Below are 56,221 nucleotides of genomic sequence, written 5' to 3'. Positions count from 1 at the left end.
GGGAAGTCACCGGCATGATGGATCAGCACGCCTATCTGCGCATCGCCCCGGGCGACGACATCCGCGTGGGCGACATGATTGCGTTCGACATCTCGCACCCGTGCCTGACGTTCGACAAGTGGCGTCATCTGCCGGTCGTCGACGGTGATTACAACGTCGTGGAGATCGTGCAGACGTTCTTCTGATCGTCGTCACTGCTCATCTTCAACGTCGCAAAGAAAAAGCCGCTTCGAATCCGAAGCGGCTTTTTTTGTGGCCGACGTCCACCGAGGCGAGCGATCTATGAGGCGTTTTTGGTGGCTCGCTTCCGCGCAGGCGTGGTGTCCTTGGCGTTCGGTGCAGCAGGTGCGGCAGCGCCCGATTTCGCTCGCGACGCCACCGACTTGAACTGCGCCTCCAGATGCACGAGCGCGCTCTCCAGCGTGGCGATCTCGTCGGGCGTCATGCCTTCGAGCGTGTCGTCGAAGAAGGCCTGACGGCGCGGCGTTGCCTCGTCGTGCACGGCCATGCCCGCGTCCGTCAGCGTCACATTCGTCAGACGATTGTCGTCCGGGTCGGTTGCGCGCGACAGCCAGCCGAGCGCTTCCATCGACTGAAGCTGACGCGTGAGCGAGGCCGGATCGAGTCGGCAATGCTCCGCGAGAAACTTCTGCGAGCAAGTACCGCGTTCGGCCAGCGAAAGAATGATGCGCCAGCGCGGCAGCGGATGCCCGACCTGCGCGTCGAAGGCGAGCATCATCGCGCGGTACGTCAGACTCAGTTGCTGAATGACGTTACGTTTCAAAGCCGTCGGCATCGCGTCACTCCCCTGCTGGCGGCTGCGGTTTCGCGCCGCGCGTCAGACGAATGAGCGGCACGCGCCGCACAAACCACAACCCGGCAAGCGCCGCCGCGAGCGACACCATCTGCCCGCTGTGAATGGCAGCAACGAGCGACGTGCGCGCCGATTCGATAAACAGCGCGCCGTTCTGGCCCATGTGCGCGAGCGTCATCAGAAAATCGCTCTGTGCCGTGGCATTCACGAGGATCTGCGGATCGGAGAGTTGCGACGTGAAACGCGTGCCTTCGTTGGCCGCCAGCGCGTCGGTGACGCGCGCCGTATAGCTGTGATTTACCAGCGTGCCGACGATGGCCGTGCCGAGCATCCCGCCGATCATGCGCAGCGATTGCATCAGCGCGGTGGCGATCCCGAGGTGCGCACGTCCTGCGACTTCCTGTGCGAAGACCGTCAGGTTCGGCATCACGAAGCCGAGGCCCAGCCCGGCAAGGAACATGTACGCGGCGATCAGCAGATGCGAGGTGCCGCGATGCGTGGTGATGATGCCCGCGCAGGCCAGTGCAAGCAGCAGGAAGCCGCCGTACAACATCACGTTCGGATTGGGCAGACGGGTGATCAGACGACCGTTCACGATGCTGCCCACGGTGATACACACGACCAGCGGCGTGATGAGCAGACCGGTTTCACGCGGCGAGAGTCCGAACCCGCCTTGCAGCAGCAGCGGCGCGTAGAACAGCAACCCGAACATCGAGAATCCGGCAAAGACGGACAGCACGAACAGCGGCGCGAGCGATTTGTCGCGGAACATCTCGAACGGCAGAATCGGATGCGAGGTGCGTTGCTCCCACCGATAGAGCGCGAACGACGAGACGACCAGCACGACAGCCAGCGTCACCACGCCGCGCGAGAGACCGTCGGCAGGCAGCCATTCGACGAGCATCTGCAAACTGCCGAGCGCTGCGGTGATGAGCACCGCGCCGAGCCAGTCGATGCTGGCCTTGCTGTGTTCTTCGGCGCGCATTTGCGGCAGGTGGCGTCCGATGAACCAGATGCCGAGCAAACCGACGGGCAGATTGACGTAGAAGACCGAGCGCCAACCGTAGGCTTCGGTGAGGAAACCGCCCAGCGACGGCCCGATGGCGTTCGCAATGCCGAAGGCGGAACTGAGCATGACCTGCCAGCGCAGACGCACGTGAGGATCGGGGAACAGTTCCGGCACACACGCGAACGCGGTGCCGACGAGCATGCCGCCGCCGATGCCCTGCAAGGCGCGGGCGAAAACGAGGAACGGCATGCTGTTGGCCGCACCGCAGAGAACCGACGCTGCGGTGAAGACGATGATCGCCGCCATGACGAATCGCTTGCGGCCATAGAAATCGCCGAGGCGTCCGAAGATGGGGACGGTGATGACGGAGGTGAGGAGATACGACGTTGCGACCCACGCGTAGTACTCGAACCCCTTGAGTTCCGCGACGATGGTCGGCAGTGCTGTCCCGACCACAGTCTGGTCGAGCGCCACCATCATCGTGCAGAAACAAAGGCCGAGCATCGCCACGAGCGACTGCCGGAAGGGCAACACCTGCCCCGCCGAGTGCGGGGTGCTAGGACTGGGAGCCATTTTTGGATGGATCAATGTTTGATCAGTCAACGATTCTAGCACGTTTGGTGCGTAGGGGATTCGAGCACGGGTGATCACGACGGCTTGCGGCTGGACGCACGTCCCCCGCCCGCGCTATTGTTCTGCTTCCGCGCCGCCGATTCGCTGGCCGGCCATCCTTGCTGTCGTTGCTCTACCCCGTCGCCCAACGACGGCGGCCACGACATTCCTCCGATTCACAAGGTATCGAGCTGTCTTGAGTGCATTGAAACAGGCGCTGAACGAAGGCCATTTCGTCTGCGTGCTAGAGGTCGTTCCTCAACAATCCCCTTCACGTTTGGCTTCCCTTGCGCAGATCCTGCAACGCGGGCATCTGGCGGGCTGGCCGCTGCTGCCCGCCTTCGCCGATCGCGTTGGCCTGCACTCGGACCTGAGTCCTCTGGAAGGCGCGGACGCGTCAGGCAACCCGGCCTCATCGCTACTGCATTTCTCCGGCAAGGATCGTGAGCGCGCAGACCTGATTCGTCACATCGCGTCGATGAAGGCTCAGGGGCTGAATCAATTGCTGTTGCTCAGCGGGGACCGCCTGCCGGGCCACCATCCCGGTCAGAAACCAGTGCGCTATCTGGAGTCGGTGCCCGCGTTGCAAATCGCCCGCGAGCAATGCCCCGACTGGTTGCTGGGCGCAGCGTTGAATCCCTTCAAATATCGCGAAGAAGAAGGCGGTGCGCAGTACCTTAAGGCGCAGAAGAAGCTGCTCGCGGGTGCCGATTTCTTCACCCTGCAACTGGGTTTCGATGCCGCCAAGCATCGGGAAGCGCAGACATGGATGGCAGCTCAGCCCATCAGCCGACGCATGATGGCCTGCGTGATGCGACTGACCGAAAAGCGCGCGGCCGTTCTGCAGAACGTGCCCGGCATCGTCGTCACCGACTCCATGCGTGAGCTACTGAGCAAGGAGCGAGAGGTGTCGCCGGACTACGCCAGCGCGCGAACCCTCGAACGCATGGCATTACAGATCGTCGGCCTGCAATGGATGGGGTATGCCGGGGTGCACGTGTCCGGTGTGCACACGCTGGATGAGCTGCTTGCGTTGGAGCAAGCGATCACCGTTCAGCGCGACAGCGTGACCTCACTGGCCGATTGGCATGAACGGTGGCATGCAAGCTGGCAGATGCCGGGGGCGTCGCCGGTTTGCTTTGCGCCGGACACCGACGCGTGGGAGATGGGGCAGTCAAACGTCGTCGCGACCCGCAGCGAGCGGCTGCGATACACGCTGCTCTCGTCCGTGCATGAACAGTTCTTCAACCGCACGGGATGGCTTGGCAAAGCGTTCGGCTGGACCGTGTCGCAGCCACTCTGGAAGTCAGGCGTCGCAGCGCGAGCCCTTCATGCAGTCGAACGAACGCTGAAACGGCCGCTGGTCGGCTGCGATACCTGCGGACACTGCCGCTTGCAGGACACCCTCTACGTATGCCCCGAGACGTGCCCGAAAGGCCTGGCAAACGGCCCCTGTGGCGGCACCCGGCTCAATCGTTGCGAGTTTGGCGACCGCGAGTGTGTCCACAGCGTCAAATACCGGATCGCCAAGTCAGTCGATCAATTGCCCGTGCTCGCGCACACACTCATTCCCAACATCGAAGCAGGCAACCGGCACCGAAGCTCGTGGCCCGAATGGTTCGCGGTCGTCGACTCGACACCGGAAAAATAATCGCGCCCTCGCTCACACCCCGTTGTGATCGGCGATGTTGCGATACTGCCCTTTGAAATACAGCAACGGCTGATTCGCCGCAGCGTTCTGTGCGTCTAACGCTTTGACTTCACCGATCACAATCATGTGATCGCCTGCGGCGTGCTCCGCGTAGATTTCGCAATCCAGCCAGTGAAGACTGCCCGGAATGATGGGATTGCCCAGCGGCGAAATCTGCCAGTCGACGCCACGCCATTTGTCCGTGCCTCGCCGGGCGAACTGGTTGGAAATGTCCGCTTGCGCTCCCGAGAGGATGTTGACGGCGAAGCGTCCCGCCTGACGGATCTTGGGATAACTGGCCGACGTAGCCATGACGCTGAACGACACCAGCGGCGGATTCGTCGACACGCTGTAGAACGACTGACAGGTGAAGCCTAGCGGCTCGTCGTCGATGTGCGACGTAATGATCGTGATACCGGAGGCGTAGTGCCCGAGCGCTTCGCGAAAGCGCAGTGGCTCGATGGCCGGACTGGGAAGTGACATAGCTGGGGGAAATACCGGGGGCAATTCAACTGGCACAAACCAACCCGTCCGTCGTGCACCCGATCCTTTCAGATCGGCCACAACGTCTTACGGGCTGGCTTGCGCCGGATGGCTCAGAACTTAGTTCGACAGTTCTCGACGCACGATTTCCGCGCCGGCACTCAGTGCAGCCAGCTTGCCGCGTGCCACCGAACGGGGCAGCGGTGCCATACCGCAGTTGGTGCACGGGAAGAGCTTGTCGGCATCGACAAACTTCAACGCCTTGCGCAGCGTGCTGGCGACCTCTTCCGGCGTTTCAATGGTTTCGGACGCTACGTCGATGGCTCCGACCATCACCTTCTTGCCGCGAATGAGTTCGATCAGATCGATGGGCACATGCGAGTTGTGGCATTCCAGCGAGATCATGTCGATGCTGGATTTTTGCAGCTTCGGGAAGGCTTCTTCGTATTGACGCCATTCCGAACCCAGCGACTTCTTCCAGTCCGTATTGGCCTTGATGCCATAGCCGTAGCAAATGTGAACGGCCGTTTCGCACTTCAGGCCTTCAATGGCGCGCTCCAGCGTCGCCACGCCCCATTCGTTGACTTCGTCGAAGAAGACGTTGAAAGCCGGCTCGTCGAATTGAATGATGTCGACGCCTGCCGCTTCCAGTTCCCTCGCTTCCTCATTGAGGATCTTTGCGAATTCCCAGGCCAGCTTTTCACGGCTCTTGTAATGATCGTCGTACAGCGTGTCGATCATCGTCATCGGGCCGGGCAGCGCCCACTTGATCGGTTGCTTAGTTTGCGCGCGCAGGAACTTCGCGTCTTCGACGAACACCGGCTTTTGGCGGGCGACAGCACCCACGACTGTCGGCACGCTCGCGTCGTAGCGGTCACGAATTCGCACGGTCTGACGATTGTTGAAATCGACGCCGTCGAGGTGTTCGATAAACGTCGTCACGAAATGCTGACGCGTTTGCTCGCCGTCGCTGACGATATCGATGCCCGCGTGTTGTTGCTCTTGCAGAGACAAACGCAGCGCATCTTGCTTGCCCTGCACCAATTCTTCACCTTCCAGCTTCCACGGCGACCAGAGTTTCTCGGGTTCTGCGAGCCAGGACGGTTTCGGCAAACTACCAGCAGTCGAAGTCGGCAACAATTTTTTCACGATGAATGACCTTGCGTTTTAAGTGAGTCAATGAGCGTAATTAGCGGACCACTGATCAAGCGTTGCGCGGTAGGGTTTGACGAAGTGTTCCTCAACAAACTTTCCCTGCTCGATAGCCAGACGGCTACGTTCTTCTCGATCGTAGACAATGCGAGTCAGCGAGTAATCCTGATGCTTCAGACTCGGCTGATAGGATTCCCCGGCGGCGGAATTCGCGTTGTAAATCTCGGGGCGATAGATCTTCTGGAACGTGTCCATCGTGCTGATGGTGCTGATCAGTTCGAGATCCGTGTAATCGCCCAGCAAGTCGCCGGAGAAATAGAAAGCCAAAGGCGCGACGCTATTGCGCGGCATGAAATAGCGAACTCGCAAGCCCATCTTCGCGAAGTATTCGTCGGTGAGCGAATACTCGTCCTGCAAGTATTCGGTGCCCAGCACAGGGTGCACATTGGCCGTCCGACGATAGGTACGCGTGCTCGATACGCTCAGGCAAATGACAGGCTGCTTGTTGAAGTTGGCCTTGTAAGCGTCCGAACTCACGAACGCCCTGAACAACTTGCCATGCAGGTCGCCGAAATTCTCCGGCGTGCCGAACTTCGGCTGATCCTTGTTATGCGCCAGCAGGAGCACGCTGAAGTCGTAATCGCGCACGTACGACGAGAAGTTGTTCCCCGCCATGCCGTCGATCAGCACGTTGTTCTTCTTGTCGAAGATGCTGGTTTTCAGTATTTCGATCAGCGGCAGCGCGCTTCCATGACTCTCACCGCCAATGCTCATTTCGACGGAAATGATGTCGAGCTTGACGGTGTAACGGTCGCCCTTCGGATTGTCCCAATGCGCCAGCGCATTGAAACGGTTGTCGATCATCTGGAGGGTGTTGCGCAGGTTTTCCTGACGGCTGCTGCCACGCGCCAAATTGGCGAAGTTGGTCGTGATGCGCGTATTGTCCGACGGACGATAGTCCTCGTCGAAACTAATGCGCTTGATGGCGAATGTGAAATCTTGGCTCATGATGATCTGACGCTCTGATTCTGAAATTGGAACTTACTTGCCCTGTTCTGCGGTGTCGTCACCGTAGAACGTCACGCCGAGCTGAATGCGCTCACGACCGTTTTCCACACGATGCTTATTCGTGTCGCGCAGCGAATAGACGCAGCCGCAATACTCTTGCTGATAGAAGTTCTCGCGCTTGCTGATCTCGATCATGCGGGCGGACCCGCCGCCTTTGCGCCAGTTGTATTCCCAGTACAGCATGTCGGGATAGTGAGACGCGGCACGCACGCCGCAATCGTTGATCTGCTGCATGTTCTTCCAGCGCGAGATCCCGAGCGAACTCGTGATGACCGGAAAGCCATGTTCATGGGCGTACAGCGCGGTGCGCTCGAAGCGCATGTCGAAGCACATCGTGCAACGCACGCCGCGCTCCGGTTCGTGCTCCATGCCTTTGGCACGTTCGAACCAGTTATCGCGGTCGTAATCGGCGTCGACGAACGGAATCCCGAACTTCTCGGCAAAACGGATGTTCTCGTTCTTGCGAAGTTCGTATTCCTTGAGCGGATGGATATTCGGGTTGTAGAAGAAGATCGTGAAGTCGATGCCGGAAGCCTGAATGGCTTCCATGACTTCACCGGAGCACGGCGCGCAGCATGAGTGCAGCAGCACCTTCTTGTGCCCGCCGGGTAATGCCAATGGCTTGCGTTCGGCTGCGGACGCCATGAGAAGCTCCATGAATAACGCCCGCTTACGTCGGACTAAGAGCTTCGGATTATGGTGCCCACCCCACCATTATGAAAATCGATAAATTCTCATATTTCCATGAATACCGTTCATACAGAACGCTACAACGAGGCGTCAGGCCTTGGCGGGCTTCTTCGCCTGCTCGATAAAGGCGCGCAGGTAATCGGTACCCATATCGGCCTCGCGCGCGCCCAGATAGATGTGTTTGGCGATGCCGTTCTTCCCCAGCCGAACGGGCACGACATCCATCTTGTCCGCGTACTCCAGCACCAGCCAGCGGGGTAGCGCCGCCACGCCCCGGCCGCTCGCGACCATCTGCATCATGATGTCGGTCGTCTCGATAGGCTTATGACGCCGAGGTGTGATGCCCGCCGGCGTGAGGAACATGTTGTAGATATCCAGACGGTCGACCGGCACCGGATAAGCCACCAGCACCTCGTTGGTCAGTTGCTTGGGCTTGATGTATTCCTCTTTGGCCAGCGCATGGTTGCTGGCAACGACCAGCACCTGTTCGTAATCGAACACCGGCTCGAAGACGAGCCCGGGCTTGTTTAGCGGATCGGGCGTGACCAGCAGGTCGATCTCGTAACCGAACAGCGCGCCGATGCCCCCGAACTGGAATTTCTGTTTGACGTCGACATCGACGTCCGGCCAAGCGGCCAGATAGGGCGACACGACCTTGAGCAGCCACTGGTAGCAAGGGTGGCACTCCATGCCGATGCGCAGCGCGCCCCGCTCACCCTGCGCGAACTGCTGCAAGCGTTCTTCGGCCAGATCCAGTTGCGGCAAGACCCGGTTGGCCACGGCCAGCAAGTATTGACCGGCCTGCGTCAGACGCAGGCTTCGGCCTTCGCGCAACCAGATGTTGGTGCCCAACTGCTGCTCCAACTTCTTCATGCTGTGGCTGAGCGCCGACTGCGTTACGTGCAGCACACCTGCGGCGGCGGTCAGCGACCCCTGCTTTTCCACCTCCTGAACGATGGACAAATGGATACGGTCAAGCATGATGGATGAGCAAAATTCATATTTCGTTGCGATGCCGGGATTTTACGTCATAGAACACCGCGCTTGCCATGCGCTCCACCACAGCGATCAAGCCGGATGAAGCGCCCCCGTCGCGATGACAGGGCCGGTCGGTTGCCCGGTGGGCGATCCCCCAGGCGGTTCGAGGGAGACGGCGAGGACAGCGGCGGTACCGCGCAGCGCGTCGGCCGTCGTGCGAGACAGCGGGATCGTCACCGTTTGTGCGGGATCGAAAACGCCGAGCGGGACGGGTTTGGCATCCCCCTGCACTAGCCACAACTCCGTCACCTTGTCTGCGGCAATCGTGGGATGGGTTGCGGGGACAATGAGCAACTGATCCTGTTGCGACGCGATGGTCGCAGTCCAATGTGCAACGCCATCCTGCCGCGCGATGGTTGCGACGCGATAGTTGAGCGAGACGGATGGCGTCGGCGCGCCACCCGGCAAGGCGAACTTGAGCGCCACGGCAAGCAGCACCAGCGCCGCAACGCTCGCACCGATGCCCAGCCATCGCCACAGTGGCAGAGAGTCCCAGAGCTCAACCGGCGGCGCATGTGGCATCGCACGGGTTGTTGCACCCGGTTGCGTCGACCGGATCGCCTGCTCGACACGCTGCCACACTCGATCTGGTGGCGCTTCGTGCGGCAAGTCTTCGGTCAGCGGCGTCAGACGATCCTGCCAGAACGTCAGTTGCGCCTGTAATGCCGGATTCGCCAATGCCTCCCGCTCCAGCGCCAGACGTTCGTCCGCCTCCATCACGCCGAGCACGTGCTCGGCGCAACGCAGATCGTCGTCGGAATGCGCGGGCGTGTTCATGGCTCAAGACACCGTTTTAGCTGCATTAGGCTGCGACGTATCCAGCTCTTCACGGTGCCGAGCGGGACGGCAAGGCGCTCCGCAAGCTCGCTGTATGCCAGCCCGCTGAAAAATGCCTCGCACACGGCATTGCGTTGTTGTGGCGGAAGAAGTTGCAGACAGTGTTCCAGCCGACGCCGTGCTTCGCTGGCCTCCGCCATCCGCAACGGCGAGGGGGTCTCGGCGGGGATATTGAGAGCGTGGTCCTCGTCTAGCGACGCTTCGCGAGACTGCCGCAGGCGGTCGATCACGCGGTTGCGAGCCAGCGTAATCAGCCAGGTCATCGCCGTGCCACGGGTGGCATCGAATGCCGAAGCTCGCCGCCACACGTTGACGTAGACGTCCTGCAGCAGATCCTCGGCTTCCGCACGGTCGGACACCATGCGCAGGATCACGCCGAAGATCCGTGCAGACGTCTTTCGATAGAGCGCGGCGAACGCCTCGCGATCTTCGTTCGCGACGGCGCTCAGCAGCGCGCCTAGCTCCTCGCGCGCAGCCATGCGTGCCGCGTCCGCAGGCGGTTGTGCAGATGCTGAGCGTGGCTGATCTTCGTTTTCCCGGGACTCGTTCATGCGTGTAAGGCACTCGCGAAAATCACTACGGTGGAGTTCAGCGGAATATAGCACCTTCGCCTCCCGTCGGGAGATGCCTCGACAATTCAGCCATTCGCGCGACGAGCGGGGAACGGCGTACCTGTCCACACATACGAGCGGGGAGCCCGCGCGGATGCACCGCGCCCGCTATTCTCCCTGTCCTCTCCACGACAAGCGCATCTTTTTGCGCCTTCGCATCCGACGACGAAGTCGACTCGTATTTGTCGTTGCTTCCGCTTCGCGAAGCGCTATAGAACGGGTGAAGACATGAGAACGCAACGATTTGGTGGATTTCTGCTGGTACTTCTCGCCGCCGGTTACTTCCCGGGCATGCACGCCACAGCGGCGTCGATGGACGGCAGCGAGAAGACCGTCATGGTGGGCGGGGCGGCGATGTACCCATCGAAGAACATCGTCGAAAACGCCGTGAACTCGAAGGACCACACAACACTGGTCGCGGCCGTGAAGGCAGGCGGTCTCGTCGACACGCTGTCCGGGCCGGGGCCGTTCACCGTCTTCGCGCCGACCAACGAGGCCTTTGCCGCGCTTCCCGCCGGCACCGTCGACACGCTGCTCAAACCGGAGAACAAGCCGACACTGGTCAAGGTGCTGACGTATCACGTCGTCCCCGGCAAGCTGGGCGCACAAGAACTGATGGGCATGGTGAAAAGCGGTGGCGGCAAGGCGATGCTCAAGACCGTGGAAGGCGACTCGCTGACCGTCCAGCAGAGCGGTAATGGTTTGACCGTCACCGATGACAAAGGCAACGTCGCCAAAGTCACCATCGGCGACGTGTTCCAGTCCAACGGCGTGATTCACGTCGTGGACAAGGTGCTGATGCCCTGAACGCTCGATAGGCACACAGGGAAGTGACGACCACAGGCATCGCGCGTGCGCTTGTCGCGCGGTGCCGCATCCGGCGTGAGGCGGTTCCATTTGTTTGGATGACGAAACGAATCGACAAGGAACGCCGACATTCCGAACCTTTCGGACGTTTAAGCGTTGACCTTATACTGCGTCCCCTCCCCCCCAATTGATGCACACCATGGAACCCCTGCTGCAACTGCGCAACGCGCGCCCGGCCGACGTCGACCGCTGCTACGAGATCGAGATCAGCGCGTATGAAGGCGACGAAGCCGCCACGCGCGAGAAAATCGCCACGCGTATCGACCAATACCCCGAAGGCTTTCTTGTTCTGACGCGCGACGAGCAAATCGTCGGTTTCATCAATTCGGGTTGCGCGCACGACGTCGTCATGTCCGACGAAGCGTTCAAGGAATTGGTCGGTCATGACGCGGCCGCGCCCAACGTCGTGATCATGTCCGTCGTGCTCTCCCCGGACGAGCAGGGCAAAGGCTACGCCCGCATGCTGATGACGGCCTTCGTCGAGCGCATGCGCGCGGCCGGTAAGGCAACCATCCACCTGATGTGCAAGGAGCGGCATGTCCCGCTGTACGAGCGCTTCGGGTACACGTACGTCAAACCCTCGCCGTCGGACCATGGCGGCATGGCTTGGCATGAAATGGTGATGACGCTCTGACGTCCACGGCTGGCGGAGACGCCCCCTCCCCGCCAGCGCCGCCGCCTCGCTGCACCGCACCATTCCGTCACGCTCAGCGCCCCAGAGGGCGATTTGTTGCGCCAAAGCGGCAGGCGGTAGCGAAAAGTAGTCCCCGACCGGTCTCCCGCAGTACAATCCCCCCCACTCCGCATTCCCCTCCGTTGGCCGGTTCGGTGATTCCGAGCCGGGCACGCCATTTCCCCGGGACTTCCACAAGACGTCTGATGTCCATACGCCGGGGATGAGCGCAACCTCGTCAGACCCGCGAATGCCTGACGACCCGGGCCGGGGGGGACGCTTTATTCGCACTTGAGGAACAGAACTTTGGCTTCATCGGAACACGACCCGTCCCGCGCTGGCGGCGAGCCGGGCGCATCGGCCCCGGGCGCACCGACCGAATTGCGCCGCTCCCTGTCGGCGCGCCACCTGACGATGATCGCCGTCGGCGGGTCCATCGGCACCGGCCTGTTTGTCGCCTCGGGCGCCACCATCGCGCAGGCGGGCCCCGGCGGGGCGCTGCTCGGTTATGTGCTGATCGGCCTGATGGTCTACTTCCTGATGACCAGTCTGGGCGAGCTGGCCGCCGCCATGCCCGTGTCCGGTTCGTTTTCGACCTATGGCGCGCGCTACGTCGACGAAGGCTTCGGCTTCGCGCTGGGCTGGAACTACTGGTACAACTGGGCCGTTACCGTCGCCGTGGACCTCGTGGCCGCGCAGCTCGTCATGGCGTACTGGTTTCCCGACGTTCCCGGGGTCTACTGGAGCGCCCTCTTCCTCGCCATCACCTTCGGTCTGAATGCGTTATCGGCACGCGGCTTCGGTGAAGCCGAATTCTGGTTCGCGCTCATCAAGGTGATTGCCGTGCTGGCCTTCGTGGTCATGGGCGTGATGATGCTGCTGGGCATCATTCGCGGTGGCGAGACGGGGGGTGTCGCCAACTGGACGATAGGCGACGCGCCCTTCGCGGGCGGTTTCGCGGCGCTCATCGGTGTGGCGATGGTCGTGGGCTTCTCGTTCCAGGGCACCGAACTCATCGGGATCGCAGCGGGCGAGTCCAAGGACCCGGCGCGCAATCTGCCGCGCGCCGTGCGTCAGGTCTTCTGGCGCATTCTGCTGTTCTACGTGGCAGCGATTCTCGTGATCGGCCTGCTGATTCCGTACACCGATCCGCATTTGCTGCGTAATGACGTCACCGATATCAGCGTCAGCCCGTTCGCCCTGATCTTCGAGCGCGCGGGACTGCTGGGTGCGGCCTCGGTCATGAATGCCGTGGTGCTGACCTCCGTGCTCTCGGCGGGCAACTCGGGGATGTACGCTGCAACGCGCATGCTCTATAGCCTCGCGCGCGACGGCAAAGCACCGAAGATCTTCGGCAACATCTCTCGCAACGGCGTGCCGATGTCGGCGCTGCTGGCGACGGCCGCCGTCGCCGCCCTGTGCTTCTTCACGTTCGTGTTCAGCCCCAACGCCGTCTACATCTGGCTGCTCAACACCTCCGGCATGACGGGCTTCATCGCTTGGCTGGGCATTGCCATCAGCCATTACCGCTTCCGTCGCGGGTACGTCCGGCAAGGCCACGATCTGGCCAATCTGCCTTACGTCTCGCCGTTCTTCCCGTTCGGTCCGATCTTCGCCTTCGTGCTGTGCCTGATCATCACGCTGGGCCAGAACTACGAAGCGTTCCTTCAGGACAAGATCGATTGGGGCGGCGTGGTGGCGACGTACATCGGCATTCCGCTTTTCTTGTTGATCTGGGCGGGCTACCGGTTGGTGCGCGGGTCGCATTTCGTGAAGTACCGCGACATGCATTTCCCCCATGGACAAATGGGACAAATGCGCGCCCGCACGGGTTCGACGGATGGGGAATCGGTTGGAGAGACGGCCTGAAAGGCTGACGCTTCAGACGTACATTCGGATGTTCTGCAAGGGCGAGGTTGTTGATCCTCAGCCCGCCCTTGCAGTGATTTACGACTTCACCAATTACTTCAGCACGCTGTCCAGCGCCTTCGCGAATCGATTCACGGCAGCGTCGACATCGTTCAGTTTGTCCAGGCCGAACAGGCCGATACGGAACGTCTTGAAGTCTTCCGGCTCGTCGCATCGCAGCGGCACACCGGCAGCGGTCTGCACACCCACGTCGGCAAACTTCTTCCCTGTGCGAATGCCATCGTCGTCGGTATAGCAGACGACGACGCCCGGTGCTTCGAAGCCTTCCGCCGCCACGCTCTTAAAGCCCTTCTCCGCCAGCAGCGCACGGATGCGTCGGCCGAGTTCGAGCTGTTCGTCGCGGACCTTCTCGAGACCATCGGCTTCGGTTTCCTTGATGACGTCGCGCAGCACGGCCAGGCTGTCGGTCGGCATGGTGGCGTGATAGGCGAAGCCGCCCTTCTCGTACGCTTCCATGATCTGGAGCCACTGGCGAAGATCGCACGCGAAGCTGGTGCTCGTGGTGCTATCGATGCGCTCACGCGCGAGTGCGCCGAGCATCACCAGTGCGCAGCACGGCGATGCGCTCCAGCCCTTCTGCGGAGCGCTGATCAGCACGTCCACGCCGCACGCCTGCATATCGACCCACACCGTCCCCGATGCAATGCAATCAAGCACGAACATACCGCCGACCGAATGCACCGCGTCGGCCACAGCGCGAAGATACGCGTCGGGCAGCATCATGCCGGAGGCCGTCTCAACGTGCGGCGCAAACACCAGATCCGGCTTCTCTGCCTTGATGGCGGCGACCACTTCATCGATCGGTGCGGGGGCAAACGGCGCTTGTCGTCCTTCCTGAACGGGGCGCGCCTTGAGCACCACCGTCTCCGACGGAATGTTGCCCATGTCGAAAATCTGTGACCAGCGGAAGCTGAACCAGCCGTTGCGAATGACCAGACACTTCTTGTTCGTCGCGAACTGACGCGCCACGGCTTCCATACCGAACGTGCCGCTGCCCGGCACAACAACGACCGACGTCGCGTTGTAGACCTTCTTCAGGCCATCGGAAATATCGCGCATCACGCCCTGAAAGCGCTGCGACATATGATTGACGGAACGGTCGGTGTAGACGACCGAGTATTCGAGCAAGCCGTCGCGGTCGACGTCGGGGAGTAATCCTGGCATGTCTGCCTCCGATAATAGTTATGTGAATCGGTCTGGAACAGATTCTAACGAAATCCCATTGCCAGCGCCCTGATGGAAAGCCCCCAGCCCGACCGGGGCTCCCCATGCCCCCGGCGACACCCACCGCTGACTTACATGCTGCGCATGCCTGCGTCCTCGTCCACGAGCGCCGACTTGTCGAGATAGTCGTGGAAGTGCACCGTCACCTGATCGGCGGCGAGCAGCACGACAGCGTAGGCAGGCGGCTCATGACTCTGGCGGACCAGATCCACCGTGTGCATGTCGAACGGCACCTGATGGTTCAGGCCGCGCATCGTCGAATACGGAATGCCGTGCCAGCTTCCGCACACCGGACGATGGACGTGGCCGAAGAACAGATGTCGAACGTTCTTGCGTCCGCCCACGCACTTCAGGAATGCCTCGGGATTCGCGAGACCGATGTGATCGAGGCTCGGAATGCCGATGTCGAACGGCGGATGATGCATGAACAGATACACCGGACGATCTCCGGCCTCATCCAGTTGACGCGCAAGCCACGCCAGCCGCGCTTCGCAGTACAACCCGCCATGCTGGCCTTCGTCCAGCGTGTCGAGCATCAGCAGCGTGCCGTCACCGATATCGAAGCGGCCTTGCACGAAACCATCGGCGTCGCGCAGGCGGTCCGGAAACGATCCGGTAAATGCCGAGCGCAGGTCGTGGTTGCCCATCAGCGGGAAGACGGGGAACGGCAGACGGTCAAGTTGCTCGCGCAATGCGGCATAGCCTGTCGCTTCACCACGATGCGTCAGGTCACCGGTGATGACGCAGCATTGTGCGTCGGTGTGATGCTCGAGAATGTCGTCGACGCACGCGACCAGACGCGCGTAAGGATCGAGCCCGTACAACGGCTCGCCGGGCGTGACCAGGTGGGTGTCGGTGATATGAATGAACTTTGCCATGCGGATACGCTTTCCCGGGGGGAAGGAACTGGTGTCGTAGGGATGGGCCAACAATGCCCGTCGCGCAAGAATAGCGTGTGACAGACAGGTGTCATCGTACCCCGGGTGCTCAACACCGGGATGAGCTAACAGCATCGGATGGGTATCGGCGTCGGGTTGGCGTTATAATTACGCCGATCCGCTCGGTCGCCGTTATGAAACGTCGCTCGCGAACACAACGACGCGCCTTGCCACCTCGGCCTGTGCCCGTCACAACGTCACACTCAATACCATGTCCTTCATCAGCACCGGCGTCGAATACAGCCTGCACTGCCTGCTCTACCTCGCGGATTCGTCTGCCGGTGTTCGCGACGCCAGCGTGCGCGATCTCGCAGAGATGCAGGGCATTCCGGTGGAGTATGCCGCCAAGCTCTTCACCCGTCTGTCAAAGGCAGGGCTGGTCGTGGCGACGGAAGGGGTGCGTGGCGGCTACTCGCTGGCGAAGCACAGCAAGGACATCACGGTGCATGACGTCGTGGTCGCCATCGACGGCGAGAAGGGATTGTTCGATTGCCGCGAAGTGCGACGTCAGTGCGCGTTGTTCGAAGGGGATCCGCCCGCGTGGGCGTCGAAAGGCAAATGCTCGATCAACGCGATCATGCAATCGGCCGAGGAAAGCATGCGGGCCGAGTTGCGCAAGCACACGCTCGCCGATCTGGCTGCGGGTGTGAACGCGAAAGCGCCGGCGGCGTATGGCAAGCGCGTCATCACGTGGTTCGACGATCGCGCTGCGGCACGACGTGCGCATTAATCGCACTAATGCCAAACACCGGCACTAACGCGCACGCAATGCCTGACGGTCGCGCAACCCTTGCGCGACCGCTTCCCATTCTTCACCGTTCGAGATAACGGCTCAGATCCTTTTGGCAGTCGAGCATCGCCTGCTCGGCCTGCGGCGGCATGACCATCCCCTGCATGGGGAAGAACGTCACATCCTTGATACCGATGCAGCTCAGTGCGTGCCGGAGATACGGCGTCAGAAAGTCCGGCTGCCGCGCATTCTCACCGGTGTGAAAACCGCCGGACCCGATGATGACGATGGTCGGCCGGTCCTTGAGCAATCCCACCTTGCCTTCGGGCGTGCTCGCGAACGTGCGCCCGATGCGCAACACATAATCAATCCACAACTTGAGCGCCGCCGGCACCGTGAAGTTATGCATCGGTGTGGCAATCGCGAGAAACGACGTCGCCTCGATCTCTTCGATCAGTTGCTCGGACAAGACGAAATGCGCCGGATCCGGCTCTCTAGACGTAATCGCCGTGGCGTATTCGACAGAGATCGGCGGCAACGGCGACGCCACCAGATCGCGCACGATCGCCGGGGCATCGCCATATCGCCGGGCATTGTTCTCCAGAAACGTCTGGGCCATGCCGAATGCGCGGCTGGCCGGACCATGCGGGCTGGCGTTGAGCAGAAGACTTCTCATCGGCTCGCCTCGCCCAAAGGCGTCAACGGTTCCATGAAGTGCATGCCTTTCGCGAGCAGACCGTTGCGGAAATAGAACCGTTGTGCGAGCGGCATATGCAGCCCGGTATCGAGCACGAAGTTGGCACATCCCGCCTCACGGGCAATCGCCTTGACCTCGCCCAGCAGTTGCGACCCCGCGCCGCCCCGCTTGTTGTCGGCCGCCACGACAAGATCGTCGACATAGACGAAGCGGCCATACAGCAGGTTCGTCACGTGACGGTAGCCCGCAAGGCCCACCAGGCGTTCGCCGTCGAACGCGCCCAACAGGCGGTAAGACTCTTTGCGCTGAGCCTCCACCTGCTCGACGAAAGCCTCGGCGCTGGCCAGATGCGGACGAAGTTCCTTCATGACGGGATAGGCCGCGTGTACCGCGCCGGGCGTCTCAAGGTGTTTGAAAGTTAGCAACGTATTCATGATCTCTCTGACAGTCGTTCACTGAAGACTCTATCCGCCGGGTATGAGATGGACCAGTGACAAGAACTGTCGAAACTTCCGGGACAAGACACGTCCTTTGCAAAAAAAGACTTGCGCGACGAAACTCCGACTCATAGAATCGGCGTTAGCGGTTCACAACGACGACCGCCCCCAATTCACTCCTCCCCCCGAGTTTTCAGGAGCAATCAGCATGACCCAACGTATTCTTGTCATCGGCGCAGGCTTCGCCGGCACGTGGAGCGCTCTGGCTTCTGCGCGTCTGCTTGACATGGCCGGACGCACCGACGTGGAAATCGTCCTCGTCGCGCCGGAGCCGCATCTTCATATTCGTCCCCGTCTGTACGAGAAGAACCCCGGCGGTATGAAAGCCCCGTTGCAGAAGCTTTTCGACACGGTTGGCGTGCAGTTCATTCAGGGGCGTGTCGCGCACATCGATGTGGAACACAAGATGGTGACGATCGCCGATCTCGACGCCCAGACCCCGCATGGCGCCATCAGCTACGACCGTCTGGTGCTCGCCGCAGGCAGCCGCCTGTTCAGCCCGCCGATTCCGGGCATTCAGGAACACGCGTTCAACGTCGACCAGATTGCCGACGCCGTGAAGCTCGAAGCGCATCTCGACGGTCTGGCGAGCCGCCCGGCAACGGCCAGCCGCAACACCGTGGTGGTCGCCGGTGCAGGTTTCACCGGCATCGAAACCGCCGCTGAAATGCCGTCGCGACTGCGCGAAATCCTTGGCGAGAGCGCTGACGTGCGCGTGATCATGGTCGAGCGCAACGACGCCATCGGCCCGGATCTCGGTCCGGGTCCGCGCCCCGTGATTACGCAGGCGCTTCAGGAACTGGGTGTGACGTGGAAACTGGGATCGGGCGTCGCGAATATCGACGCCAATGGTGTGACGCTGGAGAACGGTGAGCGCATCGACGCGGACACCGTCATCTGGACGGCCGGCGCGCGCGCCAACACGCTCACGGCGCAGATTCCGGCTGAGCGCGACGCCTTCGGCCGTCTGTATGTCGACGCTAACCTGAAAGTGATCGGTCTGGACGCTGTCTACGCTACGGGCGACTGCGCCCGTGCGACGACCACCGACGGCGGCGACAAGGCCACCATGATGGCATGCCAGCACGCGATTTCACTGGGACGCTCGGCAGGCCACAACGTGGCAGCAGACCTGATCGGCGAAGCACCGATCCCCTACAACCAGCCGAAATACGTGACGTGTCTCGACCTCGGTCCGTGGGGCGCTGTCTACACGGAAGGCTGGGATCGTCAGGTCGTGTTGCAGGGTGCGCAAGGCAAGAAGCTGAAGACGGAGATCAACACGCAGTGGATCTATCCGCCGAGCAACGCCACCCGTGCCGAGGCATTGGCGAGCGCAGACCCGCGTCAGGCGGTGGTCGCGTAATGTGGCGGCGCGGTGGGATCCCCCCGGCCCACCGCGCCAATGCATTGCGGCAGTCGTGCGCTACTGCGCCACCCATCCTTTCGCTTGTCCCGTCGCCATCTGCGCGCGAAGCTCGGCCACCAGATAATCGACGAATGAGGCGATGCGCGCCGAAATCGCCGTGTTGCGGTAGTACACGGCGTGAATCGGCTGACGCACGTCCTGCGCCTGACGCGCCAGCACCGGCGCGAGACGGCCCGCCTCGCAGTCACGCACCGTCATGAAATCGGACAGGCACACGATGCCCGTCCCTTCCAACGCGAGTTGCCGCAGCGTCTCCCCGCTCGACGACATCACATCCGGCACGATTCGATAGGGCTCGCCGTCTGCGCCGAGAATCGGCCACACGTTCAGCGACTCCGGTTGCGAGAAGCCAAGCAGCGTGTGTTTCGCGAGATCCTCCACTCGGCGCGGATGCCCGTGCTTTTCCAGATACGCCGGACTCGCGAACATGCGCGTACGACTGTTGCCGATGAGCCGGCTATGCAGCGTCGAGTCCTTCAGCCGTCCAATCCGGATGGCGACATCCGTGCGACGCTCCAGCAGATCGATGAAACCCTCGTTGCTGTTGAGTTCCAGTTCCACCTCGGGATAGCGCTCGCGATAGCCCGGTACCAACGGCACGATCACGTGCAGCATGAACGGCGTTGCGGCATCGACACGCAGTCGGCCGGACGGCTTTTCGCGCCGCGTGACCATCTGCTCTTCCGCACTTTCGACCGAATCGATGATCGCGCGCGCGTTCAGCAAGAACGCGTTGCCCTCCTCCGTCAGTTCCAACCGGCGGGTCGTGCGGCGCAGTAGCGTCGTCTTCAGCTTCTCTTCCAAACGCCCCAATGTCCGGCTGGTGGCCGACACCGTCAGGTCCAGCTGCTGGGCCGCTGCCGTGATCGACCCCGTATCCACCACGGCCACAAAGGCTTGCAGTTCGTCGAGCGTGATCTTCATTGTTGATCTGAAATCAAAATAATTTCGTTTATAGGCTACTTTTTCCGCAAAAGTAAAGAGCGCAGACTGCGCTTCAACTTCACCGACCCGGGAATTCCCGTCATGAACCAGTCCTCCCCCCAAACCTCGACATCGTCGGCACATGCCACGCTGTCCCTTCTGGCCCTGGCCATCGGCGCGTTCAGCATCGGCACGACGGAGTTCTCGCCGATGGGTCTGCTCCCCGTGATTGCCGAGGGCGTCCATGTCTCGATTCCGACCGCAGGCATGCTGATTACGACTTACGCCCTGGGCGTGATGATCGGTGCGCCCATCATGACGCTCATCATGTCGCGCTGGTCGCGCCGCACGGCACTGATCGCGCTGATGGCCATCTTCACCATCGGCAACCTGCTCTCGGCCGTCTCCGCCAACTACACGACGCTGCTGCTCGCCCGCCTCGTGACGAGCCTGAACCACGGCGCGTTCTTCGGGCTGGGCTCCATCGTTGCCGCCAGCGTAGTACCGCGTGAGAAGCAGGCCAGCGCTGTCGCCACCATGTTCATGGGGCTGACGATTGCGAATATCGGCGGGGTGCCTGCTGCCACGTGGCTCGGCCAGACCATCGGCTGGCGCATGTCGTTCGCTGCCACGGCAGGGCTTGGCCTGATCACCATGCTCACACTGCGTTTCGCGCTGCCCACGGGCGAAGCTGGCCGCATGCCTGATGTCCGTCGCGAGTTGTCGGTGCTCACACGCCCGGTCGTGCTGATGGCGATGGCGACGACCGTGCTGGGTGCAGGCGCCATGTTCACGCTGTACACGTACATCGCGCCGACGCTGCAAACCATCACTGGCGCATCGCCCGGCTTTGTCACCGCGATGCTCGTGCTGGTCGGTGTCGGCTTCTCGGTCGGCAACATCGCCGGCGGCAAGCTCGCCGACCGCTCGATCAACACCAGCCTGATCGTCTTTCTGGTGCTGCTCGTCGCGATCATGCTCGCCTTCCCCATTCTGGCCCGCACGCATATCGGCACCGCCCTTGCGGTCGTGGTCTGGGGCATCGCGACGTTCGCCCTCGTGCCGCCGCTGCAAATGCGTGTGATGCGTGCCGCCTCGGAAGCGCCGGGACTGGCGTCGTCGGTCAATGTCGGTGCCTTCAACCTCGGTAATGCCGTGGGGGCCGCGGCCGGTGGTGCCGTGATTTCCGCCGGTTATGGCTACACGGCCGTGCCCATCGTCGGTGCGCTGATTGCCGGATCGGGCCTGTTGCTGGTGCTGCTGCAAATGGCGATGCACCGCACGCCGATGCAGACAGTCGGTAACTGAGCGCCGGTTTCAACTCACAACACACAGCAGCACGTTTTTCGTCACCCAATTGATTAAGGATTTCACAATGAGCCACATTCCCGCTTTCGGTCTCGGCACGTTCCGCCTCAAGGACCAGGTTGTCATCGATTCCGTGCGTACCGGCCTTGAACTCGGCTACCGCGCCATCGACACCGCACAGATCTACGGCAACGAAGCCGAAGTCGGGCAGGCGATTGCCGCGTCCGGCGTCGCCCGCGACGATCTGTTCCTCACCACGAAGATCTGGGTCGAGAACTATTCGAAGGGCAAGCTCGCTGCCAGCCTCGAAGACAGCCTCAAGAAGCTGCGCACCGACTACGTCGACCTCACGCTGATCCACTGGCCCGCGCCGGACAACGGCGTGTCGCTCGACGAATTCATGACGGCACTGGCCGACGCAAAGGCCAAGGGCCTCACGCGCGAGATCGGCATTTCGAACTTCAACATCGAACTGACGAAGCAGGCGATGGCCGCCGTCGGCAAGGACGCCATCGCCACCAACCAGATCGAGCTGAGCCCGTATCTGCAAAACCCGAAGCTCGTGGGCTTCCTTGAAGAACAGGGCATTCACGTCACGTCGTACATGACGCTCGCCTACGGCAAGGTGCTTGGCGACGCCGTGATCGGCAAGATCGCGCAACGTCATCAGGCCACGCCCGCGCAAGTGGTGCTCGCCTGGGCGCTGCAACGCGGCTTCTCGGTGATTCCGTCGTCGACCAAGCGCGAGAATCTGGCGAGCAATCTGCTGGCGCAAACGCTGCGTCTGACGGACGACGACATGGCGCAGATCGCCGCGCTCGACCGCAACGGCCGCGAAGTCAGCCCGGACGGGCTGGCCGCCAAGTGGGACGACTGATCGCGTCCGCTATCGAACCTTTAAGTCGTTGCCTGCGGGCAACGACGACAACACAGCACACATCATGACTCAGGACCCTCTGTTTCAACCGCTGCAACTCGGCGCGCATACCCCACTTACGCTGCCGAACCGTATCGTGATGCCGCCGATGACCCGCTCGCGTGCGAGCCAGCCCGGCGATGTCCCCAACGCGCTAATGGCCGAGTACTACGCGCAACGCGCCGGTGCCGGTCTGATCGTCAGCGAAGGCACCTACATCGCGCCGCTCGGCAAAGGTTATGCGTGGACGCCCGGCATCCATTCACCTGCGCAGGTCGCTGGCTGGCGCACCGTGACCGAGGCAGTGCATGCCGCTGGCGGTCATATCTTCGCGCAGCTGTGGCACGTGGGACGTCTGAGCCACACAAGCCTGCTCGGCGGCCGTCAGCCCGTGTCGTCGTCGCCGATTCAGGCGGAAGGCGTGAACGTCTTCATCGCTGGCGAAGACGGCACGACGCCCGGCTTTGTGCAGGCATCGGCACCGCGCGCGCTGAGCATCAAGGAAATCGGTGAGATCGTCGACCAGTACCGTGCGGCGGCCCGCAACGCCATCGAAGCCGGATTCGACGGCGTGGAGTTGCACGGCGCCAATGGCTATCTCGTAAACCAGTTCATCGACTCGAACGCCAACACGCGGACGGACGCCTACGGCGGTTCGCTGGAAAACCGCCTGCGCTTCTTGCGCGAAGTGACCGAAGCGCTAATCGACGGCGTGGGCGATGCGAAGCGCGTCGGCATCCGTCTCGCGCCGCTGACCACACTTAACGGCTGCGTCGATGCCGATCCGGAAACGACGTATCTCGCCGCAGCGAAGTTGTTGGGTGACCTCGGCGTCGGCTACATCCACATCGCAGAAGCCGACTGGGACGACGCGCCGGTAATGCCGGTCGAGTTCAAGCTGAAGTTGCGTGCGGTGTATCCGGGCGTGCTGATTTACGCAGGGGGTTACACGGCGGAGCGTGCGCGTGAAGCTGTCTCGGAGGGATGGGCCGATCTCATCGGTTTCGGGCGTCCATTCGTAGCCAATCCGGATCTGCCGGAGCGCGTGCGTGTCGGTGCGCCGCTGGCATTGCACCATCGCGACACGCTGTTCGGTGGTGGCGCACGCGGCCTGACGGATTATCCGACGATGGTCAAAGAGGCGGCCTGACTAGACGCCTGAGCGGACTTCACGACGACGTGGCGACGCGCGCTTTCCGGGAGCGCGTCGCCCGCCAACAGAGGATCGAACCGCCGCAGACCATGCACGCACCCTGCCAGAACGGTGCGGACAGCGGCGTGTGCAGCAGCAACGCGGCGAGCGCCGCAGACAGCACGGGGATGAAATACGACGCGCCGACGAGGATCGTCACATTGCCGCGCAGAATGCCCACGTTCCATGCCGCATAACCGAAACCCATTGCAGCGGCGGCCAGTACGAGGTAGATCCCCGAGTGCAGGTCCAGCGACATCGCGCCGCCACCACCGGCGAAATACTTGATCCAGAGCGCAACGGCCACCAGCATGAAGAACGGTGTCACGCCATTCTTGCCGTCTGCGATGCGCGCCGTCACCGTGCAATACCCCGCCCAGATAATCGCGCCGACGAACGCCAGTCCGTAGCTCAGCGGATTATCGGCGATGTTGACGAGCATGCCGGGCAGATCGAGCCCCTGATCGCCACCGAGCACCCAGCAGATGCCGAGCATCGACAACAAGAAGCCGGGCACCACCAGCCAGTTCGCGCGCTGCTTGTTAAAGAGAATGGCGGAAACCAGCGTGAACGTCGGCCAAAGGTAATTCACCATACCGACTTCAATCGCCTGACGCGCCGTGTTCGCGTAGCCGATGGACAGCGACAGACACAGTTCATAGGCGACGAACAGCAAGCCGCCCCATAGCAGATAGCGGCGCGGAAACGTGCTGAGCTTCGGGAAGCCGACCGTCAGCACGAGGAACAGCGAGGCCACCGAGTAAATCGCCGCAGCGCCGCCCGTCGCACCCAAGCTTTCGCTCACGCCGCGAATCAGCGCCACAATCGACGCCCAGAGCACCACTGCGCTCAGTCCAATGAGTGTCGCCTTGTTCCTGCTGTTCATGCGGTTGCCTGCGTCGATGGAAGGTGAGAGGTCAGCGCAGGATTATACGAAAAGCGGATTTGCGTAGCGGCGTCGCTATGCCCCCGCAAGATTGCCGTCGCCCAGCTTCTCACGAGCAAACGCCCGCACATGCTCCACAAATGAATTGAGCAACAGCGGCACCGGACGCTGCGAAGGCGTCAGCACCGAAGTGTCGGTGAATATTGCCGGTTCGAAGCGCTTGAACACCACACCGGTGCCACGGTAACTCCACGCACTGAACGCGTCGATCAGCGCAACGCCGGCCCCCGCTTCGACAAATGAGCAGATGGCGTACGAAATCTGACTCTCCATCTGCATTTTGACTTCCACGCCGTGCGACGCGAGCAATGCATCGATCTGCAATCGCGCTTCCACGCTGCGCGGGTGCGCGACAAATCGCTCGCCGTCGAGATCGCTCGGCCCAACGACATCACGCTCGCAAAGGCGATGTCCTGCGGGCAAGGCACAAATCATCTTGGCCGCGACAAGTCGCGAGGCGTTCGCCGTCGGATGACTCAGCGACAGCCGGGCGAAGCCCACATCGCAGCGTTGCCCCATGACCATATCGACGATGGAGCGTGTTGAGTGCATGACCATCGACACATGCGCCTCCGGTCGTGTCTTCAGGTAATCCGCAATCGCGTGCGGCATAAAAGAAAGCGCCAACGCGGGTGCCGCCGCAACGTGAAGCGTGCCCCGTTGCATATTCCGGATCTCGTCGGCCGCCCGCGCGATCCGGTCGACGCCGACCAACGAGCGCTGGACCTCCTCGTACAACGCACGGGCTTCCACCGTCGGATACAGCCGTCCCTTGACCCGTTCGAACAGCGTGAATTTCAGCGATCGCTCCAGATCGGCGATCAATCGTGTGGTCGCGGGCTGGGAAATGTGCAGCATCTCGCTGGCGAGCGTCACCGTCTGATGCAGCATCACGGCGCGAAAGGCTTCGAGTTGGCGGAGTTTCACGTGAGCATCCAATAACAAAACATTATCGATTTGCAAAAAGAAAGCATTTCACAAGCGGATTTTGACTTTCTAATCTTCCGATATCCCCAATTCTATTTGGTTGTACGGGGAGATCATCAGCAATAACGATATGTGTTGGAAAGGGGGTTTACCCCAATCTTCCGGAGGATGACTCACCTTATGAGCAACGAAACTGCGTACACGCTCCCGCCCCCGGCGACGCGTGACGACACCTCACCCGCGCCCGCACCGGACGTGCGTATTCACCCGCGCCCGAAGAAATCGGACTGGCTCTGGTACGGGGTGTTCGGCGTCGCCTTGATCCTTTTCTACCAATGGTTCATCGACAACCCGCGCTGGCAGTGGGACGTCGTCGCCCGTTACCTCTTCAACGCCCGTGTGCTCGCGGGCCTTGGAAACACGCTGATCCTTACGGCACTTGCCAGTGCCCTCGGCCTCGTGCTCGGCGCCATCGTGGCGGCGTGCCGCATGTCCACCAACCCGGTATTGCGCGGTGCGGCGTTCGCCTACATCTGGATCATTCGTGCGACGCCGACGCTGGCGATGCTGTTGTTCCTGTTTTTCATCTCGGCGCTCGTACCTCGGCTCTATCTGCCGATACCGCTTCTGAACCTGAATCTGTTCGACATCGATACCAGCAACGTGATCTCGCGACTGAGCGCTGCCACGATCGGACTGGCGATCTATCTCGGCGGCCACAGTGCGGAGATTTTCCGAAGCGGCCTCGGCGCAGTCGACAAGGGACAACGCGAAGCCTGCAAAGCGATGGGCATGAGCGACATGCGGATGATGTGGCACGTCGTCATTCCCCAGGCGGTTCGCGTCATCATTCCGCCGCTGGCCAACGAACTCATCACGATGTTCAAGAACACGTCCCTGGCCTCGGTCATTGGTTACGTCGAGCTACTGACGACCGTCCAACTGATCTATTCGACGACCTTCGAAACCATTCCGCTGCTGACCGTCGCCTGCCTCTGGTACCTGTTCCTGACCAGTCTGGCCATGTGCGGGCAGCTCCTCCTCGAAAAGCGCTTCGGCAAAGGAGTCCACCCGTGATCGACTCACACCATGACGCCCTTCATCTGCAAGCGCAGCCACCGTTGCTGCAAATGCGCAACGTGACGAAGCAGTTCGGCGCATTTACCGCGCTGCACGGCATCGATTTCAATCTGTATCGCGGCGACGTCGTTGCCATCATCGGCCCGTCGGGATCGGGCAAAAGCACCCTGCTTCGCTGCATCAACATGCTCGATCTGATCGACTCCGGCGTCGTGACGTTCAACGGCGAAGTGCTCGGCAGCGAGATGCGTGGAACACGCTGCGTCAGGTTGCCGAAAAAGGAACTGGACAGGCAGCGCCGGTACTTCGGCATGGTGTTCCAGGGGTTTCATCTGTTTCCCCACTACACAGTGCTCGACAACGTGCTTTCCGGGCCGCGCATCGTCGGTGGTGCCGCGCGTAAGGACGTCGTGGAGCGTGGCAAGTCGCTGCTTGTCCGCGTCGGCCTGTCCGACAAGATGAATCATTACCCGTCGCAGCTCTCCGGCGGGCAAAAGCAGCGAGTCGCGATCGCCCGGGCGCTGGCCATGGAGCCGGAAGTCATGTTGTTCGACGAACCGACCAGCGCACTCGACCCGGAACTGGTTCAGGAGGTGCTCGACGTCATGAAAGAACTCGCGAGCACCGGCACCACGATGGTGGTCGTCACCCATGAAATGGAATTCGCCCGAAAGGTCTCGAATCACGTCGTCTTCATGGACAGTGGCCGCATCGTCGATCACGGCTCGCCCGAGCACATCTTCCAGGGCGGTGGCACGGCGCGAAGCCAACGCTTTCTCGCGAACGCTCGCGCATAAGTCTGGCGAGTCGTGCGCGCGACGCTCGGGCGACGCGCGCCCCGCCATCACACTCGATTAAACAGGATTCGAAATGTCAAACGACGGAATGATGAGACTGGGTGTCTCCATGCGCTATCTGGGCTATCACATGGCGGCGTGGCGGCATCCCGATGTTCCCGCCGACGGCGCAATCGACTTTCACTACTTCCTTGAGAGCGCGCGCAAGGCCGAAGCGGCGAAATTCGACATGATTTTCTTCGCGGACGGCGTTGGCGTGCGAGCCTCCGACACGCCCCCGGGATCGGCGGCGCGCGATGCGAAAAACGCAGAACTCGAACCTTTGACGCTGCTCGCGGCAATCGGCGCCTGCACGAAGCATATCGGCCTCGTAGGGACGGCCTCGACCACCTATAACGAGCCGTTCCATATCGCACGAAAGTACGCCTCGATCGATCACATCAGCGCCGGACGTGCAGGCTGGAACGTGGTCACGTCGTGGTCTCAGCAAGAAGCGTGGAACTTCAACCGCGACGAACATCTGGGCTATGAGGAGCGATACGAGCGGGCCGACGAGTTCGTGGACGTCGTCAAGAAGCTCTGGGACAGCTGGGAAGACGATGCGTTTATCCGCGACAAGGCCAGCGGCATCTTCTATGACGAGAGCAAACTGCACGTCCCGCACCACAAGGGCAAACACTTCAAGGTGCGCGGTCCGCTGAATTCGGCACGCACGCCGCAGGGCCGGCCCATCATCGTTCAGGCCGGCGCTGCCGACGCCGGGCGAGAGATTGCCGCGAAGAACGCCGACGTGGTGTACAGCGTATCGTTCGACATTCAATCGGCCAAGGCGTATTACGACGATTTGAAAGGCCGACTCGCGAAATACGGTCGCACGCCGGACCAACTCCTGATCATGCCGGGGCTCACGCCCTATGTGGGCCGCACACGGCAGGAGGCGCAAGACAAGTTCGATCAGTTGCAGGAGCTGATCGACCCGCTAAGCGGTCTGTCGATTCTCTATAGCGTGCTCGGCGACCTGTCCGGCTACGACCTGGACGGCCCGGTGCCGGCCACCAGCGCCGGTCCCGTCAGCAGCATCGGCAATGGATTGCTGGAGATGGCCCGTCGCGACAACCTCACGATTCGCCAGCTCTACAAGATTCGCGCCTCGGGCGGACGCCAGTTGATCGGCACGGCGCAGGACATCGTCGACGATATGGAGTCGTGGTTCCGAGAAGGTGCCGCCGACGGCTTCAATCTCTGTCCCGCGACGCTTCCCGGCGGCCTCGACGACTTCATCGAATTCATTCTTCCCGAACTGCGTCGTCGCGGCCTGTTCCGAACCGAGTACGCAGCACAGACGCTGCGAGGCAATCTCGGACTCGGTGCGCCCTTATTCGGCGGCTGAAGGCGATCTGGCGCGACGCGTGCGGCCCGGAGTTGCCGCACACGTCGCGCGATACATCAGAACTCTAGAGGTATTCGTATGAACGACCAAGTTTCCTCCGACGTCTTTCGACATGCCATGACGTGCTTCGCCAGCGGCATCACCGCGGTGACCACGTATGAAGACCGCGTGCCGTCCGGCCTGATCGCCACTTCGGTGTGCAGCCTGTCGGCCGATCCCGCCACGATCCTGGTGTGCGTGAACAAGACAGCGTCGGCGCATGACGTCATCCTTCGAACACGGCGCTTTGCCGTCAACCTGTTGTCCGCAGAACAACTGGCGGTGGCGAAGCGCTTCACTTCGTTGCGCGGCCCCGAGCGCTTCGATCCGGTGCACTGGCAAGCCGGGGAACTCGACGTCCCCACACTGACGGGAGCGGTCGTCGTATTCGAATGCCAGTTGGCTAAAGTGCATGACGGTTTTACGCACAGCATTATCGTCGGCCAGATTACCCGCGCGACGGTCAACGACGAGGGGGCTGCCGACTGTCTGCTCTGGCATCACCGCGATTTCGCCCGCACCGTTCAACAAGCCGCCTGATACCCCCCGATCTGCCGACATCCAGAGGTTTTCGTATGAAGATCGAATTCAAGTTCGCGACAGCATGTGTCTTCGCCTGGCTCGGAATCGTGAGTCCCGCGCGCGCGCTGGATCCCTCCGCTCGTCCGGCCATCAAGGTCGACCCCGCGCTCGCGGCACAAGTCCCGAAGTTCTACCGTGAGCGCGGCACACTGACCGCCGGGGTCAATCCCGACGTGGCGCCGATCAAGTTCGTCGACGGCGACGGCAACATCGTGGGGTTCACCCCGGAACTGCTCTCTGCGGCGGCGGCGGTGCTGGATCTGAAGATAAAGCTTGCGCAATCGTCGTTCGACGCCCTCATCCCCGGTCTGGGTGCCAGCCGCTTCGACGTACTGCTCTCGCTTGCAGACTTTTCGTCGCGTCAAAAAGTGGTGACCTTCGTCGATTACCTCGACATGGGCATGACGGTCGTCGCCATGCCCTCCAAGGCAGTCACAATCCCGTCGCTCGACGCGCTCTGCGGTATGCAACTCGCCTTGCCGCGCGGCACGGCTTCCATGGAAAAAGCGACCAAGCTGAGTGAAAAATGCCAGAAAGACGGCAAGCAGCCTATTTCGGTGGCGACGTACCCCGACTCGAACATGACGCTGCTCTCGCTATCCACCGGTGCCAGCCAGGTCGCCTGGGTCGATTCGCCGGTCGGCTACTACAACGAGGCCAAGTTTCCCGCGAAGTACAAGGTCATTCACTACAACGCCGAAGCGCCCTATGGCATCGGCTTCGGTGTCGACGAGAAGGGACGGCAACTCGCGAGCGTCATGCGGCAGGCCCTGCTCAAACTGCAACGAGACGGCACCTATGACGCGCTGATGAAGAAATGGGGACTCGCCACCAAGGACGCCAAACCCGACTTCCCCATCAACGGCGGCATGCGCTGATGCAGGACACGAGGGACAACTGAACGGCAAACAGCGGCGCCCCCGCGACCGGCGTCACCCCTTCGGAAACACCAGCGTAAAGCGCGTGACCCCGTCGTCGCTGGTCACGCGCCACGCACCACCGTGCAACTGCATGATGCTGCGCACGATCGACAGCCCCAGCCCGCTCGACTCCGACGAGCGTTGTCGCGACGCGTCGGCACGGTAGAAGCGGTCGAACAGCCGCTCGCGATGTGCCGGTTCAATCGTCGGGCCACGATTCTCGACGTGCAGCCACGTCTCCCCCGCGTGCTGCTCCGCAATCAGACGAATCACACTGCCCTCGTCCGCGTGCCGCACTGCGTTGGCCAGCAGGTTCGCCATCGCGCGACGCAGGAGTTGCGCGTCGGCCAGCACTTCACCGCCGCCTTCGCGCTCGATACGCACGCCGCGCTCGTCAGCCAGCCCTTCGAAGTAATCGGCAATGCGCTCGAATTCGTTCTCCACCGACAGCGAGTGCCGGTCGATGGCGTGATCGGCATGTTCCGCGCGCGCGAGAAAGAGCATGTTGTCGATCATCTTCGAGAGGCGTTGCAACTCCTCGAAGTTCGATCCCAGCAGCCGCTGGTAATACGCCGGATCGCGCGTCTGGCTTAAACCCACTTCCGTCTGCCCGAGCAAGTTGCCGATCGGCGTGCGCAGGTCGTGCGCCATATCCGCCGAGACCTGCTGCAACTGCGTGAAGCCTCGCTCAAGCCGGCCGAGCATTGCGTTGATCGATGAGACAAGCACGTCCAGTTCTGCCGGCGTGTCGCGCTGCGGAAGACGGGTAGAGAGCGTACCCACGCCGATGGACGCCGTCTGCCCCGCCAGCCGTCGCAGCGGACGCATGCCACGTCGCGCCAGCCAGAACGCGAACAGCGCCGCCAGGCACGCGGCCGTCGTCGCGAACAGGAAAATCTGCGTCCGGTAGTCACCGAGCATGCGCGTGCGCTCGGTCATCAGGCGTCCCGACATGATTTGCAGATCGCGCTGCCCCGCTACACCGTGCGCCGTCGCGGCGACATAGATGAACGGTGTGCCATCGGTCGCTTGCGTGTGATGGACGGCGTCGAGCGTGAGCGGCGTGTCCGGCCCGACAGGCGTGACCGGTGGCACGCGCGCATGCCCCGGATTGACTTCGATGAGCGGCGACTCGCCCGGGTAGCCCACGACCAGCAGCGACTCCGTATTGCCGAGCATATTGGCGAACAGATGCGGCTTGTCGCGAATGAGATCGTGCGCGTCGACGTCCTGCATCAGCGTGCGCAACTGGTCTACACGCGTCACCAGCGCGCCGTCGTCACGCACGACCAGTTGCGCTTCCAGCTTCCAGTACAGCACGAAGCCGACGACGGCCATCGCCACGAACGCCATCAGCGCGAAGCCGAACGCCAGACGCGTGCTGAGCGACATCCGCTTGCCAGTCACCGGTGTGTCCGTCATTCGATGGCCTCGCAGCGATAACCTACGCCGTGCACCGTATGGATCAGACGGGTCGCAAACGGCTCGTCGATTTTCTGACGCAGACGCCGCACCGCCACGTCGACCACATTCGTGTCGCTGTCGAAATTCATGTCCCACACGCGCGACGCGATCAGCGCGCGCGAAAGGACTTCGCCGGGATGCTGCACGAAGAACAGCAGCAGATTGAATTCCTTGTTGGTGAGCGCGATGCGCGTGCCGCTGCGCTCGACGCGACGCTTCGTCACGTCCACGCAAAGGTCGCCGACACGCAGCACGTCGTCGACCGGCTGCGGCTGCCCGCGTCGCAGGATGATGCGGATGCGCGCGAGCAACTCCGCAAACGAGAACGGCTTGACGAGATAATCGTCGGCACCGAGATCGAGCCCCTTGAGCCGGTCTTCGAGCGTGCCGCGCGCGCTCAGGAACAACACCGGTGTACGGGTGCGGTCGCCGAGCTTGCGCATGACGGTCCAGCCGTCCATCGCGGGCATCATGACGTCGAGCAGAATCAGGTCGTACGCGAGTTCCTGCGCCATGTGAAGGCCGTCGATACCGTTCGGCGCGACGTCCACGACATAGCCCGCCTCGGTCAGCCCGTTTTGCAGATACTCACCCGTCTTCGCTTCGTCTTCTATGACCAGAATGCGCATGGTGTCTCACTCATCCAGCACGCCAATGGCGACGGCGGCCCGAGCGGACCGCCATCCCATTGGCCTAAACTGCCTGCGCCGCGAACTTACTTGCCTGCGGCCGTTGCGGCTTCTTCGATCAGACGGGCCACCGCCTGCGGGTGCGACTCATACACCGAGTGGCTTGCGCCTTCGATCTCCACGGTGTGCGCGTGCGCACGTGCAGCATACATCCGCTCCAGATCCGGGTTGATGATTCGGTCGGCCTTCGCGACCATATACCACGACGGCTTCGTCTTCCAGGCCGGATCGGGGATCAGCGCCGTGAACACGGACGCGGCCGTCGGCATCTGCGCGTTGGCTTCGAACTCGGCCTGCGCACGCGGCAGATCGGCGGCGAAGTCGGCCGGATAGTCCTTCGGATTCAGGTAGAGATAGTTGTCGGGCGTCTTCACGACGGCCTTGGTCAGATTCGGAAACTTCTTGCCGTTGCTGGCTTCGGTCTCGCCCACGTCGAGCGCATGCGCCGCGATATAGACCAGCGCCTTCACATGCGCATCGTTACCCGCCTCGGTGATGATCGCACCGCCGTAGCTGTGGCCGACGAGCACCGCCGGGCCGTCGAGGCCGTCGAGCACACGCTTGGTCGCGGTCACGTCTTCCTGGAACGACGTCAGCGGCTCCTGCACCAGCGTGACGTGATAGCCGTCCTTGACCAGCAGGTCGTAGACCGGACGCCAGCCCGCGCCACCCACGAACGCGCCATGCACGAGCACGATGTTCTTGATCGGACCGCTAGCCGATGAATCCGTCGTCGCGGCATGGGCCGACAGTGCGGGGAAGACGGCGGCGGCAAGCAGCGCGCCGGCGGTGGCGGTACGCGCCGCAATGGCGCGCAGTTGACGAGTGGGCATGGTAGCTCCTTAGATTGACGGGATAACGTCGTGGCTTCACAACCGGTATTGGGACGTTGCGGTGAACAACGTGAAGCCAGTCTAAGGAGCGAGGGGCGTCAGCGAACTGACGCAGAAATTACAAAAAAATGACGAAATCGGTGGTCTGCGGACAGGGCGAGCGTTCAACCGGCCAATCGCCGTGCCGCGCGCTCGCACTCCTCCACCAGACGCGCCATGACGTCTGCCGCTGCGGGCAGATCGGCGATCAGCCCGGCCGACTGACCGAGTTCGACCTTGCCCCACTCGACGTCGCCATCGAGCGCGGCCTGCTTGAGCGAGCTGGATTTGAACAGCGTGTCGTACGCAGCGGCGTCCGGCTCTTCCTTGTCGGCCAGCAACACGCGCTCGGCAAACTGGTTGCGCGTCATGCGAACAGGCAGGCCGCGCACGCCGACGAGCGTCGTGCCGTCGATATCGGTATCGAGCACCGCGCGCTTGTAGTTCTCGTGCACGCCCGCTTCGCGCGTGGCGAGGAACCGCGTGCCGAGTTGCACGGCATCCGCACCGAGCGCCAGCAGCGCCGCCACGCCATAACCGTCCGCGACGCCGCCGCCCGCCACAATCGGCAGATCGAATTCGACGACCGCGCGACGTACGGCCACAAGCGTGCTCACGCCGTTCACCGGTGGATGCCCGCCTGCCTCTGCGCCCACGACGACGAGCGCATCTACGCCCGCATCCGCCGCCTTACGCGCGTGCGGCATCGTCGAGACCACGTGAATCCAGCGAACGCCGCGCGATTGAAAGCGTTCGAGATGCGCTTTCGGTCCGCCCTGCGACGCAATCACCACCGGCACGCCTTCCTCTTCGATGACGTCGAGAAACTGCTCGGCCTGCGGGCGATACAACGGAATGTTCACGGCGAATGCGCCGTCGGTGGCGGCCTTCACTTCGCGCACGGTGTCACGAAAGGCATCGAGGTACATCGGTCCGGCGGCGATCACGCCTAGCCCGCCCGCATTCGAGACGGCAGTCGGCAACGCCGCGTTGGACGACGCCCAGCTCATCCCGGCCTGGATGATGGGATATTTGATATTCAACAGCCGAGTGAGGCGGGTCTGAAGCATGAAAAGTCCCTCGAAATACCGCGTAGACGCGCATTGACGATGCTCGTCAATCTAAGGGACATATGATGCATTGTCAAACAATTTACCGCAAAACCGGCAACTCAATCAGAGCCCTTCTCCAGCCTCTTCCCGCTCCTGATCCAGCATGATCCTTGCCTGATACGTGAGCTTGTCAAGTATCTTCGGCAATGCATCGCGCTCTGCCCGTGTGAGCACGGACAACAGACGGTCGTTGAGTTCTTCGGCGACGGGGAATACTTGCTTTACGAGGTCACGGCCGTGGGCCGTGAGCGAGATGACGACACCGCGCGCATCGGCGCTGTCGGTGCTGCGCTGAAGAATGCCGCGCGCTTCAAGCGCGGTCACCGTACGGCTCATCAGCCCGCGATCGAACTGCGCCTGCTCGGCGAGCCGGTTGAGCGACATGCCGTCGCTGCTGTGCAGCAATGCGATGGAGCGCCATTCGTTGAGCGTCAGACCGAAGTTGCGTTCGTACACGCTGGACGAACCCTTCGTGTAGATGTTCGTCAGTTGGCGCAGTTGAAACGACGTGAGGTGCCGCAAGTCGGACGGTGCTGCGCTCGCCGGTTCGGGCGAGCGCGAGGGGTTGGGCTTGGGCATGTGACGATTCAGCCGGTAGGCGGGGAAAGGAATGGCGTCATGCTATCGCCTCGCCCGTGCCCGGTCAAACCCGCACATGCCTTGATTCCACACGGATTGCGCACCGTCGCGGGAACGCAATCACGGGAGCAATCACTGACGCGAAACACCCTTGGGCAACAGCCGCGCAGGAATACCCACGAGCAACAGAATGCTGCCGAACAGCACGAAGCATCCGGCGACCTGCAAGCCGAGTGCGAGGCTGCCCGTCGTCGTCTTCACGTAGCCGATCACGCTCGGCCCGACCAGCCCGCCCAGCGCACCGATGCTGCTCACCACGGCGATCCCGGCCGCCGCACTGGCGGGGGCGAGATACGTCGATGGAATGGTCCAGAAGACGGACAAGCTCGACAGGTGCCCCGCCGTCGCCACCGCCAGCAAGATCACGGCCAACTCGACGTTGTGCGACAGATACGGCATGACCATGAGACTCGCCGCCGCAAACATCAGCGGTACCGAGGCGTGCCAGCGACGCTCGCGCTGACGGTCCGAATGACGGCTTACGATCAGCATCGATACGATACCGACCACCGGCGGAATCGCCGAGAGCAGACCCACGTGGAACGGATCTTTCACACCAGTGGACTGAATCACCAGCGGCGCGAAGAACGCGATGGTGCTCGCCAGCACGTAAGCGCAGAACGACACCAGCCCCGCCACGTAGACGCGCCAGTCGCCCAGCGCCGCCAGCGTACCGCCGTGGCCATGACCACCCTTGCTTGCCTTTTGACGACGTTCCTCGTTCAGCACATGCGTCAACCGTGCCTTTTCGTCGTCGCTCAGCCATTTGGCCTGCTCCGGCCGATCCTCCAGCGCGAAGAACACCACGACACCGAGCACGATGGCGGGAATGCCTTCGAGCAGGAACATCCACTGCCAGCCTGCGAGCCCGTGAATCTGATGGAAGCTGCGCATGATCCAGCCCGACGTCGGCGCGCCGATCATCGTCGCAATCGGAATCGCGACGAACGACAACGCCGTCACACGCGCGCGCCGCTCCGCCGGAAACCAGTAGCTGAGATACAGAATCAGTCCGGGGAAGAAGCCCGCCTCGGCCGCGCCGAGCAACATGCGCGCGACATAGAACTCCGTGGGCGTTCGCACGAACATCATCGCGCACGAGACTGCGCCCCAGAGCGTCATGATGCGCAACAGCGTCTTGCGTGCGCCCATGCGGGCGAGCATCAGATTGCTCGGCACCTCGAACAGCAGAAAGCCGACGAAGAACAATCCCGCGCCGATACCGTAGACGAGATCGCTGAAATGCAAATCCGCCTTGAACTGAATCTGCGCGATGCCGATGTTCGCCCGGTCGATGTAGTTGATGATGTAGCAAACGAACAGCAACGGCAGCGTGCGCCAGGCGATCTTGCGGTAGGTCGATTCCTCAACCACCTGACCGGCCGCGTTTGCGCCGGGCGTGTCTGTCCCGCCGAACGGCTGTGAAGCCGTCGTCGTATGTGAAGTCATGTCTCCTCCAATCTTGATTTTTTGATGAGGTTCGGATGGGGGCCGACGTCGTGTCCATCGACGCCCGGCCGTCAGGTGTCAGGACAAACCGAACTCCCGAATCGCGTAGTCGCGCAGCTTGTTCTTCTGCACTTTCGAGCTACCCGTCATGCCGATGCCGTCGAACGAATCGACGAATCGCAGGTATCTCGGCACCTTGAAATTCGCGGCGCGCGCTTTGCACCAGTCGATCAGCGCTTCGCTCGTGACGTCCGCACCGGGGCGCAGCACCACGAACGCGGCAGGCACTTCGCCCAGACGGGCGTCGGGCACACCTACGACCTGCGCCAATTGCACCGCCGGGTGTGTGAACAGCGTCTCTTCCACTTCGGCGGGCGCGACGTTCTCGCCACCGACGCGGAACACATCCTTCAGACGGCCGAGCATGCGCATGCGCCCCTCGCCGTCGATCACGCCGAGATCGCCCGTGCGCAGCCAGCCGTCGTCGCTGAACGCCTGCGCCGTCTCTTTCGGCTTGTTGTAGTAGCCCTTCATCACGCTCCAGCCGCGCACCTGAATCTCTCCGGGCTCGTCTGCACGGAGCACGTCACCCGTCTCCGGGGACACCGTGCGGATCTCGATACCGGGATGCGGACTCGCCCAGCCGCCCACACGCAGTTCGAGCGGATCGCGCCAGTCGTTGAGCACCACGTTGGGCGACGCTTCCGACTGTCCGTATGCGCCGACCATGTAAGGCACGCCCATCACGTCGTGAATCTTCTGCATGATCTCCGGCCCGGCCGCCGCCCAGCCGCCACGCAGGTGAATGCGCTCGCGACGGAATTCGGGGTGGCCCATCATCATCAGGAAAATCGTGTCGTTGCCGGACGTCAGCGTGCAGCGCTCTTCATCGAGAATGGTCAGCACGCGTGCGACATCGAACGACGGCACCGACAGCAAGCACGCGCCGGTCACGAGCGAGACGAGCAGCGACATCGTCGTGCCCGCCACGTGAAAGAACGGGCGCACGCTGAAGTAGCGATCGTCGGCACGCACACCGATGCGCTGCGCCGATGCGGCAGCATTCATCAGCATGTTGCGATGGCGCAGCAGCACGCCCTTCGGGAACGACGTCGTACCGGAGGTGTACTGAATGAGCAGCACGTCGTCGGGCGAGACGGCCGCTGAGCGGCGCGCGACTTCGTCACGCAACGCAGGCGTGTCCGGCAATGCATCGAAATGCTCGACGCCTTCCGGCAAACCACGTGTGCTATTGCCCACCATCACAGCGCGACGCAGCAGCGGCAGAAAGTCCCCCGGCAGTTGCGCATCGAACGCCGGCTCGACACTGCGTAGCAGCGCCGTGTAGTCGATGTTGAGGAACGTGTCGACGTAGAACAGCACGCGCACGTCGCCCTGACTCAGGCAGTAGTTCAGTTCGTCGGACTTGAATCGGGTATTGACGGGCACCGCGACCGCACCAATCGATGCCGCCGCGTAGAACAGCACCACCCAGTCCACCGAGTTGCCCATCAGAATGCCGACATGCTCGCCATGCTGGACGCCAACATGCACCATGCGCGCCGCCGCCTGAGCGACGCGCTCGGCCAGCGTGCGATAGTCGATGCGCTCGCCTTCGATCACGAGTGCTTCGGCGTCCGGCGTTGCACGTGCACGCGCCGCGAGAACGGCAGGCAGCGTGACCGGACCCTCGAGCCCGAACAGGCTCGCGTAGCTCTCGTGCCCTACGTCATGAACTTCAGGCATGACCGCCTCCCTGCTTCGTATCCTGGTTTGCTGCATGATCGACGTCGTTGCTCGTACCGCTGCCGAAGCGCGCAATCTTGCTTCCCCAGTCAGGACTTTGCAGCAACGTGTCGATGGCGAGCATCTCGATGGCGAGCGCACCTGCGGGGTCCGTTTCGACGCCGCGGTCGATGCAGTCCTTCGTGAGACGCATCGCCAGCGGCGGCGCAGCGGCAATCGTCTGCGCCATCACACGTACGGCGTCCAGCGCACCATCCGCCGGCACAATGCGCGACACCAGTCCGGCGTCGCGCGCTTCCTGCGCCGACAACGTGCGACCGGTGAAGGCCATGTCCTTCGCGAGACGCTTACCGACGGCACGCGGCATGCGCTGCGTGGCACCGACCGTCCCCCACAACGCTTCGGGCGTGCGGAACGCGGCGGCATCGGTGGCGACGATGAAGTCGCACGCCATGGCGATCTCGCCGCCCGACCCGATGGCCGGACCTTCCACGAGCGCGATGCACGGTTTGCCGATCTGCTCGATGGCGTCGTAGGCGGCAAATGCCTTGATCCGGCGCGCGCGCACATCGTCAAGACTCATGCCCTGACGCTCCTTGAGATCCGCCCCCGCGCAGAACACCGGCCCGTTGGCGCGAACGATCACGCACCGCACCGAGTCGTCGTCGCGCAACGCCTGAACCGTGGCGCGCAGTTCGTCGCACATCGCGGCGTTCAGCGCGTTGCGCTGCTGCGGCCGGTTCAGCACGACTTCGACGACCGCGTCCTGACGCACGATCTCCAATGTCTCCCAATCTTTCATGCTTGTCTTTCCTAACATCGAATCGAATTCAGATGGCACCGTCGCGACGCAAATCCGCTATCTGCGCCGGGGCATAACCGAGCGTCGCCAGCACCTGATCGGTGTGCTCGCCCAACAACGGCGGACGCCCCACTTCGGGATCGGCGAAGCCGTCGAACTTGAACGGCACCGGCAGCGCGCCGAACTTGCCGATGGATGGATGCTCGAACTCGCTCACCATGCCGCGTGCCAGCACGTGCGGATCGGCGAGCACTTCGTCGACATGCTGGATCGGGCCAGCGGGCACACCGGCGGCGTCGCACGCGTCGCACAGCTCGCGACGCGTTCTGCCGGCGATGGCTTTGGTCAACGCCGCCATGAGACGGTCGCGATGCTCGACACGGCCCGCATTGGTCGACAGCGTGGCGTCGGCCGCGAGTTCATCAAGGCCGAGCAACTCGCACAACGGCAGCCAGTGCTGATCGCTGCACGTGATGTGCACATACGCGCCGTCGCTGCACTCGAACGTGGCCGACGGCACGCGCCCCGGGTGTTCCGTGCCCAAACGCGGCGGCACTTCACCCAGCGCGAAGTAACGACCCGCAGCGAGCGTCAGCAGGCTGACCTGACCGTCGAGCATCGAGAAATCGACGTGGCAGCCTGCGCCCGTTTGCGTGCGCCCCTGCAAGGCACTGAGAATCGCAATGGCGATCCACAAACCCGACGACAGATCGGCAATCGGCAGCCCCGGCTTGACCGGTCCGCCGCCGCGCTCGCCCGTCAGACTCATCAGCCCGCCCATCGCCTGAAAGACGGTGTCGTAGCCCTTACGTTTCGCATACGGGCCGGTCTGACCGAAACCCGTGCATGAGACGTAGATGAGCTTCGGATTGGCTTCGCGCATCGCCGCCTGATCGAGGCCATAACGCTTGAGGGTGCCAACAGGGAAGTTCTCCAGCAGCACGTCGGCGCGCGACGCGAGATCGCGAATGATCGCGCGCCCCGCTTCCGTCTTCATGTTCGCCGTCACGGACTGCTTGCTGCGGTTGCAGGCGAAGTAGTACGCCGACTCGTCGCCGACTTTCGGCTCGAACGTGCGTGTCTCGTCCCCGCTGCCCGGCTGCTCGATCTTGATGACCGTCGCCCCCAGTTCCGCGAGGATCATGTCGGCGAACGGGCACGCGAGCACGCGCGCCAGTTCGAGGATCGTCACGCCTGCGAGCGGCTTCATCGGCGCGTTCACGACTTCGGGGCGCGCTTGGGAAAGCTGCGCATCATCAGGTTCGTATCGAGCGAGACGTCGAACGCCTGCGTGAGCGGCAAATCGGCCACGCGATGGAACAGGCGCTTGGTCGCCGTCATCGACACCGGATCGTAGTCGGCCAGTCGTGCGGCAAGTGCCACGGCGTCGTCGACCAGCGTGCTATCGGGGCTGACACGATTGGCAAGTCCGAGCGCCAGCGCACGCGACGCGTCGACCGTATCGCCTGTCGACACCAGCTCGAACGCGGTCTTGCGTCCGACCTGACGCACGAGATTGGCCATCACGATGGCAGCCACGATGCCGTGCTTCAGTTCCGGATAACCCAGCTTGAGGCTCTCGCCCACGACCAGCAGATCGCAAGCCAGCGCCAGCCCCGCGCCGCCACCCATCGCATAACCCTGCGCCGCACCGACGACCGGCGTGCCGATCTCGACGAACGCACGATGCAGCGACGTGGTGAGGTGTGCACGCTTGAGCGCGGCCTGCGCGGCATCGGCGTCGCTGCCACCCGCCACGAAGCCACCGAATTCCTTGACGTCGGCCCCGGCACAGAAGCTCTGCCCTGCACCGGCGAGCACGATGGCATTCACTTCGGGATCGGCGTCGGCCTCGCGCAGTGCCGCCAGCAGTGCCTGCGTCAGCTCGTTGTTCAGGGCGTTGCGCTTGTCGGGGCGATTCATCGTGATCACGCGCACAGCGCCGCGATCTTCGATCAACAGGGAGTCGGGATACGTCATGTTTCGGGACATCGGATTCATCAGCCAGAGGTGAGTCGGGGTATGGCGGCTAGCCTAATCCACAAAATGTGACGTCGTCAAACAAAATAATCGTGAAGAAGTTTTTACACCGCACAAACATCGCAATTATTCGAACAAATTAAGGGAAACCCCTTGCCAGGCGATTTATAAATTATTTGACATTGCATCACATTAGGTGATTTCATGCGCTCCATCCGAACTCACTTTTGGCGCTCGACGCCCGCCTGTCATGTCCGATCTGATCCTGTGCGAATGCTTCGCCCGCGACGGCCTTCAGCACGAGACCGCCTTCCTCGCCACCGACACCAAGCGCGACCTGATCGACCAGTTCGCGCGCGCAGGCTTTCGCCGTGTGGAAGCCACGTCCTACTCCAACCCTGCCGTGGTCCCGCAGTTCGCCGACGCCAGCGAGTTGCTCGCCGTGCTGCCGCGCGTCGATGGCGTTCACTACAAGGCGACGTGCGCGAACACGCGCGCCGTCGAGCGCGCGCTGACCGATCTCGACGCCGGGATCGGCGTCAACGAAATCAGCTTGCTGGTCTCGGCGAGCGATTCGCACTCGGAGCGCAACCTCAAGCAGTCGCGGGCCGGTCAATGGCTGCGCGTCGAAGCGATGGCAAAGGCAGCGCAAGGTCGTTTCCGTCTGGTCGGCACGATTTCTGTAGCGTTCGGCTGTCCGTTCGAAGGGGCCATCGATCCGGCTAGCGTCATGGAAGATGTGGCGCGTTTCGCATCGCTCGGCGTGAAATACATCACGCTCGGCGACACCATCGGCGTGGCGACACAGGCGTCGACGAAGGCACTGTTCGCGCAGATGCTGTCGTCGTTCCCGGACGTGCACGCCATCGCCCACTTCCACGACACACGCGGTACCGGCATCGTGAACTACCTCGCCGCGCTTGAAGCGGGCGTGAGTCACTTCGACGTGGCGTTCGGTGGCACCGGCGGTCATCCCGCGAAGGTGCAATACGGTGGTGGCGTGACCGGCAACGTCTGCACGGAAGACTTCGTCAACGTGCTCGAAACGATGGGGGTCGACACGGGCATCGATCTGACGGCCATGATGGCTGCCTCGCAAGCCTGCGAGACGGCGCTCGGTCGCCAGTTGGCGAGCCGCGTGGCCCGCACCGGTCTTAATCCGATGCTGCGTCCGATGTTGAGCGCGCAGACCGTCGATTCGCCGGAAGCGAAATGAGCCGCGACGCCGCCGACCTCGACCGCGAACTGCGCATCGAATCGCAGTTCTGTCTCGATAACGGTTTCACGCTCGTCGACGCGGGCGACGGCACCGCTGTGCTCACCTGCGATGTGCTCGACCGGCATACGAATCGTCACGGCAACGCGCACGGCGGCCTGATTGCTGCGCTGCTCGATACGGCGATGGGCGTGGCCACACGCGCGAGCGGTGCATTCGACAACCTCGGCACGGCCAGCCTCACGATCAACTATCTGCGCCCGGCACGCGGGCACATCACCGCACACGCACGCGTGCGCCGCAGCGGCCGCACGCTCGCGTTCTGCGAGGCCGAAGTGCTCGACGCGGAAGGCCGCCTACTCGCCACGGCCAGCGCCGTGTTTGCCGTCGCATCGCGTGACGCGTCAAACGCACGGAGCACCCCGCCGCCGACCTGAACCACCACCGCAACACCACAAAAACCACATCGGAGACACGTTTCATGCCTTTCGCAACACGACGCCGCCTCGGGTACGCCGCGGCCTGCCTGTCCTTTGCCTCGCCGTTGCTACTCGCCCCCGCGAGTGCGCACGCCGAAGTCACCCTCTACGGCCTGATCGACACGGCCATCCGCTACGAGACCAATGCGAACGCGAGCGACGGCAAGCTGTTCAGCGCATCGCAAGGCTCGTTCACCGGCTCGCGCTGGGGCATCAAGGGCACGGAAAAGCTTGGCTCCGATCTGGAGACGTTCTTCGTGCTGGAGAGCGGTTTCAGTCTTGATGACGGCACGTCGTTGCAGGGCACGAAGAGCGCTGGCTTCGGACAGGCGTCGTCCAATGGCGCGGGACGGCTGTTCGGCCGCCAGGCCTTCGTCGGTGTGCGCGGCAGCTACGGCGCGTTGTCCGTGGGCCGTCAGTACAGCGTGGGCTATACGGCGATGGGCGCGGCACAGATCTTCAACAACCCGAACCTCGACACGCTGATCGTCGCGAGCAACTACGTCGGTAGCCGTCTCGACAATACGGTGAAGTACACGCTCGACGCTGGTGGTTTCTCGCTGGGCACGGCCTACACCTTCGGCAACGCCGCGAGCGATACGCATGCGAACTCGGGCGTGGGGGTGACAGCCGGTTATGCAGCGGGCGGCGTGAACGGCACGTTGCTGTACCAGCGCCTGACGTCAGCCGACGGCACGCAGTCACGCAACACCTTCGGCTTCTCGACAGGTGCCGAGTTCGGCGCATGGCGGGCGACAGCGGGTTATCTGCATAGCCAACTGACGGAAGTGGAGACGCGCAACAACGTCATGCTGCTCGGCCTGAGCTACAACCCGTTGCCTGCGCTGACGCTGGGTGTTGGGGGCTTCGTCGACTGGCAGGCGCAACCGGGCGGCAAGCGCACGGCCGTCTACGGTATGGCCGACTATCAGCTCAGCAAACGCACCGACGTTTATCTCGAAGTCGATCACAACAACATCAGCGGCAAATACACGCTGATCGCCTCGCAAGGCACCTACGGCAGCAAGGTCGGGGTCTCGCTGGGGTTGCGTCATACCTTCTGACGGAAAACGAAAGCGGCGGCAACGACCGGTGTGTCGTTGCCGCCGCCCTCTGAAGTCTCTTAGGCGTCGCTTATCGCCTGATCACGGGCGAGTGCAGGACAGATCGCCTTCTTCGCAATTGTTCATCTTGTCCAGACGTTTGGTCTGTTCCTTCGTCAGCTCGTCAATACAACTCGTGAACACCAGCGCGTGGATCGTCCCGCCTTCGGACCCCATCGTCTCGAGCGTACATTGCGCGTCGCGCCATGCGATCCACGCGCGTTGCGACTTTTGCAGCGCCGTCTTTCCCTGGGGGCTCAGCTTGTTGTTGAGGGTCTGGAAAGCCTGATTGAGCTTCTTGTCCGACACCTTGTACGCATCCATCGCGCACTTGTTCATCGTCGCCTGATCCTGCGGATTGTCACAGGGTGACGCCGCATGTGCCGCAGCACTGGCCATCAGAACGGCCGCTGCCGCTGCCCATCGAATCGCTTTCGTCGCACTCGTCGCTTTCACTGTTTCTCCCGGTATTCGGATGTCCATCGGTCAGTGGGTCATCCTATCCGAAGCCGCTGCGTCCGGGCGCGACAGACCCGCCTGATCGCTAGAGGCCCGATAACATGCTGCGTTGAACTCCCTACATCGACCGGAAACACGACGGCTTGCAAGGTCAATCTGTTCTGCCCGGCAAGTGGCGCATCTGTATCTGTTATCGCCTTATCCAGGTGACTAGAATCAAGCCTGTTCTCCCAACAAGTCTCGACAAGAAGGATTGATATGCTCCGCATTCTCGGCAGACCGGCGTCCATCAATGTACGAAAGGTATTGTGGCTCGCCCACGAGCTTGGCATTCCCTTCACCAACGATCCGTGGGGCGACGGCGACGCGTCCCGCAAGCTCGACAATCCCGCCTTTGCGACGCTCAATCCGAATCTGATGGTGCCGGTCATCGACGACGCCGGCTTCGTCATGTGGGAATCCAACAGCATCCTGCGTTATCTCGCCGCATCGCGTGAGCGCACCGACCTCTATCCCGTCGGTCCGCGCGAGCGTGCCCGCGTCGATCAGTGGATGGACTGGCAGTCGTCGGACCTGAATCCGGCATGGAAGTACTCGTTCCTGTCGCTCATCCGCGGTGCCCCCGGCTACGACGACCCGCAGGCGCTCGCCACCAACTCGGCGCGCTGGAACGACTTCATGCGCGTGCTCGACCGTCAGTTGCAAACGACGCAGGCCTTCGTGAGCGGCGAGAACTTCACGCTCGCGGACATCCCCGTCGGCCTGTCGGTGCATCGCTGGTTCAGCGTGCCGATCGAACGTCCCCAGTTGGAGGCCGTGTCGCTCTATTACGAAACCCTGTCCGAACGTAAGGGCTTCCGCCTTTACGGACGCAACGGCACGCCCTGACGTTTTAATTGACGAAACATGGGGGAATGGATAACGTCACGTCCAACACAGTGCTGATGGCTGTGCATTCCTCACCGTTAGGATGACTGACAATCCCCCATGAAAATCGATAACGGCATCACACAGACGCTCACCGGACGCTCCCCGTCCGGCGCAGCCTCCGGCCACGGCCGCACCGACATCGGATCGTTTCGTGCCGTGCTCGCCGAAAAGACGCAGCAGCCGGTCGGCACAAACGCCGACGCGCAACAGACCACGCGCCAGATCGACTTCGGCAACATGACACGCCAGCAGATGCGCAACTGGGTCAACGATCAGATTCGCAGCGGCCAGATGACGCTCGACGACAGTTCGCCGTTCATGGCGATGACGATGAAGGTGCCGGTCGACGGCAGCGCGGAAATTCCGGCAGACGTCGACCCTGAGCGCATCGACTTCGCGCAGCGTGCGCGTCAGGGCATCGCGGGAGCGCTCGCACTCAACGATCCGGCCAACGCGAAACGCCTGCAACAAGCGCTCGACATCATGTCGCGCTATCAAGGTCAGACGGTCGGCATTTCGACGTCCGCCTGACATCAAAGCACGCGCTGGCAACTTAGCGCGAGATCGGTGACGCCTCGGCCATCGTCTCGCGCATCACCTCGGCCAGCGCGATCACACCCGCCTCGATATGCTCCAGCCGGATCGACGAAAAGCCTAACCGGAACATGTTGCGCGGCGGGGTGTCGCCCATGAAGAACACGTCGCCCGGCTCAATCAGGATGCCACGCGACTTGGCACGGGCGGCCAGCACATTGGCGTTCAGTTGCTCCGGTCCTTGCACCCAGCACGACGCCCCGCCCTTCACGCGCACGAACGACGCTTCGGGCATGTGCGTCGCAAGCGCAGCGCTCAGCACTTCGGCACGCTTGGCGTAGGTGTCGGCCAGACGTCGCAGCAGCGCGTCGTGATGGCCAAGTGCCAGGAACATCGAGAACGAGCGCTGAATGAACGCCGACGGGTGACGGATCATCAACCGGCGCAACGCGCGCAACTCATTCACCAGCGCCGCCGGCGCAACGATATACCCCAGCCGCAAACCCGGCGCGAACGACTTCGACAGACTGCCGATGTAGATCACCCGGTCGCTGCGGTCCAGACTCTTGAGCGCCGGTATCGGAATGTCCGAATAGCTGTTCTCGCTCTCGTAATCGTCTTCGATTACCACGAAGTCGTCTGCCTCCGCGCGACGCAGTAACGCCTCGCGATGCGCAAGCGGCATTGTCGTGGTGGTGGGACATTGGTGCGACGGCGTGACGTACACGTAGTCGCATTGCGACAAGCGCTCGTCCACCGGCAATCCGTGTTCGTCGACCGGCAGTCCGACCAGCTTCGGCGTGCGCATCGCGAAGATGTTGCGAGCATCCGGGTAACCGGGGTCTTCGACGCCCACGGTCGTGCGTGCGCCCACCAGCAAATCGGCGAGCAGATACAGCGCCTGCTGCGCGCCGTTGGTGAGCACGATCTGATCGGCATCGGCCCACACGCCGCGGCGCGGCAACACCCGCGTGCGAATCTGCTGGATGAGCGTTTCGTCGTCGCGCGCGATCATGTCCGGCGCCCAGTCGCGAATCTCCATGACGGTGAGCGCCTTCTGGCAACACTCGCGCCAGTCGGCGGTCGGGAACATCGTCGGATCGAACTGTCCGTAGATGAACGGGTACTGGTACTGCTGCCAGTCGATGGGCTTCACGATGTTGCGCTGCGCCGATGGCCGCACGACATAGCGTCCCTCCCAGTCGGGCGTGGACGGATCCAGCGGCGCGATGGTGCCAGTGGCGTCCGTCTGCGTCTGCCCGTCCGGCGCATGCTTCCCGTCGCGTCCATCCCGACCGTCTCGCCCATCGCGCCCGTCACGTCCGTCCCGCGCACTCGCGGGCTGCGACCCCACGCGCGGCGCGAGGATATCGCCATTGACGAAGTAACCGCGCCGCTCCCGCGCGATCAGATAGCCCTCGTCAACCAGTTGCTGGTAGGCCAGCACCACCGTGTTGCGCGCCACGCCCAGCCCTTCGGCCAGCTCGCGCGACGACGGCACCGCCGCACCGCGCATCAGACGCTCGTCCAGAATCGCCGACACGAGCATCTGGCGAATCTGGCTCTGCAAACTCATACCCGCTCGCGCCGACACCAAAAACAACTGGTTCCACATCGCCGCAGAAATCCGGCTCGACATCGCGTCCCCTTTTTGTCTGTCACTTCTAGAACGTCAATTATTACTCATGAGACGGTGACGTTTATTCCGAATTGGGGTTTATCCGCAGACGAGCGAAAACAGGTGCGATTCGAGCATTCATGCGGCTTGCGGGCCGATCATGGGGCAACTGGACCAGTTGGCATCATCAAATGCGGCCAACTGGCTCTAACGAACAAAAATGTGCGCGGCAATGATGCAGTCACTTGACGCCGATTTGTCATGCCAGATGCGTCAACCCGAGAGTTCCACCGAAAACCTTTCGAACTGAGGTGAACCATGACTGGACTTCCGAACCGACTGCGACGGGTGTTCGCGGCGACGGCACTGGCGGCTGCGGCCTTGCCCGCAACCCTGATGCTCGGATTGACGGTGCCCGCGACAGCGCAGGCGCAGGAAAAAGAGGTGACGATTGCGTACCAGCAGATCGTCGATCCGTGGCTGGTCGCGATTTCGAGCGGCGAGTTCGAAAAGGCAACCGGTTACAAGATCCACTGGCGCCAGTTCGAATCGGGCGCAAAGGTGGCGACGGCGCTTGCCTCGGGCGACATCAAGATCGGCGTGCTTGGCTCCAGCCCGATGGCAGCGGCCGTCTCGCAAGGGCTGGATCTGCAACTGTTCTGGATCCTGGACGACATCAACCAGGCCGAAGCGATGGTCGTGCGCAATGCGTCGAACATCAAGACGCCGGCCGACCTCAAGGGCAAGAAGATCGGTGTGCCGTTCGTCTCGACGACGCACTACCACACGATGTTTGCGCTGCAGCAATGGGGTATCAAGCCGACCGAAGTGCAGGTCCTGAACATGCAGCCGAACCAGATCGTGGCGGCATGGGAGCGTGGCGACATCGATGCCGCCTACGTGTGGGATCCGGCGCTCGCGCAGATCAAGCAAAGCGGTCACGTGCTGATCACGTCGGGCGAATTGTCGAAGCAGGGCAAGCCGACGTTCGATGGCATCGCCGTCGACCGCAAGTGGGGTGAAGCGAATGCCGATTTCATGGCGAAGTTCGTCAAGGTGATCGCCAGCGCCGACGCGGCCTACCGTCAGAATCAGGCGGCCTGGACGGCAGGCTCCCCGCAAGTGAAATCCATCGTCAAGATGATCGGCGGCAAGCCGGAAGACGTGCCGGGCGCACTGTCGCTCTACGCCTACCCGTCGGCCGAGCAACAAGCGTCTGCGGAATGGCTCGGCGGCGGCAAGGACAGCCGTGCAGCCAAGGCACTGAAGGACACCGCCGACTTCCTGAAGGGTCAGCAGAAGATCAACGCCGTCAAGGCGGACTACACGCCCTTCGTCACGTCGCGTTACGTCGACGCCGCGCTCAAACTGAAGTAAGCCGTACCGGGGCCGACGCGCCGGCCGGTTGTGCGGCGCGCCAGCCCCTCCCCGATCGCTGGATTAGCTGGATCGACTGGAGAAGGGCTTCATGGAACAACTCATCGTCAACGACGTCAGCGTCGTGTATCCCGGCCGGCGTCCCGGCGAGCAGGTGCAGGCGCTCGCTCACGTCGATCTGACCATCGCACCCGGCGATTTTGTTGTGGCGCTCGGCGCTTCAGGCTGCGGCAAGACCACGCTGCTCAGTCTGATGGCCGGCTTCATCGCTCCTACCTCCGGTGAATTGTTGCTTGGCGACGCCCCCATCGAAGGCCCCGGTGCCGACCGTGGCGTCGTCTTCCAGAAGCACGCACTGCTGCCCTGGCTGAGCGTGATGGAAAACACCGAATTCGGTCTGAAGCTCCAAGGCATTCCCAAGACGGAACGACGCGCCCGTGCCGCACGCAATCTGGCGCTCGTCGGCTTGCAGGACTTCCACAATCACATGATCTATCAGCTCTCGGGCGGCATGCAGCAGCGCGTGGGGATTGCGCGTGCGCTGACCTGCAATCCGTCGATGCTGCTGATGGACGAACCGATGGCCGCGCTCGATGCGCTCACCCGCGAGACCATTCAGGAACTGTTGCTCGATGTCTGGCGCGAGACGCAGAAGATGATCTTCTTCATCACGCACAGCGTGGAAGAAGCGTTGTTTCTCGCCAGCCGCCTGATCGTGATGTCACCGCGCCCCGGACGCATCACGCACACCTACGAACTCGACTTCAACAAGCGCTATCTCGAAAGCCGAGATGCGCGCGCCATCAAGTCGAGCCCCGATTTCATCGCCATGCGCGAGACGGTGCTCAGCATCATCTACGGTGACGAGCGTGCCGGGCAGACTGCGTCTGCCGGTGCGGTCGCGGCCTGATGTGCCTGATCGAAGCCGGAGACGAGCCATCATGATGACCAAACCCGTCACTACCCCGCAGGCACCGTCCGCCAATAGCGGCAGCGGTATGCAGCGTCAGCCCTCTTCCCTGAACACGCCGCGCGCACCGCGTCGCAAGGGGTTCTTTGCCCGTATGTTCGCGCCGCGCCCCGTGAAAGCGGGCGAATCGTTCGGCGCCCCCGGTCAGGGGCCCAGCTTTGCGATCAGCGTCGTGACCGTGTTCGCCCTGCTGGCGATCTGGGTCGCGATTACCTCGTCGGGAATGATCAAGCCGCTGTTCCTGCCGGGACCGCGCGCCATCGTCGAGAAATTCATTCAGGTGTCGACCGAGGGCTTTGCTGGCTCGACGCTGTGGCAACACACGCTCGCCAGTCTGTACCGCGTGTTCGGTGCGTTTGCGCTGGCCTGTGTGACGGCGATTCCCGTCGGCATTCTGATGGGCGTCTCGCGCATCGGACGCGGCGTGTTCGACCCGCCCATCGAGTTCTATCGCCCGTTGCCGCCGCTGGCCTACCTGCCGCTCGTGATCATCTGGTTCGGTATCGGCGAGTTCTCGAAAGTGTTCCTGATTTATCTGGCGATCTTCGCACCGCTCGCCATTGCGGCACGCGCAGGCGTTCGCTCCGTCTCGATGGAACAGATTCACGCCGCGTATTCGATGGGTGCATCGCCGCGCCAGATCGTGATGCACGTGATCGTGAAGTCGGCGCTGCCGGAGATCTTCACCGGCATGCGCATCGGTATCGGTGTGGGCTGGACCACGCTGGTGGCTGCCGAAATGGTGGCGGCATCGAGCGGTCTCGGTTTCATGGTGCTCAACGCGGCGGAATTCCTCGCGTCGGACATCGTGATCATGGGGATCATCGTGATCGGCTTCTTCGCCTTCGGGTTCGATCTCATCATGCGCTATCTCGAGCGCGTACTCGTGCCCTGGAAAGGCAAGGTCTGACAAGGCAGAAGCGGTTTCGTTGGTCATCACAAGAAGACGCAGGGCGGCGCGCCCCCCAGTACCTACCGCGCCGCACCTGACGTCAGACAAGGTGTTAAGGAGGTTGTGTGGCAGTTGAGACATTCATCGGCAGTTCCCCCCTCGTTGCAGTCCTCGCAGTGATTCCCCGCTTCGCGCATCCGTTCACAGGAGGTCGTCATGGCCAATCGTGATACCGGCACGCATCTGCAATCGAGCCTCAAACAGCGTCACATGAGCATGATCGCGCTGGGCGGCGTGATCGGTGCCGGTTTGTTCGTCGGCAGCGGTGTGGTCGTCCATGCCGCAGGTCCGGCCGCGGTGCTGTCGTTTCTGATCACCGGCGCACTGGTCGTGCTGGTCATGCGCATGCTCGGCGAGATGGCATGCGCCATGCCTGCGGTCGGGTCGTTCTATGAATACGCGCGGCTGGCATGGAACGACAAGCCGGTCGGCGGCGAGCTGGCCGGGTTTCTGACGGGCTGGATGTACTGGTACTTCTGGGTGATCGTGGTCGCCGTCGAAGCCGTGGCCGGTGCGAACCTGATTCAGTTCTGGCTGCCGGACATTCCTGCGTGGGCCATCAGCCTCGTGCTGCTCGTGGTGCTCACGCTCACGAATCTGGTGTCGGTCGCGTCATACGGCGAATTCGAATTCTGGTTCGCGTCGATCAAGGTCGCGGCGATCGTGGTGTTCCTGTTCCTCGGCGGGCTGTTCGTGTTCGGCATGTGGCCGGGTGCCGTGGCGAGTACCGGGCATCTGCTCTCGCATGGCGGCTTCATGCCGAACGGCATCGGTCCGGTGATGTCCGGGGCGGTGGCGGCGACAGGGTTCTACTTCGGTGCGGAGATCGTGACGATTGCTGCCGCCGAAGCTGCCGAGCCGCAGCAGGCTGTGGCACGCGCGACGAACTCGGTCATCGGCCGTGTGCTGTTCTTCTACATCGGCTCGATTCTGCTAGTGGTGATGCTCGTGCCCTGGAATTCGGCTGGTATGGCTACGCCGTATGTGAGCGCACTCGAAGCGATGCGTATTCCGGCGGCGGCGCACATCATGAATGCCGTGGTGCTGACGGCCGTGCTCTCGGCGCTGAACTCGGGGCTGTACGCGTCGTCGCGCATGCTCTTCGCGCTGACGCGCCGAGGCGATGCGCCGCGCTCGCTCGCCAAGCTGAATTCGCGTGGTGTGCCGGTGCGCGCGATTCTCGTCGGCACGCTGTTCGGCTACGCGGCGGTGGTGATGTCGTATGTGTCGCCGGATACCGTGTTCGCGTTCCTCGTGAACTCGTACGGCACCGTGGCGATCTTCGTGTACGTGCTCATCGCGTTCTCACAGTTGAAGTTGCGCAAGCGGCTGGAACGTGAAGCCCCTGCCCGGCTCAAGATTCGCATGTGGGGCTTTCCGTATCTCACTTGGGTGGCGATTATCGGGATGTTGTCCATCGTCGGTGCAATGGCCTTCATTCCCGATCAACGCACGCCGCTGGCATTGGGTGTCGTGAGTCTGACGGTGCTGCTCGTCGCGTTCACCGTACGCTCGATCTGGCGCAAGCTTCGCTCGCCGGATCCGGAGTTCGATATTTAAGTGCGATGGGGCGGCGGCGGTGGTCCGTCGCCCGCTTTTGGCGCATGTGGTGTGAACAACTCTGGAATTCCCGACTTCAGCGCTTCAGTCTTTGCTCTCAGCTCGGTCCAGGTCTCGAGGTCCTTGTTCAACTTATATTGCCTGGCAATCTCGATCAATCGGTCCGCGACGCGCAGCGCCTCGTCCCATCTTCCCTGCTCTCGATATACCAGAAAGAGGTGCTTGCTTGCCTCGATGATCGCTGGCATATCGGCCGCCTGCTGTGCTGTGATCAAAGCCAATTCACGCAGCCGACGACGACGCGGGCCGGCGCCGGGAAGCAAAGGGCACCGGCGCGCCAACTCGTCAAAAAACACGCTCGCCGACGCCAACGCGTCTCTCTCTTTCTCCCGATCCCCTACGCTAGCCCAGTAGAACGCGATATCCCGCCATATGAATCCGGGGTTCATCTCAACGTCGGCCGCGCCAAAATCCTCAGCCGATTGAACTAGTAGCAACGCTTGCAGGTTGCGAGATTCTTGGCTCTGGTCATTTGCCCAGTGGTTTAGGTGCCCATACGCCGAGAACAGATCGATCATGTCCTCAAGCGAGGGGAGAAATGCACCGATCCTGGCGCCGTCGGTAGCGTGTCGAAGGAGCACCGTCCAAGCGATTACGATGTCCCGATCGTCGCGTCCCAGCGCCGCCACGCTGCGGCTTAGGACGAAACGGTGTAGCAGCGTTAGACGTCGCGCGTCGCGAGAGAGAAGTAGCCTCGCACACGCTTCACCGCTCAATGCGCCATCTGAATTACTGAAGCACGGTGCGCCTAAAGGCATGCGAATGCCGCAGTCCGGAAGATTGACCACAATGCAACCGACGCTGGAAAGCGTTGCATCGTCCAGCATGATCTGACGGGCATCGAGGCTGAATTCTTGCCATAGCGATAACGCGGCGGATTCGACCTCGTGAAATAATCCCGCCTCCGTCAGGAAGACGCGCCCGCCTGGGAACGTCGCGATGTGGCAGATCGCACGATGGCGTAATGCTTCGGATTTTTCGGGGTCGCTTGCGCGCAGACACGGTGCAAGCTGTAATCCCGTGCGGGTGAATTCGTGCAAAAAAACGGTGAACTCGCGCTCGCTCGGGAAGACGACATTCCTGGCCTGCTCGTTGAAACGCTCAAGCACACGCTGACGGCGGCGACTCAGTTCAAGCGACGACGAGGATGGCAACAGAGGACTGGCGCTTGCGTTAATAGCCTCCATTCAGTGTCCGCCCGGGGTTGACGAGAGTGCTGACGAATCAGCCTTGAGCGCCATCTGCGCCCGACGCCGCTCACGATCGATCCGCACCGACGCATGTTCGTCGGTGACGTGAAGCAACGGCCACGATGCAGATCGACGGATACTGGGCGCATCTGGCGACAGCGTCAGAAATGTGTCATTCCACCGGCTCTCGTCGAGCACCGCGGCATGTTCAGATAGATACCGCTGCCATCTCACATGCGTGACGGCCTCGCAAAGCAGGAGACTCGCATTGCCCAACGCGTTTCCTTCGTCGCGGTCGATCAGTCGCTGAATCGTGGCTTCCAAGTCGCCAGCCAGCACGTGGGCACCTGACTTCCTGTAAGCCTCGACGCCCAACCAGCCACAGTGAATGGCATCGTGGTGGTTCGAATCTTCCCACAATTTGTGAAGCGCCTCTTCAAGCGCTTCGCCTGCACGGTAGTTCGCGTTTCTTCCGAGATCCCCGAATCCCATCTGCGCTTCGAAATGCGCCATGTCCAGTAGCCCACGACCACGCTCCTTCCAGTCACCGGCTTGCCGAAATGCTTCAGCGCTGAGGCGCAGCAGCTTCCACACGGCGAGCTCCTCGTCACCCACACGCGCCGACATGCGCCCAGCAATTCCCCTTAGCGCGTACCCGTAAGCCGCTTTAGTCGCTGCGTCGCAGCCGAAATCTGTCTCCCTTCGGCCACTGATGCACCGCTCGATCAGCGCAGACCATGCCGCGCATGCCTCCGGGTCGGTCGCTGGCGCGTGCATTGTCTTCATTTCGTGGGCGAAGTGGTCGAGCATCGACATGCCGTCGGGGTCCGGCGTCAACAGGAGTCTTTCCGCTTCGTCCTTCGTCAAAGCACCCTGCCCCGTCTTGAAACAACTGGCCCCCAGGGGAATGGTCAACTCGCTGCCCGGCAAGGTGACCAATATTTGATAACGATCTCCGCGTCTCGCACACGCGAAGATTTCGTTTCTGACATCCGACGTCAGCTCATTCAGCAATTCGACGGACGCCTGGTCGACATCGCGCAACGCGTCATGCTTGTCGAGATACCGTCGCCCCGCCGCCGCCGACGCGACCCGACAGATCGCCAAATTCGCAAGGATTCGCCGTTTCCCTTCGCCAAGCAGCAAGCCGCGCGCGAAATCCAACGGCCCAGTCGCGCTAAAGTCCCGGATGAAGTCCCTGAACACCTCGTCGGGTGGCGGATTTTCGCAATTGAGACGGTCCTTGAACGCCGTCAGTAACGATGAGCGTCGTTCGCTTAGCGTCTGCCCCGGGTAGTTCTGCATTGGAAGTTGGTTGCCAGGGGCTGGCGGCGGCATGAGTTCCATCATGGCATTCGCCGCAACGCCCTGCCGGAGAGCGCCTGATTCCACTTCCATTCGAACTCGTCACATCCCAGAAAGCCATCGCTCCTTCTGGCAGGTTTCTCACCCTGGTTTGTCACTTCGGTATCGTGGCGAACACGTTCCCCAAGCACGTCGAAACACTTCAGTGCTGCCTCCCGACAGATCTCTGCCGAGATTTTTTCACCGTGTCTTAGGGTGGCCAGCGCTACATTACCTAACTTGTCAGACGCATACCGATAGGCATCGGTGCTGGCTTTTGAATCGCCCGCTCGCGCATACAACTCCCCTATCTCCACCAATCTTGAACAATAGGCCTGGGTACTGCCGTATCGATAAAACGCTTCAGCACTCTTGCGTAACAAGTCTCCAAACTTGAGGTCTTCGTTGTCTTCGAAGGTTGCCGCCCGCCACCCCAGCGTTCGCAACGCAACCCCCAATGCTCGCATTACGTCTCCAGACGCAACAAGATTTGCAATGGGCCGATCGCCCAGCCAACGATTGATCGCGGTGCTCCACGTCGAACACGCTTCTTGATCCAGAATTTGCGGATTTTTCGGGCCCCAATCGTCGTTGTCAATGTCGAACTGACGCGCAAACCTCTCAAACATTGAAGGGCTTGTCCCCTCTTGATTCACGAAGAGTTTTTCAATCTCATGTTGCTTGAGCCCTCTATCCCGGTCTTCGAAGCACTCCTTTCCCAGCGGCACACGAAGGTCGATGTCCGGAAAGCGCATGAAGATCTGCCCACGTTCGCCGAAATCAGCCGTCTTGAGCATTTCTCGTCGATCGTCTGTGAAAAGCAGCGGGAGAATTTCCAACGCTGTGTTCTCTGCCTTGCGAAGCGCGTCCTTCTCTTTCCCATTGAGATAGTTGCGTCCCGAATCGAGGGAAGACATGTGACCGCGCGCCACGTTGGTCAATATCTCGGGTTTCCAGTTGTGCGTTAGCCAGTTCCGGCAAAAATCTAACCGCCCGATCAGGCTGAATTGCGCCACAAATTCTTCGAATACGTGGTCCGACGCTGAGGCACCGTCCTTACACTGACGATTGAAGTCGTCCAGCACCTCAACGCGACTTCCGCTTAGGCGACGACCGGGATAGTGATGCACAGGAAACCAGACAGAGTCCGAGCCAACGCAAAACATGAGAGATAACCTGAGAAAGTGAGCGTGGTTAGCAGTCTGCGCGCCCTGCCTGTTCGCTCACTTCCATTTTTCGCCGCGTTTTCGAACAGCTTCGGACTAACCTTCGACACCCTCAGGAAAAATTACTTAACCTATGCGAGAACTAAGAATAGGGGCGGAAACTGCACGAATTCCACTGACTCTCTGACGTCGGCGAAGCGTTCGCGGGCGTCGTCAACACGGAACTCCCGATGAATACGAACGTTCACAAGACGCTAGCGAAGGTGCCCGAGGTCACGCTGATGTTCTGGGTCGTCAAGATTGCCGCCACGACGCTGGGCGAGACCGGCGGCGACGCGGTGTCCATGTCGATGAATCTTGGCTATCTCGTCGCCACGGCGATATTCGCAGTCATATTCCTGATCGCCGTCTACGCGCAAATTCGCGCGAAATCCTTCCATCCCGCGTTGTATTGGGCGACGATCATCGCCACCACGACGGTCGGCACAACACTCGCCGATT

Annotated in this window: 56 protein-coding genes (2 of these 56 running past the window's edge); 25 read left to right on the top strand and 31 right to left on the bottom strand. The window is 62.1% G+C overall.

Translation table 11 applies throughout. The features are described from left to right. On the top strand, positions 1-185 hold the final stretch of the coding sequence (locus PAQ31011_RS09920; RefSeq protein WP_150575628.1) for an amino acid deaminase. 1,087 nt of this gene lie to the left of the window's left edge; only the last 185 of its 1,272 coding nucleotides appear in the window; its start codon lies beyond the left edge, outside the window; it ends in the stop codon at positions 183-185. A gap of 95 nt (positions 186-280) precedes the next feature. On the opposite strand, the gene PAQ31011_RS09915 is transcribed toward PAQ31011_RS09920, so the two are convergent. Beyond that, positions 281-796 carry a MarR family winged helix-turn-helix transcriptional regulator gene (locus PAQ31011_RS09915; RefSeq protein WP_150575627.1) on the bottom strand — a complete coding sequence of 172 codons (516 nt, stop codon included), beginning with the start codon at positions 794-796 and terminating at the stop codon, positions 281-283. 4 nt (positions 797-800) lie between these two features. Beyond that, positions 801-2,396 (bottom strand): MDR family MFS transporter, encoded by a 1,596-nt coding sequence (locus tag PAQ31011_RS09910; protein ID WP_150575626.1) that lies wholly within the window; start codon positions 2,394-2,396, stop codon positions 801-803. A 70-nt stretch (positions 2,397-2,466) separates the two neighbouring features. On the opposite strand from PAQ31011_RS09910, the gene PAQ31011_RS09905 reads away from it, so the two are divergent. Next, on the top strand, positions 2,467-4,086 hold the full coding sequence (locus tag PAQ31011_RS09905; RefSeq protein WP_246179461.1) for a methylenetetrahydrofolate reductase C-terminal domain-containing protein: 1,620 nt from the start codon (positions 2,467-2,469) through the stop codon (positions 4,084-4,086). Positions 4,087-4,098: 12 nt separating this feature from the next. Here PAQ31011_RS09905 and PAQ31011_RS09900 read toward each other — a convergent pair whose 3' ends face one another. The 7 genes from PAQ31011_RS09900 to PAQ31011_RS09870 form a co-directional block, all read right to left on the bottom strand. Continuing rightward, entirely contained in the window at positions 4,099-4,608 is a 510-nt protein-coding gene (locus PAQ31011_RS09900) for a flavin reductase family protein (RefSeq protein ID WP_150575625.1), read from the bottom strand. A 120-nt stretch (positions 4,609-4,728) separates the two neighbouring features. Next, positions 4,729-5,757: a methionine synthase gene (locus PAQ31011_RS09895; RefSeq protein WP_174990045.1), complete on the bottom strand. Its 1,029-nt coding sequence runs from the start codon at positions 5,755-5,757 to the stop codon at positions 4,729-4,731. A 27-nt stretch (positions 5,758-5,784) separates the two neighbouring features. Further along, complete coding sequence (locus tag PAQ31011_RS09890; protein WP_150575623.1) at positions 5,785-6,768, bottom strand: DUF1852 domain-containing protein; 984 nt, start codon at positions 6,766-6,768, stop codon at positions 5,785-5,787. Between the two features lie 33 nt (positions 6,769-6,801). Further along, a complete protein-coding gene (locus PAQ31011_RS09885; protein WP_150575622.1) occupies positions 6,802-7,473 on the bottom strand; it encodes an epoxyqueuosine reductase QueH in 672 nt (223 codons plus the stop codon). 135 nt (positions 7,474-7,608) lie between these two features. Then, complete coding sequence (locus PAQ31011_RS09880; RefSeq protein ID WP_150575621.1) at positions 7,609-8,499, bottom strand: LysR family transcriptional regulator; 891 nt, start codon at positions 8,497-8,499, stop codon at positions 7,609-7,611. A gap of 87 nt (positions 8,500-8,586) precedes the next feature. Then, positions 8,587-9,333: an anti-sigma factor gene (locus PAQ31011_RS09875; protein WP_150575620.1), complete on the bottom strand. Its 747-nt coding sequence runs from the start codon at positions 9,331-9,333 to the stop codon at positions 8,587-8,589. Continuing rightward, positions 9,330-9,872 carry a sigma-70 family RNA polymerase sigma factor gene (locus PAQ31011_RS09870; protein WP_150575619.1) on the bottom strand — a complete coding sequence of 181 codons (543 nt, stop codon included), beginning with the start codon at positions 9,870-9,872 and terminating at the stop codon, positions 9,330-9,332. The genes PAQ31011_RS09875 and PAQ31011_RS09870 overlap by 4 nt, the downstream gene beginning before the upstream one ends. 423 nt (positions 9,873-10,295) lie before the next feature. On the opposite strand from PAQ31011_RS09870, the gene PAQ31011_RS09865 reads away from it, so the two are divergent. From PAQ31011_RS09865 to PAQ31011_RS09855, 3 genes are all read left to right on the top strand, one after another. Further along, positions 10,296-10,811, top strand: coding sequence for a fasciclin domain-containing protein (locus tag PAQ31011_RS09865; RefSeq protein WP_246179498.1), 516 nt, complete (start codon positions 10,296-10,298; stop codon positions 10,809-10,811). Positions 10,812-11,001: 190 nt separating this feature from the next. After that, a complete protein-coding gene (locus tag PAQ31011_RS09860; protein ID WP_217424850.1) occupies positions 11,002-11,505 on the top strand; it encodes a GNAT family N-acetyltransferase in 504 nt (167 codons plus the stop codon). 420 nt (positions 11,506-11,925) lie between these two features. Further along, positions 11,926-13,413 carry an amino acid permease gene (locus tag PAQ31011_RS09855; protein WP_150575841.1) on the top strand — a complete coding sequence of 496 codons (1,488 nt, stop codon included), beginning with the start codon at positions 11,926-11,928 and terminating at the stop codon, positions 13,411-13,413. A 93-nt stretch (positions 13,414-13,506) separates the two neighbouring features. On the opposite strand, the gene PAQ31011_RS09850 is transcribed toward PAQ31011_RS09855, so the two are convergent. Together PAQ31011_RS09850 and PAQ31011_RS09845 are read right to left on the bottom strand one after the other, a co-directional pair. Further along, a complete protein-coding gene (locus PAQ31011_RS09850) occupies positions 13,507-14,637 on the bottom strand; it encodes an aminotransferase class V-fold PLP-dependent enzyme (protein WP_150575616.1) in 1,131 nt (376 codons plus the stop codon). A gap of 131 nt (positions 14,638-14,768) precedes the next feature. Next, positions 14,769-15,575 carry a phosphodiesterase gene (locus PAQ31011_RS09845; RefSeq protein WP_150575615.1) on the bottom strand — a complete coding sequence of 269 codons (807 nt, stop codon included), beginning with the start codon at positions 15,573-15,575 and terminating at the stop codon, positions 14,769-14,771. A gap of 271 nt (positions 15,576-15,846) precedes the next feature. Here PAQ31011_RS09845 and PAQ31011_RS09840 point away from each other — a divergent pair, with 271 nt between their 5' ends. Further along, positions 15,847-16,365, top strand: coding sequence for an RrF2 family transcriptional regulator (locus PAQ31011_RS09840; protein WP_150575614.1), 519 nt, complete (start codon positions 15,847-15,849; stop codon positions 16,363-16,365). An 82-nt stretch (positions 16,366-16,447) separates the two neighbouring features. Here PAQ31011_RS09840 and PAQ31011_RS09835 read toward each other — a convergent pair whose 3' ends face one another. Both PAQ31011_RS09835 and PAQ31011_RS09830 read right to left on the bottom strand, forming a co-directional pair. Continuing rightward, entirely contained in the window at positions 16,448-17,041 is a 594-nt protein-coding gene (locus PAQ31011_RS09835; RefSeq protein ID WP_150575613.1) for an FMN-dependent NADH-azoreductase, read from the bottom strand. Then, entirely contained in the window at positions 17,038-17,496 is a 459-nt protein-coding gene (locus PAQ31011_RS09830) for a GNAT family N-acetyltransferase (protein ID WP_150575612.1), read from the bottom strand. The genes PAQ31011_RS09835 and PAQ31011_RS09830 overlap by 4 nt, the downstream gene beginning before the upstream one ends. Positions 17,497-17,707: 211 nt before the next feature. On the opposite strand from PAQ31011_RS09830, the gene PAQ31011_RS09825 reads away from it, so the two are divergent. After that, positions 17,708-18,925, top strand: coding sequence for an NAD(P)/FAD-dependent oxidoreductase (locus tag PAQ31011_RS09825; RefSeq protein WP_150575611.1), 1,218 nt, complete (start codon positions 17,708-17,710; stop codon positions 18,923-18,925). A gap of 60 nt (positions 18,926-18,985) precedes the next feature. Here PAQ31011_RS09825 and PAQ31011_RS09820 read toward each other — a convergent pair whose 3' ends face one another. Next, on the bottom strand, positions 18,986-19,912 hold the full coding sequence (locus tag PAQ31011_RS09820) for a LysR family transcriptional regulator (protein WP_150575610.1): 927 nt from the start codon (positions 19,910-19,912) through the stop codon (positions 18,986-18,988). Positions 19,913-20,014: 102 nt separating this feature from the next. Between PAQ31011_RS09820 and PAQ31011_RS09815 the strand changes: the two genes are divergently transcribed. The 3 genes from PAQ31011_RS09815 to PAQ31011_RS09805 all read left to right on the top strand — a co-directional run bounded on the left by PAQ31011_RS09815 (position 20,015) and on the right by PAQ31011_RS09805 (position 23,286). Then, positions 20,015-21,220, top strand: a complete 1,206-nt coding sequence (locus PAQ31011_RS09815; protein ID WP_150575609.1) for an MFS transporter — start codon at positions 20,015-20,017, stop codon at positions 21,218-21,220. A gap of 67 nt (positions 21,221-21,287) precedes the next feature. Further along, on the top strand, positions 21,288-22,097 hold the full coding sequence (dkgB, locus tag PAQ31011_RS09810) for a 2,5-didehydrogluconate reductase DkgB (protein WP_150575608.1): 810 nt from the start codon (positions 21,288-21,290) through the stop codon (positions 22,095-22,097). Between the two features lie 64 nt (positions 22,098-22,161). Continuing rightward, on the top strand, positions 22,162-23,286 hold the full coding sequence (locus PAQ31011_RS09805) for an alkene reductase (RefSeq protein WP_150575607.1): 1,125 nt from the start codon (positions 22,162-22,164) through the stop codon (positions 23,284-23,286). 19 nt (positions 23,287-23,305) lie between these two features. On the opposite strand, the gene yddG is transcribed toward PAQ31011_RS09805, so the two are convergent. Continuing rightward, the gene (gene yddG, locus PAQ31011_RS09800) at positions 23,306-24,214 is read right to left on the bottom strand and encodes an aromatic amino acid DMT transporter YddG (protein WP_150575606.1); all 909 of its coding nucleotides are present in this window, start codon (positions 24,212-24,214) and stop codon (positions 23,306-23,308) included. 75 nt (positions 24,215-24,289) lie between these two features. Beyond that, positions 24,290-25,201, bottom strand: coding sequence for a LysR substrate-binding domain-containing protein (locus PAQ31011_RS09795; RefSeq protein WP_039402311.1), 912 nt, complete (start codon positions 25,199-25,201; stop codon positions 24,290-24,292). Between the two features lie 180 nt (positions 25,202-25,381). Here PAQ31011_RS09795 and PAQ31011_RS09790 point away from each other — a divergent pair, with 180 nt between their 5' ends. The 5 genes from PAQ31011_RS09790 to PAQ31011_RS09770 all read left to right on the top strand — a co-directional run bounded on the left by PAQ31011_RS09790 (position 25,382) and on the right by PAQ31011_RS09770 (position 29,967). Next, a complete protein-coding gene (locus tag PAQ31011_RS09790; protein WP_246179460.1) occupies positions 25,382-26,278 on the top strand; it encodes an amino acid ABC transporter permease in 897 nt (298 codons plus the stop codon). Between the two features lie 53 nt (positions 26,279-26,331). Then, entirely contained in the window at positions 26,332-27,078 is a 747-nt protein-coding gene (locus PAQ31011_RS09785; RefSeq protein ID WP_150575840.1) for an amino acid ABC transporter ATP-binding protein, read from the top strand. Between the two features lie 73 nt (positions 27,079-27,151). Further along, the gene (locus PAQ31011_RS09780; protein ID WP_150575604.1) at positions 27,152-28,468 is read left to right on the top strand and encodes an LLM class flavin-dependent oxidoreductase; all 1,317 of its coding nucleotides are present in this window, start codon (positions 27,152-27,154) and stop codon (positions 28,466-28,468) included. Positions 28,469-28,546: 78 nt separating this feature from the next. Next, positions 28,547-29,047: a flavin reductase family protein gene (locus PAQ31011_RS09775; RefSeq protein WP_150575603.1), complete on the top strand. Its 501-nt coding sequence runs from the start codon at positions 28,547-28,549 to the stop codon at positions 29,045-29,047. Between the two features lie 35 nt (positions 29,048-29,082). Then, on the top strand, positions 29,083-29,967 hold the full coding sequence (locus PAQ31011_RS09770; RefSeq protein WP_150575602.1) for an ABC transporter substrate-binding protein: 885 nt from the start codon (positions 29,083-29,085) through the stop codon (positions 29,965-29,967). A 54-nt stretch (positions 29,968-30,021) separates the two neighbouring features. Here the strand turns inward: PAQ31011_RS09770 and PAQ31011_RS09765 are convergent, their stop codons facing one another. From PAQ31011_RS09765 to PAQ31011_RS09720, 10 genes are all read right to left on the bottom strand, one after another. After that, positions 30,022-31,431 (bottom strand): heavy metal sensor histidine kinase, encoded by a 1,410-nt coding sequence (locus PAQ31011_RS09765; RefSeq protein WP_246179458.1) that lies wholly within the window; start codon positions 31,429-31,431, stop codon positions 30,022-30,024. Beyond that, positions 31,428-32,102: a heavy metal response regulator transcription factor gene (locus tag PAQ31011_RS09760; RefSeq protein WP_150575601.1), complete on the bottom strand. Its 675-nt coding sequence runs from the start codon at positions 32,100-32,102 to the stop codon at positions 31,428-31,430. Before PAQ31011_RS09760 ends, PAQ31011_RS09765 begins: the two co-directional genes overlap by 4 nt. A gap of 86 nt (positions 32,103-32,188) precedes the next feature. Next, positions 32,189-32,995 carry an alpha/beta hydrolase gene (locus PAQ31011_RS09755; protein WP_150575600.1) on the bottom strand — a complete coding sequence of 269 codons (807 nt, stop codon included), beginning with the start codon at positions 32,993-32,995 and terminating at the stop codon, positions 32,189-32,191. A 164-nt stretch (positions 32,996-33,159) separates the two neighbouring features. Continuing rightward, the gene (locus PAQ31011_RS09750; protein ID WP_150575599.1) at positions 33,160-34,104 is read right to left on the bottom strand and encodes an NAD(P)H-dependent flavin oxidoreductase; all 945 of its coding nucleotides are present in this window, start codon (positions 34,102-34,104) and stop codon (positions 33,160-33,162) included. A 105-nt stretch (positions 34,105-34,209) separates the two neighbouring features. Further along, a complete protein-coding gene (locus tag PAQ31011_RS09745) occupies positions 34,210-34,725 on the bottom strand; it encodes a MarR family winged helix-turn-helix transcriptional regulator (protein WP_150575598.1) in 516 nt (171 codons plus the stop codon). Positions 34,726-34,857: 132 nt separating this feature from the next. After that, positions 34,858-36,234 carry an MFS transporter gene (locus PAQ31011_RS09740; RefSeq protein WP_150575597.1) on the bottom strand — a complete coding sequence of 459 codons (1,377 nt, stop codon included), beginning with the start codon at positions 36,232-36,234 and terminating at the stop codon, positions 34,858-34,860. Between the two features lie 78 nt (positions 36,235-36,312). After that, positions 36,313-37,980: an AMP-binding protein gene (locus tag PAQ31011_RS09735; RefSeq protein ID WP_150575596.1), complete on the bottom strand. Its 1,668-nt coding sequence runs from the start codon at positions 37,978-37,980 to the stop codon at positions 36,313-36,315. Continuing rightward, positions 37,973-38,782, bottom strand: coding sequence for an enoyl-CoA hydratase/isomerase family protein (locus PAQ31011_RS09730; RefSeq protein ID WP_150575595.1), 810 nt, complete (start codon positions 38,780-38,782; stop codon positions 37,973-37,975). The genes PAQ31011_RS09735 and PAQ31011_RS09730 overlap by 8 nt, the downstream gene beginning before the upstream one ends. Before the next feature lie 28 nt (positions 38,783-38,810). Beyond that, positions 38,811-39,992, bottom strand: coding sequence for a CaiB/BaiF CoA transferase family protein (locus PAQ31011_RS09725; RefSeq protein ID WP_150575594.1), 1,182 nt, complete (start codon positions 39,990-39,992; stop codon positions 38,811-38,813). Positions 39,993-40,000: 8 nt separating this feature from the next. Beyond that, positions 40,001-40,762: an enoyl-CoA hydratase/isomerase family protein gene (locus PAQ31011_RS09720; RefSeq protein WP_150575593.1), complete on the bottom strand. Its 762-nt coding sequence runs from the start codon at positions 40,760-40,762 to the stop codon at positions 40,001-40,003. Positions 40,763-41,012: 250 nt separating this feature from the next. Here PAQ31011_RS09720 and PAQ31011_RS09715 point away from each other — a divergent pair, with 250 nt between their 5' ends. Genes PAQ31011_RS09715 through PAQ31011_RS09705 form a run of 3 tightly spaced genes read left to right on the top strand, consistent with a single transcriptional unit; the run spans position 41,013 to position 43,521 of the window. Next, on the top strand, positions 41,013-41,978 hold the full coding sequence (locus PAQ31011_RS09715) for a hydroxymethylglutaryl-CoA lyase (RefSeq protein WP_150575592.1): 966 nt from the start codon (positions 41,013-41,015) through the stop codon (positions 41,976-41,978). Further along, entirely contained in the window at positions 41,975-42,415 is a 441-nt protein-coding gene (locus PAQ31011_RS09710) for a PaaI family thioesterase (protein WP_150575591.1), read from the top strand. Before PAQ31011_RS09715 ends, PAQ31011_RS09710 begins: the two co-directional genes overlap by 4 nt. A gap of 44 nt (positions 42,416-42,459) precedes the next feature. Next, complete coding sequence (locus tag PAQ31011_RS09705; protein WP_150575590.1) at positions 42,460-43,521, top strand: porin; 1,062 nt, start codon at positions 42,460-42,462, stop codon at positions 43,519-43,521. An 81-nt stretch (positions 43,522-43,602) separates the two neighbouring features. On the opposite strand, the gene PAQ31011_RS09700 is transcribed toward PAQ31011_RS09705, so the two are convergent. After that, positions 43,603-44,016 carry a lysozyme inhibitor LprI family protein gene (locus PAQ31011_RS09700; RefSeq protein ID WP_174990042.1) on the bottom strand — a complete coding sequence of 138 codons (414 nt, stop codon included), beginning with the start codon at positions 44,014-44,016 and terminating at the stop codon, positions 43,603-43,605. Positions 44,017-44,277: 261 nt separating this feature from the next. On the opposite strand from PAQ31011_RS09700, the gene PAQ31011_RS09695 reads away from it, so the two are divergent. Together PAQ31011_RS09695 and PAQ31011_RS09690 are read left to right on the top strand one after the other, a co-directional pair. Continuing rightward, positions 44,278-44,907, top strand: coding sequence for a glutathione S-transferase N-terminal domain-containing protein (locus PAQ31011_RS09695; protein ID WP_150575588.1), 630 nt, complete (start codon positions 44,278-44,280; stop codon positions 44,905-44,907). 99 nt (positions 44,908-45,006) lie between these two features. After that, a complete protein-coding gene (locus PAQ31011_RS09690; protein WP_150575587.1) occupies positions 45,007-45,480 on the top strand; it encodes a hypothetical protein in 474 nt (157 codons plus the stop codon). A gap of 22 nt (positions 45,481-45,502) precedes the next feature. Here PAQ31011_RS09690 and PAQ31011_RS09685 read toward each other — a convergent pair whose 3' ends face one another. Continuing rightward, positions 45,503-47,122, bottom strand: coding sequence for an aminotransferase-like domain-containing protein (locus PAQ31011_RS09685; RefSeq protein WP_150575586.1), 1,620 nt, complete (start codon positions 47,120-47,122; stop codon positions 45,503-45,505). A gap of 297 nt (positions 47,123-47,419) precedes the next feature. On the opposite strand from PAQ31011_RS09685, the gene tauA reads away from it, so the two are divergent. The 4 genes from tauA (at position 47,420) to PAQ31011_RS09665 (ending at position 51,960) form a co-directional block, all read left to right on the top strand. Further along, on the top strand, positions 47,420-48,478 hold the full coding sequence (tauA, locus tag PAQ31011_RS09680) for a taurine ABC transporter substrate-binding protein (RefSeq protein ID WP_150575585.1): 1,059 nt from the start codon (positions 47,420-47,422) through the stop codon (positions 48,476-48,478). A 91-nt stretch (positions 48,479-48,569) separates the two neighbouring features. Next, positions 48,570-49,388, top strand: a complete 819-nt coding sequence (locus PAQ31011_RS09675) for a taurine ABC transporter ATP-binding protein (protein WP_150575584.1) — start codon at positions 48,570-48,572, stop codon at positions 49,386-49,388. A gap of 154 nt (positions 49,389-49,542) precedes the next feature. After that, on the top strand, positions 49,543-50,358 hold the full coding sequence (locus PAQ31011_RS09670) for an ABC transporter permease subunit (RefSeq protein ID WP_150575838.1): 816 nt from the start codon (positions 49,543-49,545) through the stop codon (positions 50,356-50,358). A 198-nt stretch (positions 50,359-50,556) separates the two neighbouring features. Beyond that, positions 50,557-51,960, top strand: a complete 1,404-nt coding sequence (locus PAQ31011_RS09665) for an amino acid permease (protein WP_150575583.1) — start codon at positions 50,557-50,559, stop codon at positions 51,958-51,960. Here PAQ31011_RS09665 and PAQ31011_RS09660 read toward each other — a convergent pair. The 3 genes from PAQ31011_RS09660 to PAQ31011_RS09650 are packed head-to-tail and all read right to left on the bottom strand — an operon-like array spanning position 51,957 to position 55,639. Continuing rightward, positions 51,957-53,207 carry a hypothetical protein gene (locus PAQ31011_RS09660; RefSeq protein ID WP_150575582.1) on the bottom strand — a complete coding sequence of 417 codons (1,251 nt, stop codon included), beginning with the start codon at positions 53,205-53,207 and terminating at the stop codon, positions 51,957-51,959. The two genes, PAQ31011_RS09665 and PAQ31011_RS09660, sit on opposite strands and share 4 nt — an antisense overlap. Continuing rightward, positions 53,208-54,560: a hypothetical protein gene (locus tag PAQ31011_RS09655; RefSeq protein WP_150575581.1), complete on the bottom strand. Its 1,353-nt coding sequence runs from the start codon at positions 54,558-54,560 to the stop codon at positions 53,208-53,210. It lies immediately after the preceding gene. Next, positions 54,557-55,639, bottom strand: coding sequence for a hypothetical protein (locus PAQ31011_RS09650; RefSeq protein WP_150575580.1), 1,083 nt, complete (start codon positions 55,637-55,639; stop codon positions 54,557-54,559). Before PAQ31011_RS09650 ends, PAQ31011_RS09655 begins: the two co-directional genes overlap by 4 nt. 311 nt (positions 55,640-55,950) lie before the next feature. Here PAQ31011_RS09650 and PAQ31011_RS09645 point away from each other — a divergent pair, with 311 nt between their 5' ends. Then, positions 55,951-56,221, top strand: partial view of a COG4705 family protein gene (locus PAQ31011_RS09645; RefSeq protein ID WP_150575579.1) — the beginning only. The gene runs 488 nt beyond the window's last position; only the first 271 of its 759 coding nucleotides appear in the window; it begins with the start codon at positions 55,951-55,953; its stop codon lies off the right edge, out of view.

This window comes from Pandoraea aquatica (genome assembly GCF_902459565.1).
Lineage (GTDB): Bacteria > Pseudomonadota > Gammaproteobacteria > Burkholderiales > Burkholderiaceae > Pandoraea > Pandoraea aquatica.
Note: the sequence above shows the minus strand (reverse complement) of the source record. Positions and strands in the feature narration are given on the sequence as shown.

Bases quoted from the DNA above. Each gene is read 5' to 3' on its own strand.
- PAQ31011_RS09915 (WP_150575627.1), bottom strand. From the start codon at position 796: ATGCCGACGGCTTTGAAACGTAACGTCATTCAGCAACTGAGTCTGACG.
- PAQ31011_RS09885 (WP_150575622.1), bottom strand. From the start codon at position 7,473: ATGGCGTCCGCAGCCGAACGCAAGCCATTGGCATTACCCGGCGGGCAC.
- PAQ31011_RS09715 (WP_150575592.1), top strand. From the start codon at position 41,013: ATGTCCGATCTGATCCTGTGCGAATGCTTCGCCCGCGACGGCCTTCAG.
- PAQ31011_RS09820 (WP_150575610.1), bottom strand. From the start codon at position 19,912: ATGAAGATCACGCTCGACGAACTGCAAGCCTTTGTGGCCGTGGTGGAT.
- PAQ31011_RS09770 (WP_150575602.1), top strand. From the start codon at position 29,083: ATGAAGATCGAATTCAAGTTCGCGACAGCATGTGTCTTCGCCTGGCTC.
- PAQ31011_RS09785 (WP_150575840.1), top strand. From the start codon at position 26,332: ATGCGCAACGTGACGAAGCAGTTCGGCGCATTTACCGCGCTGCACGGC.
- PAQ31011_RS09690 (WP_150575587.1), top strand. From the start codon at position 45,007: ATGAAAATCGATAACGGCATCACACAGACGCTCACCGGACGCTCCCCG.
- PAQ31011_RS09740 (WP_150575597.1), bottom strand. From the start codon at position 36,234: ATGACTTCACATACGACGACGGCTTCACAGCCGTTCGGCGGGACAGAC.
- PAQ31011_RS09695 (WP_150575588.1), top strand. From the start codon at position 44,278: ATGCTCCGCATTCTCGGCAGACCGGCGTCCATCAATGTACGAAAGGTA.
- PAQ31011_RS09765 (WP_246179458.1), bottom strand. From the start codon at position 31,431: ATGACGGACACACCGGTGACTGGCAAGCGGATGTCGCTCAGCACGCGT.
- yddG (WP_150575606.1), bottom strand. From the start codon at position 24,214: ATGAACAGCAGGAACAAGGCGACACTCATTGGACTGAGCGCAGTGGTG.
- PAQ31011_RS09735 (WP_150575596.1), bottom strand. From the start codon at position 37,980: ATGCCTGAAGTTCATGACGTAGGGCACGAGAGCTACGCGAGCCTGTTC.
- PAQ31011_RS09675 (WP_150575584.1), top strand. From the start codon at position 48,570: ATGGAACAACTCATCGTCAACGACGTCAGCGTCGTGTATCCCGGCCGG.
- PAQ31011_RS09840 (WP_150575614.1), top strand. From the start codon at position 15,847: ATGTCCTTCATCAGCACCGGCGTCGAATACAGCCTGCACTGCCTGCTC.
- PAQ31011_RS09815 (WP_150575609.1), top strand. From the start codon at position 20,015: ATGAACCAGTCCTCCCCCCAAACCTCGACATCGTCGGCACATGCCACG.
- PAQ31011_RS09755 (WP_150575600.1), bottom strand. From the start codon at position 32,995: ATGCCCACTCGTCAACTGCGCGCCATTGCGGCGCGTACCGCCACCGCC.
- PAQ31011_RS09710 (WP_150575591.1), top strand. From the start codon at position 41,975: ATGAGCCGCGACGCCGCCGACCTCGACCGCGAACTGCGCATCGAATCG.
- PAQ31011_RS09660 (WP_150575582.1), bottom strand. From the start codon at position 53,207: ATGGAGGCTATTAACGCAAGCGCCAGTCCTCTGTTGCCATCCTCGTCG.
- PAQ31011_RS09725 (WP_150575594.1), bottom strand. From the start codon at position 39,992: ATGAAGCCGCTCGCAGGCGTGACGATCCTCGAACTGGCGCGCGTGCTC.
- PAQ31011_RS09830 (WP_150575612.1), bottom strand. From the start codon at position 17,496: ATGAATACGTTGCTAACTTTCAAACACCTTGAGACGCCCGGCGCGGTA.
- PAQ31011_RS09825 (WP_150575611.1), top strand. From the start codon at position 17,708: ATGACCCAACGTATTCTTGTCATCGGCGCAGGCTTCGCCGGCACGTGG.
- PAQ31011_RS09805 (WP_150575607.1), top strand. From the start codon at position 22,162: ATGACTCAGGACCCTCTGTTTCAACCGCTGCAACTCGGCGCGCATACC.
- PAQ31011_RS09890 (WP_150575623.1), bottom strand. From the start codon at position 6,768: ATGAGCCAAGATTTCACATTCGCCATCAAGCGCATTAGTTTCGACGAG.
- PAQ31011_RS09705 (WP_150575590.1), top strand. From the start codon at position 42,460: ATGCCTTTCGCAACACGACGCCGCCTCGGGTACGCCGCGGCCTGCCTG.
- PAQ31011_RS09875 (WP_150575620.1), bottom strand. From the start codon at position 9,333: ATGAACACGCCCGCGCATTCCGACGACGATCTGCGTTGCGCCGAGCAC.
- PAQ31011_RS09790 (WP_246179460.1), top strand. From the start codon at position 25,382: ATGAGCAACGAAACTGCGTACACGCTCCCGCCCCCGGCGACGCGTGAC.
- PAQ31011_RS09835 (WP_150575613.1), bottom strand. From the start codon at position 17,041: ATGAGAAGTCTTCTGCTCAACGCCAGCCCGCATGGTCCGGCCAGCCGC.
- PAQ31011_RS09720 (WP_150575593.1), bottom strand. From the start codon at position 40,762: ATGACGTATCCCGACTCCCTGTTGATCGAAGATCGCGGCGCTGTGCGC.
- PAQ31011_RS09685 (WP_150575586.1), bottom strand. From the start codon at position 47,122: ATGTCGAGCCGGATTTCTGCGGCGATGTGGAACCAGTTGTTTTTGGTG.
- PAQ31011_RS09730 (WP_150575595.1), bottom strand. From the start codon at position 38,782: ATGAAAGATTGGGAGACATTGGAGATCGTGCGTCAGGACGCGGTCGTC.
- PAQ31011_RS09910 (WP_150575626.1), bottom strand. From the start codon at position 2,396: ATGGCTCCCAGTCCTAGCACCCCGCACTCGGCGGGGCAGGTGTTGCCC.
- PAQ31011_RS09745 (WP_150575598.1), bottom strand. From the start codon at position 34,725: ATGCCCAAGCCCAACCCCTCGCGCTCGCCCGAACCGGCGAGCGCAGCA.
- PAQ31011_RS09900 (WP_150575625.1), bottom strand. From the start codon at position 4,608: ATGTCACTTCCCAGTCCGGCCATCGAGCCACTGCGCTTTCGCGAAGCG.
- PAQ31011_RS09850 (WP_150575616.1), bottom strand. From the start codon at position 14,637: ATGCCAGGATTACTCCCCGACGTCGACCGCGACGGCTTGCTCGAATAC.
- PAQ31011_RS09780 (WP_150575604.1), top strand. From the start codon at position 27,152: ATGTCAAACGACGGAATGATGAGACTGGGTGTCTCCATGCGCTATCTG.
- PAQ31011_RS09665 (WP_150575583.1), top strand. From the start codon at position 50,557: ATGGCCAATCGTGATACCGGCACGCATCTGCAATCGAGCCTCAAACAG.
- PAQ31011_RS09865 (WP_246179498.1), top strand. From the start codon at position 10,296: ATGCACGCCACAGCGGCGTCGATGGACGGCAGCGAGAAGACCGTCATG.
- PAQ31011_RS09860 (WP_217424850.1), top strand. From the start codon at position 11,002: ATGCACACCATGGAACCCCTGCTGCAACTGCGCAACGCGCGCCCGGCC.
- PAQ31011_RS09870 (WP_150575619.1), bottom strand. From the start codon at position 9,872: ATGGCTGCGCGCGAGGAGCTAGGCGCGCTGCTGAGCGCCGTCGCGAAC.
- PAQ31011_RS09655 (WP_150575581.1), bottom strand. From the start codon at position 54,560: ATGATGGAACTCATGCCGCCGCCAGCCCCTGGCAACCAACTTCCAATG.
- PAQ31011_RS09750 (WP_150575599.1), bottom strand. From the start codon at position 34,104: ATGCTTCAGACCCGCCTCACTCGGCTGTTGAATATCAAATATCCCATC.
- PAQ31011_RS09775 (WP_150575603.1), top strand. From the start codon at position 28,547: ATGAACGACCAAGTTTCCTCCGACGTCTTTCGACATGCCATGACGTGC.
- PAQ31011_RS09880 (WP_150575621.1), bottom strand. From the start codon at position 8,499: ATGCTTGACCGTATCCATTTGTCCATCGTTCAGGAGGTGGAAAAGCAG.
- PAQ31011_RS09760 (WP_150575601.1), bottom strand. From the start codon at position 32,102: ATGCGCATTCTGGTCATAGAAGACGAAGCGAAGACGGGTGAGTATCTG.
- PAQ31011_RS09670 (WP_150575838.1), top strand. From the start codon at position 49,543: ATGTTCGCGCCGCGCCCCGTGAAAGCGGGCGAATCGTTCGGCGCCCCC.
- dkgB (WP_150575608.1), top strand. From the start codon at position 21,288: ATGAGCCACATTCCCGCTTTCGGTCTCGGCACGTTCCGCCTCAAGGAC.
- tauA (WP_150575585.1), top strand. From the start codon at position 47,420: ATGACTGGACTTCCGAACCGACTGCGACGGGTGTTCGCGGCGACGGCA.
- PAQ31011_RS09845 (WP_150575615.1), bottom strand. From the start codon at position 15,575: ATGGCAAAGTTCATTCATATCACCGACACCCACCTGGTCACGCCCGGC.